Origin of the sequence: Runella sp. MFBS21 (assembly GCF_029433105.1) — a bacterium.
Lineage (GTDB): Bacteria > Bacteroidota > Bacteroidia > Cytophagales > Spirosomataceae > Runella.
In genome coordinates this window covers 115,344-173,014 of the sequence record NZ_JARNTW010000010.1, presented here as the reverse complement: position 1 = coordinate 173,014, position 57,671 = coordinate 115,344, and the positions used below count along the sequence as shown (strand labels likewise).

General features: G+C 42.5%; 51 protein-coding genes (2 of these 51 cut by a window edge). 30 read left to right on the top strand and 21 right to left on the bottom strand.

From position 1 onward, the window contains the following. Positions 1–364, top strand: the end of a protein-coding gene (locus P1X15_RS19435) for an enolase C-terminal domain-like protein (protein ID WP_409049698.1). The gene continues 950 nt to the left of window position 1, outside the view; only the last 364 of its 1,314 coding nucleotides appear in the window; its start codon lies beyond the left edge, outside the window; the stop codon is at positions 362–364. A gap of 257 nt (positions 365–621) precedes the next feature. On the opposite strand, the gene P1X15_RS19430 is transcribed toward P1X15_RS19435, so the two are convergent. From P1X15_RS19430 to P1X15_RS19420, 3 genes are all read right to left on the bottom strand, one after another. Continuing rightward, on the bottom strand, positions 622–1,893 hold the full coding sequence (locus P1X15_RS19430; RefSeq protein ID WP_277339800.1) for a sorbosone dehydrogenase family protein: 1,272 nt from the start codon (positions 1,891–1,893) through the stop codon (positions 622–624). 140 nt (positions 1,894–2,033) lie between these two features. Beyond that, positions 2,034–2,966, bottom strand: coding sequence for a M20/M25/M40 family metallo-hydrolase (locus P1X15_RS19425; protein WP_277339799.1), 933 nt, complete (start codon positions 2,964–2,966; stop codon positions 2,034–2,036). 40 nt (positions 2,967–3,006) lie between these two features. Continuing rightward, complete coding sequence (locus tag P1X15_RS19420) at positions 3,007–3,579, bottom strand: cupin domain-containing protein (RefSeq protein ID WP_277339798.1); 573 nt, start codon at positions 3,577–3,579, stop codon at positions 3,007–3,009. A gap of 168 nt (positions 3,580–3,747) precedes the next feature. Here P1X15_RS19420 and P1X15_RS19415 point away from each other — a divergent pair, with 168 nt between their 5' ends. The 7 genes from P1X15_RS19415 to P1X15_RS19385 all read left to right on the top strand — a co-directional run bounded on the left by P1X15_RS19415 (position 3,748) and on the right by P1X15_RS19385 (position 10,138). Continuing rightward, positions 3,748–4,818, top strand: a complete 1,071-nt coding sequence (locus P1X15_RS19415) for a sensor histidine kinase (protein WP_277339797.1) — start codon at positions 3,748–3,750, stop codon at positions 4,816–4,818. Positions 4,819–5,032: 214 nt separating this feature from the next. After that, the gene (locus P1X15_RS19410) at positions 5,033–5,731 is read left to right on the top strand and encodes a LytTR family DNA-binding domain-containing protein (RefSeq protein ID WP_277339796.1); all 699 of its coding nucleotides are present in this window, start codon (positions 5,033–5,035) and stop codon (positions 5,729–5,731) included. A 215-nt stretch (positions 5,732–5,946) separates the two neighbouring features. Beyond that, positions 5,947–7,284 carry a S41 family peptidase gene (locus P1X15_RS19405; protein WP_277339795.1) on the top strand — a complete coding sequence of 446 codons (1,338 nt, stop codon included), beginning with the start codon at positions 5,947–5,949 and terminating at the stop codon, positions 7,282–7,284. Between the two features lie 118 nt (positions 7,285–7,402). Then, a complete protein-coding gene (locus P1X15_RS19400) occupies positions 7,403–8,143 on the top strand; it encodes an intradiol ring-cleavage dioxygenase (protein ID WP_277339794.1) in 741 nt (246 codons plus the stop codon). Between the two features lie 3 nt (positions 8,144–8,146). Continuing rightward, positions 8,147–8,668: a hypothetical protein gene (locus P1X15_RS19395; protein WP_277339793.1), complete on the top strand. Its 522-nt coding sequence runs from the start codon at positions 8,147–8,149 to the stop codon at positions 8,666–8,668. Beyond that, positions 8,665–9,351: a pirin family protein gene (locus tag P1X15_RS19390; RefSeq protein ID WP_277339792.1), complete on the top strand. Its 687-nt coding sequence runs from the start codon at positions 8,665–8,667 to the stop codon at positions 9,349–9,351. The genes P1X15_RS19395 and P1X15_RS19390 overlap by 4 nt, the downstream gene beginning before the upstream one ends. A 109-nt stretch (positions 9,352–9,460) precedes the next feature. Continuing rightward, positions 9,461–10,138, top strand: coding sequence for a hypothetical protein (locus P1X15_RS19385; RefSeq protein ID WP_277339791.1), 678 nt, complete (start codon positions 9,461–9,463; stop codon positions 10,136–10,138). A gap of 98 nt (positions 10,139–10,236) precedes the next feature. On the opposite strand, the gene P1X15_RS19380 is transcribed toward P1X15_RS19385, so the two are convergent. The 6 genes from P1X15_RS19380 to P1X15_RS19355 form a co-directional block, all read right to left on the bottom strand. Next, positions 10,237–12,060: an ABC transporter ATP-binding protein gene (locus tag P1X15_RS19380; RefSeq protein WP_277339790.1), complete on the bottom strand. Its 1,824-nt coding sequence runs from the start codon at positions 12,058–12,060 to the stop codon at positions 10,237–10,239. Between the two features lie 268 nt (positions 12,061–12,328). Next, positions 12,329–13,636 carry a bile acid:sodium symporter family protein gene (locus P1X15_RS19375; RefSeq protein WP_277339789.1) on the bottom strand — a complete coding sequence of 436 codons (1,308 nt, stop codon included), beginning with the start codon at positions 13,634–13,636 and terminating at the stop codon, positions 12,329–12,331. A gap of 37 nt (positions 13,637–13,673) precedes the next feature. After that, entirely contained in the window at positions 13,674–14,393 is a 720-nt protein-coding gene (locus P1X15_RS19370) for a D-lyxose/D-mannose family sugar isomerase (RefSeq protein ID WP_277339788.1), read from the bottom strand. A 48-nt stretch (positions 14,394–14,441) separates the two neighbouring features. Then, positions 14,442–16,322, bottom strand: coding sequence for an exo-alpha-sialidase (locus P1X15_RS19365; protein WP_277339787.1), 1,881 nt, complete (start codon positions 16,320–16,322; stop codon positions 14,442–14,444). 45 nt (positions 16,323–16,367) lie between these two features. Next, on the bottom strand, positions 16,368–17,786 hold the full coding sequence (locus P1X15_RS19360; RefSeq protein WP_277339786.1) for a RagB/SusD family nutrient uptake outer membrane protein: 1,419 nt from the start codon (positions 17,784–17,786) through the stop codon (positions 16,368–16,370). A 53-nt stretch (positions 17,787–17,839) separates the two neighbouring features. Further along, positions 17,840–20,914 carry a TonB-dependent receptor gene (locus P1X15_RS19355; protein WP_277339785.1) on the bottom strand — a complete coding sequence of 1,025 codons (3,075 nt, stop codon included), beginning with the start codon at positions 20,912–20,914 and terminating at the stop codon, positions 17,840–17,842. Positions 20,915–21,283: 369 nt separating this feature from the next. Between P1X15_RS19355 and P1X15_RS19350 the strand changes: the two genes are divergently transcribed. The 4 genes from P1X15_RS19350 to P1X15_RS19335 all read left to right on the top strand — a co-directional run bounded on the left by P1X15_RS19350 (position 21,284) and on the right by P1X15_RS19335 (position 28,592). After that, the gene (locus P1X15_RS19350) at positions 21,284–22,303 is read left to right on the top strand and encodes a LacI family DNA-binding transcriptional regulator (RefSeq protein WP_277339784.1); all 1,020 of its coding nucleotides are present in this window, start codon (positions 21,284–21,286) and stop codon (positions 22,301–22,303) included. A 209-nt stretch (positions 22,304–22,512) separates the two neighbouring features. After that, complete coding sequence (locus P1X15_RS19345; RefSeq protein WP_277339783.1) at positions 22,513–24,882, top strand: PSD1 and planctomycete cytochrome C domain-containing protein; 2,370 nt, start codon at positions 22,513–22,515, stop codon at positions 24,880–24,882. Between the two features lie 38 nt (positions 24,883–24,920). Next, complete coding sequence (locus tag P1X15_RS19340; protein WP_277339782.1) at positions 24,921–26,372, top strand: DUF1501 domain-containing protein; 1,452 nt, start codon at positions 24,921–24,923, stop codon at positions 26,370–26,372. 60 nt (positions 26,373–26,432) lie between these two features. Beyond that, entirely contained in the window at positions 26,433–28,592 is a 2,160-nt protein-coding gene (locus P1X15_RS19335) for a c-type cytochrome domain-containing protein (protein WP_277339781.1), read from the top strand. A gap of 3 nt (positions 28,593–28,595) precedes the next feature. Here the strand turns inward: P1X15_RS19335 and P1X15_RS19330 are convergent, their stop codons facing one another. Then, positions 28,596–29,018 carry a DUF2141 domain-containing protein gene (locus P1X15_RS19330; RefSeq protein WP_277339780.1) on the bottom strand — a complete coding sequence of 141 codons (423 nt, stop codon included), beginning with the start codon at positions 29,016–29,018 and terminating at the stop codon, positions 28,596–28,598. Between the two features lie 249 nt (positions 29,019–29,267). Between P1X15_RS19330 and P1X15_RS19325 the strand changes: the two genes are divergently transcribed. After that, on the top strand, positions 29,268–30,737 hold the full coding sequence (locus P1X15_RS19325) for an MFS transporter (protein WP_277339779.1): 1,470 nt from the start codon (positions 29,268–29,270) through the stop codon (positions 30,735–30,737). A gap of 64 nt (positions 30,738–30,801) precedes the next feature. On the opposite strand, the gene P1X15_RS19320 is transcribed toward P1X15_RS19325, so the two are convergent. Next, positions 30,802–31,485 (bottom strand): hypothetical protein, encoded by a 684-nt coding sequence (locus P1X15_RS19320; RefSeq protein ID WP_277339778.1) that lies wholly within the window; start codon positions 31,483–31,485, stop codon positions 30,802–30,804. 204 nt (positions 31,486–31,689) lie between these two features. On the opposite strand from P1X15_RS19320, the gene P1X15_RS19315 reads away from it, so the two are divergent. From P1X15_RS19315 to accC, 7 genes are all read left to right on the top strand, one after another. Next, positions 31,690–32,298 carry a DUF177 domain-containing protein gene (locus P1X15_RS19315; protein WP_277339777.1) on the top strand — a complete coding sequence of 203 codons (609 nt, stop codon included), beginning with the start codon at positions 31,690–31,692 and terminating at the stop codon, positions 32,296–32,298. Positions 32,299–32,400: 102 nt separating this feature from the next. Further along, positions 32,401–32,592 (top strand): 50S ribosomal protein L32, encoded by a 192-nt coding sequence (rpmF, locus tag P1X15_RS19310; protein ID WP_028667050.1) that lies wholly within the window; start codon positions 32,401–32,403, stop codon positions 32,590–32,592. Positions 32,593–32,741: 149 nt separating this feature from the next. Continuing rightward, on the top strand, positions 32,742–33,680 hold the full coding sequence (plsX, locus tag P1X15_RS19305) for a phosphate acyltransferase PlsX (protein ID WP_277339776.1): 939 nt from the start codon (positions 32,742–32,744) through the stop codon (positions 33,678–33,680). A gap of 93 nt (positions 33,681–33,773) precedes the next feature. Then, positions 33,774–34,763: a beta-ketoacyl-ACP synthase III gene (locus P1X15_RS19300; RefSeq protein ID WP_277339775.1), complete on the top strand. Its 990-nt coding sequence runs from the start codon at positions 33,774–33,776 to the stop codon at positions 34,761–34,763. A gap of 158 nt (positions 34,764–34,921) precedes the next feature. Beyond that, on the top strand, positions 34,922–35,485 hold the full coding sequence (gene efp / locus P1X15_RS19295) for an elongation factor P (protein WP_277339774.1): 564 nt from the start codon (positions 34,922–34,924) through the stop codon (positions 35,483–35,485). Positions 35,486–35,565: 80 nt separating this feature from the next. Next, positions 35,566–36,048, top strand: coding sequence for an acetyl-CoA carboxylase biotin carboxyl carrier protein (gene accB, locus P1X15_RS19290; RefSeq protein ID WP_277339773.1), 483 nt, complete (start codon positions 35,566–35,568; stop codon positions 36,046–36,048). A gap of 87 nt (positions 36,049–36,135) precedes the next feature. Then, positions 36,136–37,479 (top strand): acetyl-CoA carboxylase biotin carboxylase subunit, encoded by a 1,344-nt coding sequence (gene accC, locus P1X15_RS19285; protein WP_277339772.1) that lies wholly within the window; start codon positions 36,136–36,138, stop codon positions 37,477–37,479. A 44-nt stretch (positions 37,480–37,523) separates the two neighbouring features. Here the strand turns inward: accC and P1X15_RS19280 are convergent, their stop codons facing one another. Beyond that, positions 37,524–38,033 (bottom strand): hypothetical protein, encoded by a 510-nt coding sequence (locus P1X15_RS19280; RefSeq protein WP_277339771.1) that lies wholly within the window; start codon positions 38,031–38,033, stop codon positions 37,524–37,526. A 26-nt stretch (positions 38,034–38,059) separates the two neighbouring features. Beyond that, complete coding sequence (locus P1X15_RS19275; RefSeq protein WP_277339770.1) at positions 38,060–38,467, bottom strand: GNAT family N-acetyltransferase; 408 nt, start codon at positions 38,465–38,467, stop codon at positions 38,060–38,062. A gap of 183 nt (positions 38,468–38,650) precedes the next feature. Between P1X15_RS19275 and P1X15_RS19270 the strand changes: the two genes are divergently transcribed. The 10 genes from P1X15_RS19270 to P1X15_RS19225 all read left to right on the top strand — a co-directional run bounded on the left by P1X15_RS19270 (position 38,651) and on the right by P1X15_RS19225 (position 51,404). After that, a complete protein-coding gene (locus tag P1X15_RS19270; RefSeq protein ID WP_277339769.1) occupies positions 38,651–39,073 on the top strand; it encodes an IS1 family transposase in 423 nt (140 codons plus the stop codon). Positions 39,074–39,490: 417 nt separating this feature from the next. Further along, a complete protein-coding gene (locus P1X15_RS19265; protein ID WP_277339768.1) occupies positions 39,491–40,870 on the top strand; it encodes a porin in 1,380 nt (459 codons plus the stop codon). Between the two features lie 84 nt (positions 40,871–40,954). Further along, positions 40,955–42,553, top strand: a complete 1,599-nt coding sequence (locus tag P1X15_RS19260) for an MFS transporter (protein ID WP_277339767.1) — start codon at positions 40,955–40,957, stop codon at positions 42,551–42,553. An 82-nt stretch (positions 42,554–42,635) separates the two neighbouring features. Beyond that, entirely contained in the window at positions 42,636–42,860 is a 225-nt protein-coding gene (locus tag P1X15_RS19255; protein ID WP_277339766.1) for a DUF6814 family protein, read from the top strand. Positions 42,861–42,965: 105 nt separating this feature from the next. Beyond that, positions 42,966–43,175: a hypothetical protein gene (locus P1X15_RS19250; protein ID WP_277339765.1), complete on the top strand. Its 210-nt coding sequence runs from the start codon at positions 42,966–42,968 to the stop codon at positions 43,173–43,175. Next, positions 43,168–45,873, top strand: coding sequence for a sensor histidine kinase (locus P1X15_RS19245; protein WP_277339764.1), 2,706 nt, complete (start codon positions 43,168–43,170; stop codon positions 45,871–45,873). The genes P1X15_RS19250 and P1X15_RS19245 overlap by 8 nt, the downstream gene beginning before the upstream one ends. Before the next feature lie 169 nt (positions 45,874–46,042). Next, positions 46,043–46,426, top strand: coding sequence for a response regulator transcription factor (locus P1X15_RS19240; RefSeq protein ID WP_277339763.1), 384 nt, complete (start codon positions 46,043–46,045; stop codon positions 46,424–46,426). Positions 46,427–46,450: 24 nt separating this feature from the next. Continuing rightward, positions 46,451–48,367 carry a propionyl-CoA synthetase gene (locus P1X15_RS19235; RefSeq protein ID WP_277339762.1) on the top strand — a complete coding sequence of 639 codons (1,917 nt, stop codon included), beginning with the start codon at positions 46,451–46,453 and terminating at the stop codon, positions 48,365–48,367. Between the two features lie 157 nt (positions 48,368–48,524). Further along, complete coding sequence (acs, locus tag P1X15_RS19230) at positions 48,525–50,414, top strand: acetate--CoA ligase (protein ID WP_277339761.1); 1,890 nt, start codon at positions 48,525–48,527, stop codon at positions 50,412–50,414. Positions 50,415–51,242: 828 nt separating this feature from the next. Further along, on the top strand, positions 51,243–51,404 hold the full coding sequence (locus P1X15_RS19225; RefSeq protein ID WP_277339760.1) for a hypothetical protein: 162 nt from the start codon (positions 51,243–51,245) through the stop codon (positions 51,402–51,404). A gap of 259 nt (positions 51,405–51,663) precedes the next feature. On the opposite strand, the gene P1X15_RS19220 is transcribed toward P1X15_RS19225, so the two are convergent. From P1X15_RS19220 to P1X15_RS19185, 8 genes are all read right to left on the bottom strand, one after another. Next, on the bottom strand, positions 51,664–52,323 hold the full coding sequence (locus P1X15_RS19220; RefSeq protein ID WP_277339759.1) for a hypothetical protein: 660 nt from the start codon (positions 52,321–52,323) through the stop codon (positions 51,664–51,666). 142 nt (positions 52,324–52,465) lie between these two features. After that, complete coding sequence (locus P1X15_RS19215; RefSeq protein ID WP_277339758.1) at positions 52,466–52,975, bottom strand: hypothetical protein; 510 nt, start codon at positions 52,973–52,975, stop codon at positions 52,466–52,468. A 32-nt stretch (positions 52,976–53,007) separates the two neighbouring features. Further along, positions 53,008–54,801, bottom strand: a complete 1,794-nt coding sequence (locus P1X15_RS19210) for a hypothetical protein (RefSeq protein WP_277339757.1) — start codon at positions 54,799–54,801, stop codon at positions 53,008–53,010. 204 nt (positions 54,802–55,005) lie between these two features. Beyond that, complete coding sequence (locus P1X15_RS19205) at positions 55,006–55,470, bottom strand: hypothetical protein (protein WP_277339756.1); 465 nt, start codon at positions 55,468–55,470, stop codon at positions 55,006–55,008. 212 nt (positions 55,471–55,682) lie between these two features. Then, positions 55,683–56,324, bottom strand: a complete 642-nt coding sequence (locus P1X15_RS19200; RefSeq protein ID WP_277339755.1) for a hypothetical protein — start codon at positions 56,322–56,324, stop codon at positions 55,683–55,685. A 22-nt stretch (positions 56,325–56,346) separates the two neighbouring features. Beyond that, positions 56,347–56,853: a hypothetical protein gene (locus P1X15_RS19195; RefSeq protein ID WP_277339754.1), complete on the bottom strand. Its 507-nt coding sequence runs from the start codon at positions 56,851–56,853 to the stop codon at positions 56,347–56,349. A 3-nt stretch (positions 56,854–56,856) separates the two neighbouring features. Then, a complete protein-coding gene (locus P1X15_RS19190; RefSeq protein WP_277339753.1) occupies positions 56,857–57,390 on the bottom strand; it encodes a hypothetical protein in 534 nt (177 codons plus the stop codon). Positions 57,391–57,527: 137 nt separating this feature from the next. Continuing rightward, positions 57,528–57,671, bottom strand: the 3' end of a protein-coding gene (locus tag P1X15_RS19185) for a collagen-like protein (RefSeq protein WP_277339752.1). The gene runs 393 nt beyond the window's last position; 144 of the gene's 537 nt are visible here — the last part of the coding sequence; the start codon falls outside the window, past its right edge; its stop codon occupies positions 57,528–57,530.

Genomic DNA, 57,671 nt, shown 5'->3' with positions numbered 1-57,671 from the left:
GGCGATTGCGGTCAAGGCCATTGCCAAGACGCTCAGTATGACCATGAAAATCGCCCAACTTGCTTACGAAAAAAACATCCCCTGCTTCTGTGCCGACCTCACTGTCAATCCTATTTTGGTAGATTGGAATAAGTCGGTGGCGGCGCGTTTACCGTCTTTTCCGGGCATGACTATCGGGCTTCAAGAAACCAACGGACATCAGTATTATAAAAATTGGAACAAACTGATGAGCTACCATCCCAAAGCCAACGGCTCATGGACACAAACCCAAAAAGGAGTCTATGAAACTGATGCTTCGTTTTATGCCCAAAGTGCTGGTATTTTGGAAGATTCTGAGCATTATTTATCGCTGTTTCCAGTGTAACGTAACATTACATCTTTTACGAATGCTACCACTTTTTTGGCCTCGGAGAGGCTCAAAGTTTGTAGCCAACAAGTTCCCACAAAAACAAACGACTTCGGAGAAGTCAAACAGAAGCTTAATCTAGCAGAGCATCGCGGAACATTAATAAGCCAAAAACCTTCTGTTTACATTTGAGAGATAGTACCTACTCAAACACAAATCAGAAGGTTTTTTGCGAACCATCTACATTCGAAATGATCCATGGCTAGTGCAATGTGCTATTTCTTAGGGGCTTTATAACTAATACGAAACAATGCACCATTCAAATCGTCGGTTACATACAGAGAGCCGTCGGGGCCTTGGGCGAGGCCGCAAGGACGATGCTGTACAGGGCCTGTAGGTTTGGCGAGATCGGTTCCGGCAAAATTGTCCGCAAAAATCTCCCATTTACCAGAAGGTTTGCCATTTTTGAAAGGAACAAAAGCTACCATGTATCCTTTTTTGAGCACGGGCGATTGGCCGTGAAAGGCGATAAAAGCGCCATTTTTGTATTTGGCAGGAAACATTTTTCCAGTATAAAAAAGCAAGGCATTGGGGCCTAAGTGCGCTGGAAAATCCGCCACGGGGTCAATCGCTTTTTCACCGCCTGTTTTTTTACCATCGCCCCCATACTCCGGACAAAGGATTTTCTTTTTCTGGAAAGGGTCATAATACACATATGGCCAACCCGCATCATCACCTTCATGAACTTCATACATGGTTTCGGCAGGAAGCTTTTCGCTGTCTTGGGGCGAATAATATTGCGGAAAAGTATCATGAAACTTACCACGACCATGCATCATCACAAAAAGCGAATTAGAGCTTGTGTTCCAGTCTAACCCTACTACATTTTTGAGTCCGGTAGCATACTTTACACCATCGCTGTATTGTTGATTGAGCTGATTGGTTTTAAAACGCCAAATTCCTCCCACCGAATCCAGCAACGGGCACGGGATTATACCTTTGTTGGTACGAGGGTCTTTACATATTTCATCAGGAGAGCCTATGTTTACATACACGTAGCCATTTTTATCGACGGCTATGTTTTTGGCTTCGTCCCGCCCTTTTGCTACTAGTCCTTTTACGATCAACTCAGGATTGTTGTAGTCAATCACCTCTTCTTTATCATTGAGTTTGTAGCGATACACTCCCGTATTAGAAGAAGCATACAAATAGCCGTCACGGATAAAAATCCCCGAGCCTTTGTAATCTCCAAAGCCGATTTTTTCATCAATCACCCCGTCACCATTGGTATCTCTAAGGCGATAAATAGCTTTGCCATCTTTGAGTTTATTGATTTTGACATAAATATCGCCACCCTTCGAAACAGCCAAGTGGCGGGGCGTTTCGAGGTCTTCGGCCAACAAGCTCACCGAAAAGCCAGTCGGCACTTTTATATCTACATTTTTAGGCTTGTTGCGAGTAGCAGAGGGGTCGCTTTTATAGGCTGTCAACGAAGCCGCCGTACCGACCAAAGCCACGGCTACCATAATACGTATAGAAGAATTCATAAATAAAAAAAGGAGGTTGTTGATACTTTACTTTCTATAAAGCAGCATAAGGCAAAAATTTAAGGTAGAATTCTAAAATTTAGATTTTGTGTCTTAGCTCTGAAAAAAATCCTACAACCTGTTTTTTTCTAAAACAGCAGCTACTTTGCTTCCGTAAAATTCAACTTGGGAAGTTTCATGGCATTTTCGATGAGTTTTATTTCTATTTCCAGTATCCCTACTTCTGATTTTATATCTATTTTCTCCCAGTCGTCGGTAGGCATGTGATAATCGTCGTGCCCGCCTGTGTGGAAAAACAATACAGGGAGTTTTTTGGCATAAAACGACGCATGGTCAGCACCGCCGCTACCCGAGCGGTCGGTAAAGAACTTGACACTTCCTGTCACTCCTTTAAACACTTCCGGCCAGGCATCGCTTGTGCCGTATCCTCCAATTCCTACCCCACGGTCGGCATTGTAGCGTCCAATCATATCCATATTGACCATGAAGTTGATTTTGTCCAAAGGAAGCGTCGGATTGTTTACAAAATACCTCGAACCCACCAATCCCAATTCTTCGGCGCCAAAAGCGATAAAAAGGTAATTGTAAGGTTCTTTGATTTCGTTTTTAGAAAAATAACGTGCTAATTCCAACAGCCCCGCCACCCCTGAAGCGTTGTCGTCGGCGCCATTGTGAATCTGCCCCACGGCTTTGGGGTCACGTAAGCTACCTTGCTTTCCTTCTCCCAAGTGGTCGTAGTGTGCCCCAATCACAATCGTATAAGGCGCACCATTGTCCAAAAACCCCAGTACATTGTTGGCTTGACGAATGCTATCAGGCACCACTACTCTCCTCACTTTGGCCGTAAAAGGCTGCAAAAAACCGTTGGTTCCGAGTGGTTTGAGACCTAGTTTTTTAAAGTTCTTGGTGATGTAATGAGCCGCCTTGGCGTTTTCTTTGCTTCCGGTACCTCTCCCTTTCATTTTATCGACGGAGAGGTATTTGATGTGTTTGATAACCTTCTCTTCGGATGGCATTTGCCCCAAGGCCGAAAAAGAGACAAGCAATAAAAAAATGGCGCGTAGTTTTTTCATGTAATTTTTGAGGATAATCAACCCCGCAAAGATAAGGCGATTATTCTTTAAAGAAGTACATCACTAGCATCAAGGCCGTCGTATCGCCTGTGTTGATAGGTTTGTGGGGGAGATTGGCATCAAAGAAAATCGAATCTCCAGCTTTTAGAGCGTACTTTTGGTCACCTACTATATACTCTACCTGACCACTGATGATGTATTTATATTCAAAGGCATTGGTTTTTACCATAAAAGCCCTCGTAGCTTTGGGAGCCAACTCTAATATAACTATGTCGGTAGGGAGATTTTGGATGTTGCGCGTCATGACACGCTTGTACAAAAAACCTTTTGACTGTTCTTTTTCGAAGGGGTGATACTCTTCACTTCTTTTCACAATCACCTTACTTTCGGAGGCTTGCTCTACATCCGCAAAAAAATCATTTAAATCCACCCCCAAAGAGCGAATCAGGTTGATAAGTACCAAAAGCGACGGAATAGTACGATTGTTTTCGATTTGGGATATAAGTCCTTTGCTCACTTGAGCGCGGTCGGCAAGCTGCTGAATAGTGATTCCTTTTGATTTACGATAATCTTTAAGTTTACTACTGATTTGCAGGATTACTTCATTGGCCATAAAACTCAAAGATAGTTTAAGTGGGTATTGAATAATAACGTAAGAAATAGTTTTAAAACCCCAAAATAGTCTATAATTACTTATCTACCGACACTTTCTAGGCAAATACCGCAATCATTTTTAGGAAGCGGTTTTGTTTTGTAATTTCCCTTTTTAAAATATTTACACATGAAAAGCCCCTTTTGGCGTATAGGTATCCATTTATTATTGGGAATATCGTTTTTGGTTTTGCCTTATCTATTTGCCCCTAATGGTCTGCGTCAAATAGCGCAAGTGGCCCACAACCCCCATGAACGCACCAATCTTTTTGCGTATATCCTGATGTTGAGTTTTTTTTATCTCAACTATTATGTGCTTATCCCTAAGTTTTATTTTACCCAAAAATATATTTATTATGCCCTGAGTATAGGCGTTTCGTTTGGGATTATCGTCGGCATGTTATTGTCGATAGATAGACAAGATATTTTAGAAACTAATACTCACTTGGAGGTGCCACTGCCGCCCTCACCTCACTTTTCCCCGCCCCCCGCCCCCCCCACACATCAACAAAAACCTCCTGTGGGGTTTGAATTGAGTCATGCCTTGTTTTTGTTTTTAGTGGGCATTTTTGTGTCTCTTTCTCTTCAAATCAACGAGCGACTCCGCCAAACCGAACGCGAAAATCTAAACACCAAGCTTTCGTTTTTGAAAGCCCAAATCAATCCTCATTTTTTGTTCAATACGCTCAATACAATCTATTCACTGGCGATTGAGCAGTCGCCCCGTACTGCCGATGTAGTCGTAAAACTCGCCGCTTTGATGCGGTATGTGATGCGTGAGGCAGATACCGAAAAAGTGCCTTTGGCTAAAGAACTTGAATACATTGAAAATTACGTAGCTCTCCAACAACTACGCCTCGACGAAACCGCCGATATTGATTTTAAAAGCCAAGGAAATCCTAATGGCCTCCAAATTGCACCGCTCATTTTGATTTCTTTTATCGAAAATACTTTTAAATACGGTATCAATCCCCAAGAAAAATCAATTGTGAAGGTTCATGTTTCGATTGAAAAAAGTATTTTACATTTACATACTTTCAACAAAAAAGTAAGGAGATTTCATGACGAAGAAACCTCTAGCGGTATTGGTATTGAAAACACCAAAACAAGACTAGGGTTGCTGTATCCTAACAAAAACTTATTGGTTGTTAATGAAACTGAGGAGGATTTTACGGTAGAGTTGACGTTGGAGTTGGGTTGATACGTTTTTTATAACGATTCACTGATGGGCTGACGCGTGTGAAATTTATTTACAGACTGGTAGATTGTATTATATTATAATTCATTTACAGGCTGGTAGCCTGTGCTACATATTTATTGGCATTTAAAAAACTTATTGACAGGCTGGTAGCATGTGCTACATATTTATTGGCATTTAAAAAACTTATTGACAGGCTGGTAGCCTGTGCTACAATATGCTCAAAACTGTTGCTATAGACGACGAACCTCCTGCTTTACGGGTTATCAAACACTTTTGTGGTCAAGTGGATTTTATTACCCTTGAAAAAACATTTTTGCGTACCGACGAAGCCCTCGCTCACCTTACCAATCAGGAGGTAGATTTGATTTTTTTGGATATTAATATGCCGTCTATGTCGGGTATTGATTTTTATAAAAACCTGCCCAAAGAAGCAATGGTCATTTTCACTACGGCTTATGCAGAGTACGCGGTAGAAGGCTTCAATCTCAATGCTGTTGATTATTTATTGAAACCTTTTACTTTCGAACGTTTCATACAGGCTGCACATAAAGCTAAAGATTATCATCAATTTCTTAAAAATGCATCCTCCATACCCGAAACGCCTCAGTATTTGTTTATCAAGGCCGATTATCGGGTCTATAAGATTGCTTTTGCTGAGATTTTATTTATCGAAGGTTTGGACGATTATCTCAAAATCCACCTTGATACTGGCAAACCAATCGTAGCCCGCATGACCATGAAAACAATGGTAGAAAAACTCCCTGCTGCGGATTTTATGCGGGTGCATCGGTCTTTTATCGTCCCTTTCAAACGGATTGAATCTGTTCGTAACAAAATGATCATGCTCCAAGGCGAAGAAATTCCCATAAGTGCAAGTTACGAAGCCGATTTTCTCAAACGTTTTCAAACCTAAAATCTCAAGAATACATCATTTGTGATTATCTGTTTGTTTTAGGAAGGCTTTTCTAAAAATAATTACCATTAGCAACGCCCGACTGTGACCTTGCGTACTGTGTATTGTCAAAAGACAATTTTTATAAGTTTTGTCAATCGCTTTTACCCTTATTCTCTATTTGAATTTGCCATAGCTCTCCCTGTTTTTCTTCCACTTTAAACTAAAAACAGACAATGAGTAACATTGCAAAATTCACCGTGGGGAGTTTGATAGCCTTCGCTTTGATGGTAGTGAGTTGCAAACAAAACGATCCCGCCCCCCAAAATACAACACCCACCACTACTACCACTACTACCACTACTAGCGCCGACATTCGCGATTCTCTATGGGCGTACATGCAGGATGTCTACCTGTGGTATGATAAACTTCCTTCCAACTTCAATCCTCGCTCTTATGCTACTCCCGAAAGTGAAATGGATGCACTCCGGGCTTATCAACCGCTCGACCAATGGTCTTTTGTAGAAAAAGCGAGCTCGTTCAACAGTTATTTTTCCGATGGCGAAACGAGCGACTTTGGGTTTTGGATTAAATATGATGCCAACAACGACCTAAGAGTAAGGTATGTCTATGCCCAATCGCCAGCGGGAAAAGCAGGTATCGAACGCGGCTGGAAACTCACCACTGTCAACGGGCAATCTGTCAAATCCCTTTCGGACGATGCCCTCATAAGTGCTTTTTATGAAGCGACTTCCACTACATTTGGTTTCCAAAAACCTGACGGTAGTACTGTGACAACCCCACTTACGACCGCCACCTATACGCTCAATACGGTATTGTATAATAAAGTATATGAAGTAGCAGGCAAAAAGGTAGGGTATTTTGTGTTTAATAGTTTTACAGGAACACCATCTCAAAACGAACTCAAAACTGTATTAAGCACTTTCGAAGCGGCGGGTGTCAATGAAATGATTGTAGACTTACGCTACAATGGAGGCGGAGATGTAGACACCCAAACCATGCTTGCCAATGCCCTTGCTCCTAGTTCGGTTAGTCGATCGTCGGTGATGTTTAGCTATCTTCACAATACCAAACTTTCGGCTTGGAACGAAACCATCCGATTCTCAAAAACAGGTTCGCTCAATCTCTCACGGATATTTTTTATTACCTCAGCCGCATCGGCCTCCGCGTCGGAGTTACTCATCAACAATCTCAAACCTTACCTCGACGTGAAAACCATCGGCAAAACCACCCACGGCAAACCCGTTGGAATGTATGGTTTTGAAGTGATGGATTATGTCATAGCTCCCATAGCCTTCAAAACAGTCAACGCCAAGAATGTGGGGGATTACTATAGTGGGATCGCAGTGGATGCCGACGTAGCCGATGGACTCGATAAAAACTGGGGCGACCCGCTCGAAAGCTGCCTCGCTAGTGCTTTGGCTTATATTCAAACAGGGAGCTTTGCTACTACCACACAAGCTCGTCTATCGGCCGAAACCGAAGCCTCCAATCGTCCATTAGACCAAAAATCGGTGCGTGATTTAGTGGTCAAAGCACCTGCCATAAAGTAAAATTCACCGCAAAAAAAACGTCATTTACCTCAATTGGGAGCCACGATACAACGTCATCAGAGTCTCCAACGTATTAGTAAGTGAAACACAATCACATCTCCCAATAAACACTAAGAACATGGAACGTAAGGAATTTTTGAAAAGAAGCTTATCAGTATTAGGAATCGCTACCGTAGCCCCATTGGTAGGAGCTTGCAGCAAAGACAGCGTTGACCCCACTACTACTGGAGGCACTACTACTAACCAAGGCTCCACCAATGGAACTACGGGCGGCACCTGCGACGTGACTCCCTCCGAAACCGAAGGTCCCTTCCCTACCAAAACTCCTAGCTCGCTTGTCATGAAAGACATTCGCTCAGACCGTACGGGTCTTCCGATGACTGTGGCTATTACTATCAAAAACAAAAATACCAGTTGCGCAGCTTTAGAAGGAGCCATAGTAGATATTTGGCATTGCGATAAAGATGGCAATTATTCTGAATACGGTGGTACAGGCATGCAAAGTACCAATTATACTTCGGTACACTTCTTGAGAGGTCGCCAAACTACTGATGCTAGTGGGGCAGTCTCTTTCACAACGATTTTTCCGGGATGGTATTCGGGAAGAGCCGTGCATATCCATGTTCATATTTATAACGCTAGTGGCAAATCATTATTAGTAACCCAGATTGCTTTTCCTGCCACGGTATGCGATACTGTGTTTACGACGGCTACTAATTTTTACACCAAAGGAAAAGCCGACACTACCAACGAAAGAGACAATGTATTTAGCGATGGTTATACCAACGAATTAGCTACCGTGACAGGTAGCGTCGCCAACGGATATGCCCTCACTCACACTATAGTAGTAAGCGCCTAAACCATGAAAGGCATTATCAGTTTATGTTATCGAAAAGTGATTGATGCTTCTTCCCAAAAAGCATGGGACAAGTTCGTGTTTGACGACACTTATCTAGAGTTTTTTATGAGAGCACAATACTTTGACCCTGAGGGACAATACAAAACTTTAAAGGCTTTAGAAGATAATATTCCCCAAGCCCACCAAATTCATGGTATGGTGAGTACAGCAGCTATTGGATATCTCAAGCAACTAAAAGATATCATGCCAGAGATAGTCAATGTACATGGGAAGTTGTGTCTTTCATTTAAGCGTTTTAAATTTGAGCTTATCCATTCTCACGTTCAAAATAAAGCCGAACACAAAGTCGCTATTTATTTTTATAGTGAACCTCTTACTTGGATTGATTCCATAGGCGACCATCTTTTGGTTGCCTATGGAAATCAAACTGAAGCAATCAAAAATGGCATAGATGTTGCTACAGACATTATTGATTTACAACCTAATCTAAGTATTTCATTTTTTCAAAAAGCACTTACCCTATGATTTCCCAACCTGAAGCTACCATTTTTTTGGCGGATCAACGCGGCCGTTCTGAAGTAGATTGGTTTCGCAGTTTTCATACTTTCAATTTTGGAGAATACCGTGTAGAGCATCGTCAGCCTTTCGGCGCACTACAGGTTTTTAATGACGATACCCTCGCCAGCCAAAAGAGCCTTTCCCTACAAGTTGAGGAAAACATGGACGTTATTTTGTTGCCTTTGGTAGGAGCGATAGAATATGAAGATAGTTTAGGAGAAGCAGGTATCTTGGAAGCAGGTCAAGTACAAATTTTAAATGCCCCTGAAGGGTTTACTTACAAGATTACCAATCCCTATTCTGACGAGCTTATCAATTTTTTACAAATTTGGGTTAAAAATCAAAGCGATACGTTTGTTCCTCATTCAAACAATTTCACTTTTGATTTTAGGACCAAAAACCAGCTTAACCCACTTTTTGCAACCCAAGCCCAAGGGTGGATTGGCCGTTATGATGGTCGCGTCCAAGATACGTATCCCTTATTAGACGAAGCTCACGGAGTATTTGTATTTGTGATTGAGGGGGCATTTGAAGTACAAAACCGTTTATTACATCCTCGTGATGGCTTGGCTCTTTCGCAAATATCGGAAGTTGAATTTGAAGCATTGTCAAACAATGCCATCATCCTCATTATCGAATTGCCGATGTAAATCTCATAGTATTATTATATATCTTTTTGCGAATCATTTTCGTTCATGAATTGCGTTTTCACTTGACATGAATCTGCTTAGTTTTAGTAGCTTATCGATATTATAACTTATGGCTGCCCTCGCGATTCTTAACGAACAAACCAAGACCATTACACTTTCTGCTAAATTCTTCTTTTATGGAAGTGAAGCAAATGCAACAATAGCCACCAAAATCACCGAAGAAATTCGGCAAATGTATCACGAGCCGCAAGGCATTATCCTACTCTATAACATTCCCTACTCTATCAAATTTCAAATTGATTTTGAAATAGTTAGTTTAGAACAAGCGTTTGGATGGGCGTATCAAAACACGGATTTTAGATACAATTTCATACGTATCGAACCTCAAAACCATGTTACACGTTCATTCATGGGGTTTGGGTTAGGAGACAACGCGGGGCATTGGATTACCTCCGACAACCTAGGACAATCTACTACGGCAGCGCACGAGTTTGGTCACGCTCTTGGCCTAGATCATCCTTTGCTTACTGATTTTCGCGGGCTTGGCAATCCAGGCATTATGTCGCCACGCGGCACCCTCGTCGATGCGCATTTACAGTGGAGTCCCCTTGCCAAAGCTGGCGAATACGGCGGCACACTCAATCCCATACATCGGCGTGTACAAGCCTACGAAATTGAAGCTATTTTTGAGAGAATTGTTTTTGACCAACAAGGCCACGCAAGGATTGGTTATCTAAGCAATATTTTGTTTTCGGAAAATGGCGAAGTACTGCGGTTTATCTTGTAAAAACTTGGAAAGTCTAACTCATACCAACCAAAAAGACTTTCCAAGTTTACATCTATCTACAAAACAAAACTTGGAAAGTCTGGTTAGGAATTCCTCTATTAGTTTTGCATCAGACTGAGTTTGCGATAAAAGCCTTTTTCTTCCATCAACAAATCGTCGTGCGTTCCACGTTCAATGATTTTTCCGCCGCTCAATACCAAAATCTCATCAGCATGTTGAATGGTACTCAAACGGTGCGCAATTACCAGCGTAGTTCGGTTTTTCATTAAATTGGTTAAAGCTTCTTGCACCAATTTCTCAGATTCGGTATCAAGCGCCGAAGTGGCCTCATCTAAAATCAATATCGGGGGGTTTTTGAGAATAGCTCGTGCAATACTTAACCGCTGACGCTGCCCACCAGAAAGTTTGGTACCTCGGTCACCGATAATGGTCTGATAACCTTCATTTTGCTCAATGATAAACTGATGCGCATTCGCGATTTTGGCGGCTGCTATCACCTGCTCCTCAGTAGCTTCAGTGCCAAAAGCGATATTGTTGTAAATGCTATCGTTAAATAAAATCGACTCTTGAGTCACTATCCCCATAAGGTCGCGGAGCGATTTAGTAGTTACCTCTCGTAAGTCTACGCCATCAATCTCAACTTTTCCCTGGGTAGGATCATAAAAACGCGGAATCAAATCGGCAATGGTGGATTTTCCTCCTCCCGACGAACCTACCAAAGCGATGGTTTTTCCTTTTTTGATTTTAAAAGAAATATCCTGCAATACCGGAATGCCCTTTTCGTACTCAAAAGACACATTTTTGACCTCAATCATATTTTCAAAACCATGAATTTGGGAAGCTCCTGGTTTATCATTTACTTCAATAGGGGTATCTATTAGTTTCATGATACGCTCGCCCGAAGCCACGCCGCGCTGAATTCCGCTGATGGCGTTGGAAATCTCTTTAGCTGGACGTAATACCTGCGAAAAAATAATGATGTAAGTAACAAAAGTAGAAGGTGAAAGCTCAAAGTTGTTGGACAAAACCATCGAACCACCATACAATAAAATCCCCGCTACCACCGACACCCCCATAAACTCTGACATAGGAGGGGCGAGCTCTTGGCGAAAGACCATTTTCAGCAGCGCATGACGATAACTTTGATTTTCATTTTCAAACCGTTTTTTGATTACTTTTTCGGCATTAAATCCTTTCACCACCCGAATTCCTCCAAAAGTTTCGTCCAACACGCCGATGATGTTACTGAGTCGCTGCTGCACTTCCGAGGCAGATTCTTTGAGTTTTTTGGCTAAACTCCCAATAATAACCCCTGACAATGGAATCACCACCAATGTAAAAAACGTCAGCTTTACCGACATGGCAAACAACGTAACAAAATAAAAAATCAGGGTAAAAAGCTCCTTAAACAACGCACTGAAGGCTCGCCCGAGAGAGTTTTCTATTTCTTGTACATCGGTAGTGACGCGGGCTATTAAGTCGCCTTTGCGCTCGTTGGAAAAAAAAGAAAGGCTCAATCGAATGGCATTGTCAAAAACAGCTTGTCGAAGTTGGGCCACCGTATGGGCTTTAAAATTTTCGATGATGCGAATCGATATATACCGAAATACATTAGCTAAAAAAACACAAAGCAAGATAGCGCCACACACAAACTGCAAAGCCCCCAACTTTCCGTAATTCTGGATGGCATTTCCAAAATAATATTGAAATAAATCTACCAGATACTCAGCATCAAATCTAAACGTTGGAAATACAAGCTTGGCAGGAATCTGGGCTTTGCCAAAAAGAACATCCAAGAGGGGTTGAATCAAGGTAAAATTGAGTACACCAAACAAGCTCCCCAATAATGAAGTAAAAAAGTAAGGCCCTACATATCGGCTTAGAGGGCGTGCATACTGTAAAATGCGCCAGTAAATTTTCATGACGCAAAGGTAGGGGTTTTTGGGAGTGACTACAAAATGGATTCAAGCTTGCCCTCAACGCTCCTTTTCCTAAGACGAAAAAAGCCCCTTCAAACACGCAGAAACTTGAGATGAATCAAACATTGATTTCATTTCCAATTTGAAAAAAATAGTCCCTAAGTTTTTACCTCAAAAGAAAAACGATGTTCAAAAAGGCAGATGAGTAGAGGGCAATAAACTCAAAAATATTGATGGAGGGGAAGGGCAGCCCCCTCCCCTCTCAAACAAATCAAGTTTTACTCAAAATTGGTTCTTCTACCTCCGAGGTGACGCTATCTGTAGGTTGCTTTTTAAACCAATTGGCTAAAGCCGAGCCAGTGACATTTTGTAAAGGCCCAAAAATAGCCGATGCAAGACCTACAGTGGCGACTTTGCCCATTTGTAATGCCAAGCCCGTAGCTACTCCCCCATTTTGCATTCCTACCTCAAACGCAATGGTACGACGATCTCGTTCGGGCAAACCAAACAGTAAAGCCGTAAAATATCCCACGCTCAATCCGATTAAATTGTGTAGTAAACAGGAAATAATCAGCCATCCCCCCACTTGCAAGAGATTGTCGCGCCCCGAGGCCGTAATGATAACAGTATTGATAACGATTCCCAACATCGCCATAAACGATAGCATATTTTCCAACTTCAATCGGCTCACTTTCTGTCTTTTGAAAACAATAGCACTTATCATGGGCAAGAGATAAAACCATCCGAAGGATTTCAATAGCGATACCGCTAGCCCCGTCATGTCCGATTTCATCACAAACATCATCAATAAGTTGACCACTATGATAAGCACAGCAAATCCTACTAGCTGCAATGTTCGGGCGCGTGGGGTTTCGTTGCCGAAATAAAAAAGATTAAAAATAAAACCTGCCACTATAGGGATGATAATCATGTTGGTAATATCAATCATCATATGGGCAATGTTCACTTCTACAAACTGTCCGGCTAGCCATTTCATCAAGAAAGGAGTCACAAAAGGCGAAAGAATGGTAGAACAGGCACCAATCGTTACGGCCAAAGCTAGATTGGCCTTTGACAAGTAAGACATTACATTGGAGGCCATTGCACTCGATACACAGCCTATCAAAATAACCCCTCCCGCAATCTCTGGTGGAAAACCAAACAAATGCGACAAGGTATAACCTACCAGAGGCATCACTATAAAATGACAAGCTATGCCGATGAGTACACCTTTTGGCATTTTTACGACTCCTCTAAAATCCTCAAAACTCATATGTGCCCCCATCCCAAACATGGTCAGTTGTACAAAAGGCACAATCAGGCGTTTAAGCTGGAAATCTCCTACCGTAAAAAAATACTGTGGATAAAACATGGCAAGACTCACCGCTGTCAGAATCCAAAGGGTGTAGGAAAATCCTTTTAGGCGTTCAAACCCTCTAAAAGCAAGTGCCAAACCAATGAGACCTATCAACACAAATGGACCAATCGCCACAAAATAATCGAGCATCCAAAAAACTCCTACACCAACCAAGGCGCATCCAGCCAAAATGAGCAAAACAATCGACAAACGATGAGGCATATTTTTTTTCTTTAAAATATTTTTCTACGCTTAAAAATCAACTTTCAACCACCGCGGCGGGGTATTCATGACATAAAAAACAATTTCTGGGTTCATCTTCTTCAATCTCCGGAAACCGTACTCCGTAATCAACCAAAAAGACGTTGTCGTTCCAGTCGTCGCATACGCTCGAAATCTCTGAACTAAGCGTATATCCTACTCCATCTACCCTCCATCCGGTACCTTCTTCGCCCCAAAATTGATGAATCGTCCGAGGATGAATCGTTAGGCTTTCTCCCGGACGCAAGCGCACAATGTCGCCTGGACCTAAACGGCGAGTACAACCATCTACCTGCGTCAGAAAGGTTTCGCTGGATGGATTGCCTTCTATATCGGCCTTGGTGAGCTGAACGAGTATATTCCCCCCCGCTCTACAAATAATATCCTCTCTTTTTGATAGATGAAAGTGAGCTGGAGCACGCTGATTTTCAGGGTCAATAAGCCATTTTTCGGCATATTGCTTGGGATACCCTTGCCGATTTAAACGCCCATTTCGAACCGTAAATAAAGTCCGACCAATATTATAAAAATCTTTACTACCAAAATCAGTCACATCCCAGCCAAGCATACAATCCCGAATTTCGTCGTATTCGGAGCCAGCGTCGAGCCACTGTTCTTCTGTCCAGTAAGCAAAAGAAGGTAGATAAACCCCAAAGTGTGCTACGACGGTTTTGGCCGTATGAACACTAGCATTTATCATGGAGCGTTTCAAGTTCATGAATTTTTGAGTTGGTTTTAAATGTGTATTTTCCTAAAAAAATGGTTTTTATCTTTTGTAAGCCCTATAATTTCCAATGGCTTCCGAGATAGTAAGCGCACGGTTGTAAATTGATAGTTGAGAGATTTTGCCGGTCAAATTTTTTCCAACCGTGAGCTGAGAAGCCCCTGCTGCCGATTTTAAATAAGGGCTAAAACGCCCCCACCCAAACTGTCGTGTCTCGCCTCCGTCGTTCAAGAGGCCATCTACCACAAAAGCCACGACTTTGGGTCCCCCATCTACTATTATACTTAGATAGTGGGGTTGATTTTCGGTCAGTAGTCCTTCATCACAAGCCCAAGATGATTGCATACGACCATCATTCATGACCAATTCCACCGTTTTTTGAGGGGTGATTTGTACATACCAACCTTTCCCTTGACTATCGCGGGCGTCTGCAAGTATCTGATTTGGGGTTGCTTTGTTTAAGGTAAATACCAAGTCAATTGTAAATCCATTCGGAACATTCATCCCTGGTTGCTCCAATTTTTGGGTATCCCGTTTATAAAAAACGGGTAACGTTGGTGCAGCAAGCGTATGTGGCAATCCTTCTTTTTGATATACCCAGTCTAATACTAACCCTTCTTTGGTTCGGGTACGATTGTCAAATTGCTCCCATAAACCGGCAAGCAGTTTATGGTCGATTTTGTGAATACGGGCAATATCTTTTTGGGTTTCAGTAATATAGTAATCCCCTTTTTCTTCTATCAAATCAGGGTAACTCATTCGAATGAGTGGGTCATCGTCGTACAGCAAGATTTCGGGCTGAGTCCATCTAATGATTTTCCCTTTGGGAGAATCGGCTTCTATACCGCCCATTAGCCAAGCAGGATTACGGTCTTCGTAAGCCATGTTACGGCGGTCGGGATGCTCTCTAATAAAACGCCCTCCGTGGTTGTGAAACCAATAGAGATATTTGCCATTTTCGCATTTCCAAGCAAAATTGGCCGCCCGTGGATGTTTTACTAACCTTCCGTTGTCGTAGCGAAGATATTGCGGCGGCTCCCATGTATGACCACCATCGCGGCTATAAGTATATACAGGGTGTCCATCGATAGTACGATAAACACAATAAAACGAGCCATCGCTTAGTACCACAAAATTCTGCTCTTCGGCAATTGGGCCACCCACCTTATCGGGTGTTCTGAGGCCAATATCTCCATCGGGAAGGGTATTCCAAGTAGCTTTGGTAGGGTCGCTAACAGTCAGTAAATCTGGGCTTCGCAGAAGTGCGCCCTCGCTTGATGTAAAAAAACCAACGCCAAAGCCGCCTACTTTATGCACTGGTACAAAGGCGACCCCTCGATAAGTAAAGGCTCTCCCCACATTCCAAAAATATTGGATTGTACCACCATACGGATTTTTCCGATCAATTTCGAAGTTACGAATCGGAATTCTAACCCTCTGAGGAGACCATGTTTTTCCGTTGTCGTCAGAGTATTTAAACACAAAATATCCTTGACTATCTACCCGTTTCACCAAGCCGTCCTTATAAGGAGGATTATCTGCTTTGACTGCTCGAATATTATCAGTGTTGTGATTATAAAATACAAACACCCGTCCAGAAGGAGCTTTAAGCAAAACGGCATACGAAGCTTCGGGGCCATCGGCAGGCTCCACTTCTCGCTTGTCCACCCAAGTTTTGCCTTGATCAAAACTTCGTTGGGTGATGATGTGCTGCCCCGATGCCCCTTCGTGTCCCGAGCCAGTAGTCAGTACGCACAGCCAAGCCCCGTCGTTGGTTTTGACAATATAAGGTTGGTCACTGTAGGTTTCGTCAGGAATGATGCTACCCGCAGTCAGGTTTCGGCCGTCTTGACCATATACTCCCTGTTGTACTAGTATCCACAATCCCAAAATAAGGTGCGTTTTTCGGAAGTTTAAAAACATACAACAACGTTTTTTTAGTAAAATTGAAAATAGTATACCCCCTCTTTAATACCCGGGATTCTGAGGTAATAAGTTAGGATTAAGCATGATTTCAGTATAAAATACTGGCATAAAGGCTTTTTTATCTACTCCCAAAACCGCTTTTACGCGACCAGTGCGGAGTAAGTCATACCAGCGATGCCCCTCAAAACAAAGCTCGACAAAACGCTCCTGCTCTATCGCGGTAAGCAAGTCATTTTTTGAAGTTGCGGTAGTATTGCTCAACCCAGCCCTATTGCGAATACGGTTGATGAGTGCTGCCGCTTCGGCTGTTTTTCCAAGTTGAGCCAAAGCTTCGGCCTGCATCAAAATAACATCGGCCAAACGCAAAAAGATGAAATTGCTATCGCTAAACCGTGCACTTCCTACTACAGTACCCGTATATTTAGCTACTGTGGGGAGATTAGGGAACTGGTCTGTTGTGGGATTACTGTAAAAAATACTAGCCGTTTTTCGAAGATCCCCCGCTTCAAAAGCCTCTACTAGTTTTGGGGTGGGAATCAGCGTTTGGTTTCCGCCTGTTTGGACTTTACTACTACGAGGCAAAAAGTAAGAAGCCAGTGCATTGGTTTCTTGGTTGTTATAATTGTACTGTAGCTCAAAAATAGATTCAACGGTATTTTTAGCGGTGAAAATCGATCCATAATTGGCTCCCGATACCAAAGCATAGGTGGTATTGGCGAGTACTTTATCTGCATAATCGCTAGCTAACTGCCACTCGTTGGTTTGGAGATAAGAACTTCTCCATAAATACACTTTACACAACAATGCTTGAGCGGCTCCCCGCGTGGCTCTTCCTCGGGTTTCGATATTGGAGGCATAAGCCACCGGCAATAAGGTCTCCGCCTGCTTGAGATCCGTGACGACTTGCTCCAGTACTTTATCGGCAGGAGTACGAGAAGGCTGCAAATCTTTGTCCAATGAGAGCGTAGGCTCTACTATCAACGGAACTGCTCCCCATATACGTACAAGATTAAAATAATGAAACGCTCTCAAAAAATATCCTTCTCCCATGATCCGATTTTTTACGCTCGTGATAGTAGGGCTTTTGATGGTAGGGACCTGAGCTAAAACATTATTTACTTTGTTGATTCCGTTATAGAATTTAGCCCAGTTGCCGTTCCCACTACTACTGCTGATGTTGTCTTTCTGAAACTCCAGCATATCGGGGTCAGTAGCGCCGATAGCCTCTAAGGGGATTTTGAGATTGTCGGCACGGGCATCTCCCCACGCAATCCGACGCACTTCGTCGCCTTGTAAAGCGTCATAACAGGCCAACACCGCCGCTTCAGCATCGGCTGCTGTTTGAAAAAAGGAACTTTGGGTCAAAGCACTCAAGGGCTTTTGGTCAAGAATCGAATCTGTACAACTGCTAAATATCCCTAATGCAGTTCCGATAAAAATAGTATATATGAATTTTTTCATGCGCTTTGTTCATTTACAAACTAGTCAATATGATGGTCAACCAGTAAGAGTTTTTAAAATCCTAAATTTATACCACAAGTAATGGTACGTACCTGTGGATAAGTACCCAAGTCAATACCTTGCAACAAGGGCAGCCCTGTCCGAAAATTTGCTTCAGGGTCCATACCCGAATACTTCGTAAAAGTGAAGAGGTTTTGTCCAGATACATAGATGCGTGCATTATCGACTCCAAGTTTTTTTAGAAGTACCGCAGGCACTGTATAGCCCAAAGTAGCGGTTTTTACGCGTAAATAGGAACCATCTTCTATCCACCGCGTAGATACTAGGCCATTTCTGCCGATAGTACTAGGGGTACCTCTTGGTACATCAGTGACATCACCTTCTTTGCGCCAGCTTCGAAGCACTTCGGTAGTAGCGGCATTATAAACAAAACTGCGGTTGGATGATTGTCGGGTTTGGTTGTAGATATCATTGCCATACGAAGCCTGTAGGAAGATTGATAAATCGAAGTTTTTGAACGTAAAATTATTGGTTAGCCCAGCGATAAATTTAGGATTCGCATTCCCAATGATCGTCCTATCAGCATCATTGATAACCCCATCTCCATTCAAATCTTTGTAAATCATATCACCAGCCACATATAAAGGTCCTGTAGGGCTACCATCTCTCATATTAGCAGCCTTGGCTTCATCGGTCGTAGCATATACTCTATCTGTGTATACATATCCATAAAAAACACCAATAGGCTGCCCCAATCGCCCTATTCCCACTGGACTTGTACTGAAGAAAGTAGCATCCGAACTTGTCTGGATGATATCGGCATTGTTGTTGGAGAGTTTTATGATTTTGTTTTGATTGAATGAAATATTGAAACTTGAATTCCATTTCAATCCTTTCACCGCCCCCGTAATATTCTGAGCAGAAATACTAAACTCTAAACCCTTATTTTGGGTATCGCCAACATTTTGTAACGCAGAACTAAACCCTGAAGTAGTCGGTAGATTTACGAGTAAAAGTAAATCTTTGGTCTTTTTTAAATAGGCATCTGCCGTAAAATGGAGGCGATTACTAAACAACGAAAAATCGACCCCAACATCAGATTGAGTAGTTGACTCCCAACTCAGATTAGGATTAGGAATCGCCGAAAGAGCAATACCCGCTTTACCTACATAATTGCTTCCTGTGCTATACAAACCCTGCGCACCAAAATCACTAATCGACTGATTGCCAACTACTCCAATACTTGCTCGCACTTTCAAATCATTGATAAATGTCAAATTTCGCATAAATGACTCTTCTGACAATCTCCAACCCACCGATACCGACGGAAACAAACCATAACGCTTGTCGGCACCAAACCGAGAGGAACCATCCCGACGGAGAGTAGCAGTGATGAGGTATCTATCATTGAAACTATAATTGAAGCGCGTATAAAATGAGACCAATCCCCACGAAGACTTACTGCTTGAGGCTGCCGTAGGAGTGGCGGCAGCATTTAGGGTAGTGATATTGTCGGTAGCACCTTGATTTCCCGCCGCCGAAAGATTAAAGATTTTGGAAGCCTGAACACTATAACCAAGCAAGCCCGATACACTATGCTTACCGAAGGATTGGGCATAATTAAGGGTATTTTCGCTAATCCAAGTAAATACATCCCCGTACGAAGCAGTGGCAGGGCGTGCTGCACCTCCTTGAATACTACTAGGTGTGAAGCGTTCGTCGCGCGTTCCCGAATAATCGATATTTAAAGTAGAGCGAAAACTCAAGCCTTTTCCAATATCATAATCTCCGTATATATTTCCTACTAAGCGATTGTTGATTGTAAACCATGAAGTGAGGTTGGCTAGCCCAACGGGATTGGGTCGCTGGATTTGATCAACAAAAGTATAATTACCATCAGCGCCATAAACGGGCGAAAAAGGCAGCATCCTCATGGCATTGGTAATCACCGCATTGAGGTCGTCTCCTTCGGGTACTCTGTCTCTTTTTGCTGTTGACAATAAAATATTGGCTCCTGTTTTAAAGCGATTAGACGCCTGATGGTCAATACTAAACCGCCCCCTGTAAGTATCAAATCCTGAGCTTATTACGACTCCTTTTTGATTAAAATACCCCAAACTTGCCGCGTAAGTTGTTTTGTCATTTCCTCCTCTCAATGATAGCTCATAATTGGAGATAGCACCTTGCCGATACATTTCATCTTGCCAATTGGTATTATATACGGCTTTGCCGTCTCTAAAAAGTGTATCTAGTCCTAAGCGAACCTCCGCTGTACCTGCGTTGGCATTGGCATTCAAGATATAATCTCGCTCTTGATAAGCATCCAACATCGGAATTTGTCGACCCACATCCATTATGCCAGTATAGGCACTCACATTAAAACTGGTTTTGCCTGATTTGCCGCGCTTTGTAGTTACGATAATGATTCCGTTTGCGCCTCTTGCCCCATAGATAGCCGTAGCTGAAGCATCTTTGAGTACTTCTATCGACTGAATATCATTGGGATTGACTACATTGATATCCCCCGTAATCGGTACTCCATCTACAATATAAAGGGGGTCATTGCCTGCATTTAAAGAAGTAACCCCTCTAATCCTTACATTAGGCGTAGCCCCTGGTGAACCACTATTTTGCACAATCTGTACCCCTGCCACGCGGCCTTGTAATGCTTCAAGTGGCCCTCTTACAGGTATATTTTCAAGCTCTTTCCCCTTTATAGAAGCTACGGCTCCCGTAAGGTCTTTTCGCTGCTGAGTACCATAGCCTACTACTACGACCTCAGTGAGTGCTTTCACATCGCTTTTTAGCACCATATTGATGATAGTTTGGCCTCCTACAACTATCTCTTGCTTATCGTATCCTACCGAGCTAAACACCAAAATAGCATCGCTATTAGGAAAACTCAGGCTGTATTCTCCACTAGCATTTGTAGTGGTACCGATGGTGGTTCCTTTGACTGTTACGCTCACTCCCGGAAGAGTTTCGCCATTTTCGGAAGATACTACTCCCTTGACTGAAATCGCATTAGAAGGTCGGTGCCCTCCTCCCCACGCCCACAAGGGTGCTTGGGTAACGAACATGCCAATTAGTACAAGCAGATACACTGCAGGGTTTAGAAGTTTATTCATATACATTTCAAATTGGAATAATTATAAAAATTCATTAAATTTCACTTTCTCTCCATTGTATTTATCACCTACATAATCCATTCTAAAAAGGGGATTAACTACAAAGCTTGTTGTTGAAGTTATAGGAAAACAATCACAGTAGTCAAGGAAAATTGACTATTTCAGAGTTTTTTTTGTGAAAAAACGTTATCGGAAACGTTGCCGAAAATTCTATTGAAGAATTAATTTGGAGAAAAATTCTTAAAGAGCTAAATCGAAAGCATGAACTACCAAGGCCAAAAGGAGAAGAAGCAAAAACTATCGTCTCAACCCTAATGCCTACAAAAAGTGCAAAAATGGAGATGTTAATACCTTTGTTTAAGCTTGTATATGAGAAACAAACAACCAACCATTTGGGACATCGCTATTAAACTCAACGTCTCTATCTCGACTGTTTCAAGAGCATTACGCAATGCCCCCGACATAAACCCAGAGACTAAGAAAGCTGTGCTAGAGCTAGCACAAGAGCTAGATTACCAGCCCAATACAATTGCGACAAGTCTACGAAAAAACAAAACCAATATTATTGGGGTGATGGTGCCGGAGTTTGTGCATGCTTATTTCCCTAATGTCATACTTGGCATTCAAGAAGTAGCCAATGCAGAAGACTATAAGGTTATGATCATGCAATCTGCGGAATCATTGGAAATTGAAAAGCATAATCTACAGGCTATGATGTCGAGCAGAGTAGAAGGACTCATCTTGGCCATCACCCGAGAAACCAACGACTATGGGCACATTATATCCGCCCAACGCAAAGGACTTCCAATCGTTTTCTTTAATAGAATTGTGGACGAACTACCTGGCTCTAAAGTGATGGTTAATGATTATCAAGGGGCATTTATGGCCGTTGAACATTTGATTCAGACGGGTTGTCGGCGGATAGCTCACCTTGCAGGCCCCCAAAATCTGACCATCGGTCGCAACCGACTCAATGGCTATTTGGATGCGTTGAAAACTTATCAACTCCCCATTGAAGAATCTTTGATAATGCCTTGCAATTTTGAAGAAGGCAAAACCCGAATGTACACTCAAGCGCTACTCAACCAAACCAATCGCCCTGATGCGCTATTTGCCGTCAATGATCCAACCGCTATCGAAGCCTTAATCTGTATTCAAGAAAATGGGATGAATATTCCGGAGCATATTTCTTTGGTTGGTTTTTCAAATGCACCTCATAGTGCTTTCATCACACCTCCGATGACATCAGTTGTACAGCCTCTCCATGAGATAGGCCGTCATGCAGCCGAGTTGCTGATTCGACAACTTAATGAAGGAACCCATTTTATACCCGAAACTCATACCTTAGATGCCAAACTAGTGATTAGAAAATCAACTCGCAAAGCTTGAAATTTATCTTGTGCACAACTATACTCTCCCTCTAAGTCAACCCACTTTTGTCTAGGTTAACTATCATTCCAAATTATTTTAGTAGCTTATAACAAGATTCTCTTCATCCAAATATTATCCAAAAAAATCACGCTAATTGTGCAAAAATTAGTTTTTAATTTTTTTTAAAATATATTTGCACTTATTATAAACTGTTGCCCTTAACTGACGTGAGACCTTTTGCTAGAGTGATTCCTTTCTTGCTCAACAACAAGCTTTTAGTAGCTACTGTAGTGGCTGTTTCTTATATCACCACAGCTTGCTTTCTCAATCGAGGAAATGCTTCTGCGGCAGCAATCCCTGATGAGGTGGATTATAATTACCACATCCGGCCTATTCTTTCTGATCGATGTTTTAAATGCCACGGCCCCGATGCCAATAAGCGCGAAGCAGACCTGCGCCTCGATACCGAAGCGGCGGCATATGCGGCCTTGAAAGATAATCCCAAACTTCATGCTATCGTACCCGGCAAACCTGACCAATCGGCAGTTTGGTTGAGAATCGTTACTAAAGATACGGCCGAAATCATGCCTCCTCTGGAATCTAATCTCAAACTTACTGATCACGAAATTGCACTTATTGAGAAATGGATAAAACAAGGTGCCAAATACAAACCTCACTGGGCATTTATCGCTCCTTCTAGCCCCAAGCTTCCACAAGTCAATGAAGAATCATGGCCAAAAAATGAGATTGATTATTTTACGTTGGCCAAAATGGAAGAAAAAGGCCTTGCCCCCAACGAAGAAGCCGACAAAGAACGTTTGCTCAAAAGAGCAGCGCTTGATATTACAGGTTTGCCGCCTAGCCTAGATTTGCAAGAACGTTTCTTGAAAGATAAATCAGAAAATGCCTACGAAAAAGCCGTTGACGAACTTCTGAAAAGTAAACATTATGGTGAAAAAATGGCGATTCCTTGGCTAGATGCCGCTCGCTACGCCGACTCTCATGGCTATCAAGACGACGGCCTCCGTACCATGTGGCCTTGGCGCGATTGGGTAATTCATGCTTTTAATCAAAATTATGGTTACGACAAATTTCTCACTTGGCAGTTGGCAGGAGATTTGCTGGTAAAGCAGCAAGGCAAACGCTACGACGATCCTACTGCCAAAGAAATTATGCTGGCAACGGGTTTTAATCGAAATCATAAAATCACCCAAGAAGGCGGGGTAATAGATGAAGAATACCGCATCGAGTACGTCACCGACCGCACCAATACGTTTGGAAAAACATTTTTGGCGCTTACCTACGAGTGTGCCAAATGCCACGATCACAAATATGACCCTATCTTACAAAAGGATTATTATAGTGCTTTTGCATTTTTTAATCAAGTGCCAGAAAAAGGGCTTTTTGGTACCATAGACGCCAATTTTGCCGACCCTCCCAACATGAAAATCACAACCCAAGATGTGAAAGACATCTTGAAGTTTGTGAACAAAACGGATACAGCCGCAGTGATGGTGATGGTAATGCAAGACCTTGATACCCTGCGATCTACTCACATCCTCAATCGTGGCAATTATGATCAGCCTACCAATGAAGTAGCGGCCAACATGCCCAATTTCATCATGCCTTTTAATTCCAAAAAATACCCCCAAAATCGTTTGGGGCTTGCGCAATGGATGCTCGAGTCCAAAAACCCTCTAACAGCTCGGGTATTTGTGAATCGTATTTGGCAAGAATTTTTCGGACGCGGTATCGTCAAAACTGTTGGTGATTTTGGAATGCAGGGAGAGCTGCCTTCTCATCCCCAATTGCTAGACTGGTTGGCAGTAGATTTTCGCACCCACGGCTGGGATATCAAACGCCTCATAAAACAAATCGTAATGTCGGCCACCTATCGGCAATCATCACGTATTACCAAAGACCATCTCGCCAAAGACCCTGAGAATGTTTTCCTTGCCCACTCTCCTCGTATGCGCCTCTCTGCCGAGCTTGTACGCGACTTGGTACTATCAAGTAGCGGCCTACTCAATCCCGAAATTGGCGGGCCAAGTGTGAAACCTTATCAACCCAAAGGACTCTGGGAATCGGCTACTTCAGGCCGTGGAATTCTCAAAACTTACATCCAAGACCACGGCGATAGCCTCTACCGACGGGGTATGTATGTATTTATCAAACGTACCGTACCACCACCTAGCATGTTGATTTTTGATGCTAGTAACCGTGACCAATGTGAAGTAAAGCGCTCACGTACCAATACACCTCTGCAAGCCCTTGTCATGCTCAACGACCCCGTTGTGCATGAATCGGCGCGCGTATTGGCAGAGAAGCTCTCCCTCGAAAAAACTTCTACCGAAGCTAAAATCACCAAAGCCTTTCGACAAATCGTATGCCGACAGCCCCAATCCAAAGAACTTTCAGTAATTCAGAAATATTTTGAGGAAGAAAAAATGGCTCTTGCTAAAGACCCCAAAAAAGTAACAAAAGTGCTTAGTATCGGAGAAAAACCTCAAAGTCGTCTTCCTGACCGAGCTTCTGTAGCGGCTTTAATGCAAACTATTTTGATGGTGTACAACCTCGAAGAAACCATCATGCGATAATTGATTGCCTCATCTGTGACTTCAATACCATAAAAGATATGAAAGAGTTTTTAGAAAACCGTTTCAACATCACTCGTCGGCATTTTTTGGGTAAAATGACGGCAGGCATCGGCAGCGTCGCCCTTGGCTCTCTGCTCGTACCAGATTTGTTTAAAGGCAACGGCGACGACTCAGATACCCTGCCTTTAGGAATTCCGCATTTTGCCCCCAAAGCAAAGCGGGTCATTTATTTATTCCAAAATGGTGCGCCTTCTCAATATGAGAGTTTTGAATATAAACCTTTGCTCAATAAAATGGCCGGCGAAGAGCTTCCCGCCTCCATTAGAATGGGGCAACGCCTCACTGGAATGACTGCCAACCAAGCCAAATTCCCCTTGGTGGGTTCTAAATTTCAGTTTGCCCAGTATGGGCAGTCAGGTATGTGGATGAGTGAATTGTTTCCCAATATCGCTGGCATCGTGGATGATATTTGCATGATTAAAACCATGAACACCGAGGCCATCAACCACGACCCTGCACTTACTTTCATGCAGACAGGTGCCCAACAAGGCAACCGCCCTAGTATGGGCGCTTGGGCAAGCTATGGGCTAGGGAGTGAAAACAAAAACTTACCAGCATTTTCGGTGCTTTTGTCACGTGGGAAAGGCAACGGCCAAGGGGTTTATTCCAAATTATGGACCAACGGCTTCTTAGACTCTATTCATCAAGGCGTGGTTTTTAGCAGTGGAGAAGAGCCTATTCTTTACCTCAACGACCCCGCTGGAACTGACCGAGCCGCTCGCCGCAAAATGCTTGACAATCTATCAGAACTGAATAGCATGGCTTTCGACGATTTTGGCGACCCCGAAATCAACGCTAAAGTACAACAATACGAAATGGCCTACCGAATGCAAACGGCCGTGCCAGAACTTACCGACTTCTCCAAAGAACCTGACCATATCATCAAAATGTACGGCCCCGAATGCCTCGTACCAGGCACTTTTGCGGCCAATTGCCTCTTAGCTCGTAAATTGTCGGAAGCAGGAGTACGATTTGTACAGCTTTATCATCAAGGCTGGGACCAACATGGCAATATGGTGGGTGAAATGCCGCTACAAGCCAAAGACACCGACCGTGCCTCGGCAGCTCTTATCAAAGATCTCAAACAGAGAGGTCTCCTCGACGAAACGCTTGTTATCTGGGGAGGAGAGTTTGGACGTACCAATTATAGCCAAGGTACCGCCACTCAAGACAATTATGGCCGCGACCATCACCCGCGTGCTTACTGTACTTTTATGGCAGGTGGTGGGGTAAAACCGGGATTTGTTTATGGTGAAACCGACGATTTTGGCTACAACATCGTGCGTGATCCCGTACATATCAACGACTTTCATGCTACGGTTTTACACTTGATGGGTCTTAATCATGAAAAACTTACTTACAAACATTTAGGGCGCCGCTACCGCCTTACCGACGTAGCCGGAAAAGTGATTCCAGGCTTAATTGCCTAATCCTTGTAGTCGTTTTTGGCCGTCTGACTGCAACAAAAACCTTAACATTGACCCTTGAAAATGCCTCGTTTCCAAACCCTAGTTTCTTATTTATTACTAGTTATCCACACCTTACTGGTGTTTTTGTTGATATTTCAAGAAAAAGTAACCATTCCTAGCTGGCTCCAACCCCTCGGGCGAATGCATCCCGCCATCTTGCATTTACCAATTGGGCTTTTGATTTTGGTGGGTTTACTTTGGGTATTTAGGAAAGAATTTGAGGGAGTACAGTTTGCCAAAATTTTTGGTTTTATTTTATCTTTTTCGGCATTTACCGCAGCCTTGGCCGCGCTGATGGGCTTTTTTTTGTCACGTGAAGAAGGTTATACAGCCGAACTGCTCAATTGGCACAAATACACTGGTATAGGTTTGAGCTTTCTGATGTATGGCCTAGTGCTACTTCACCAACAGTACGTTTACCGTAAAGTTCTTTTCAATGTCTTTTTAGGAGTTAGTTTGGTTGTTTTGATGGTTACGGGTCATTTTGGAGCGAGTCTTACCCACGGAGAAGATTATCTTTTCCCTTCCCAAAACCAAGAAAACACGCCCTTTACTTTCGATGAAAATACGCCTATTTTTGAAGCAGCCATCCAGCCTATTTTGAAAGCCAAATGTTATCAATGTCATAACGAACAAAAAACCAAAGGCGACCTGCTAATGACTACGATAGCAGGGCTGCTCAAAGGCGGAAAAAATGGGCCGATTTGGGTAGCCAACGATGCCCTCAATAGCCATATCATTCAGCGCGCAAACTTGCCGCTTGATGATAAAAAACACATGCCTCCCAAAGGCAAACCTCAACTCACCCCCCAAGAAGTGGGCATCATTACGGCATGGATTCAAAATGGGGCAGATGCCAAAAAATCACTCAAAGCGCTGCCCGCCAACGACCCTCTCAAAAGTTTGATAGAGGCATTTTTAAAGAAGCCCTCCAACGCCCCTTCTCCTCAACAATATACTTTTGATGCTGCTTCCGAAAGCACAATCCAAAAACTCAACAATCCATTTAGGGTTATTTTTCCTATAGCTAACAACTCTCCCGCACTCCAAGCTGATTTTTTTGTGAGACAAGCTTATAAAGCTGAGCAGTTGGGCGAATTGAGCGAAATAAAAACACAACTCGTAGCATTGAATTTGTCAAACATGCCCATCAAAGATGATGACTTAGCCACGATTAGTAAACTAGAAAACCTAGAAAGACTCAACCTAAACAATACTGACATTTCAGGGGCTACACTTTCCAAACTGGAGGGGTTATCTAAACTCAAATCACTCTCCTTGTCGGGTACGAAAGTAAGCGCTAAAGCCCTCCAATTTTTATCTAAATTACCACAATTAGAGGAAGTGTTTATTTGGAATACCCAAGTCTCAGAAACAGACCTTGCAAGTTTACAAAAACAAATTCCTAAGCTTAGGTTTGAATTAGGCTATGTACCAAAAGCTTCCGAAGTCTTAAAGCTCAATGCACCTATTTTAGTAAATGAGAATTTTGTACTTTCTGAAACAGACCTAGTGACCTTCAAACATCCGCTCAATGGAGTCATTATCCGCTATACGATCGATGGTTCTAATCCAGATACCCTCTCTTCGCCGATTTTCAAAACTCCTTTTAGGCTTACAAACCCCTATACGGTAGTGAAAGCACGGGCAATGAAAAATAATTGGTATGCAAGCGATGTTATTGAAATTCCCTTTTTCAAAGGCACTTATCGCCCTTCATCGGTAGAGTTGCTCAAAGAACCTAATCCTACCTACAAAGGCGAAGGTTCGCATACGCTTATCAATCGTAAAAAAGGCGACCCTAATGATTTTAAAAATCCTGCGTGGCTAGGCTACCGCGAAAGCCCCTTTGAAGCCCTTTTTACTTTTGCTCAACCTACTCCTATCAAAATAGTAACTTTGAGCCTTGGTATCAACATCGGTAACTCGATTTTCCCTCCCACTTCGGTCGAAATTTGGGCAGGGTCTGACAAAAACAGCCTTAGTCTTGTCCAAAAAATCCAACCTACAGCTCCTCAAAAAGTAGAAGCTGCTCGGATACAAGCTATTGAAAGCCAACTAAAAGAAGGAAAATATGGGGCTATAAAAATAATAGCTCGCCCCATAGGAAAGTTGCCTGAATGGCATTCAGGCAAAGGCCAACCAGGATGGGTTTTTGTAGATGAAGTGTTCTTCAACTAATAGCTAATTCAACAACTTGATTTTGAGGACTGAAGAGCCATTGTCTTTGACTTCAAAGGCGCAGTCCTCAAATTTAGGTCCCGTAAAAATAGGGCGATAATTGTTGCTAAATCCAAAAGGCTCTTTGGGATATCCTACAAAATTCTTATCTAATTTCCAGTTGTCGTTGGTATCATGATAGAGCGCCAATGCATACCGCCCTGGTGGTAGCGACATCACCGTTCGTTCTTCCTTTTTCCCACCTACGGGTACCATTTGCCCAAAATCTGGCTTAGTATAGGTACTCCCAAAAGTACTACCTTCTCTAAAAACTCCCACCCGCAATGTACCTGTAGTATGGCGAATGTTGGAAATTTCGAGGGTAAGTTTGGTTTCGTTTGTTGAAAACAACAAAGTGCTTAATAAACTTAAAAACAATGACTCCATACTCGGGCTGCAATAATCTTTAAAAGATTTAGAATAGATATTTTAAGGCGTCAGATAATTTTTTCCTAATTTACTAACTAAAAGCCATTATTGGTTGTTTAAAGCCTTCCCTTATTATTATTTTCATCCAAATTTTTATGGCTTAAATATAAGTCAGGCGTTTGCAATTCGTGACGAAATGCCTATAATTGCGAAACGACTTTTGAGGGTTTTTATTGGAAGCCTTCAAATTCAAAACCATCTTAACCTATGATAAAAAAAGACAAGCCAAATTTATCATTTTGGCAAATTTGGAACATGAGTTTTGGCTTTTTGGGTATCCAATACGGCTTTGGATTACAACAAGCAAATATGAGTCCAATTTTCCGGTACTTAGGTGCCGACGAAGCTTCTATACCCGGTTTGTGGCTTGCAGGCCCTCTTACAGGGTTATTATTACAACCTATTATCGGGGCTATTTCTGACCGTAGTTGGTCACCTACTTGGGGACGGCGGCGGCCTTTTATTTTAGCTGGTGCACTTTTAGGGAGCATTGCGATGATTATGATGCCCAATTCGTCGGCAGTGTGGATGGCCGCGGGCTTGATGTGGATTTTGGATGCGGGTCTCAATTCTGCCATGGAACCTTTTAGGGCTTTTGTGGGCGACATGCTCAACGAAAAGCAACGTCCGCTCGGATTTGCCGTCCAATCTTTTTTTGTGGGTTTTGGCCAAACACTCGCCAATCTAATGCCCTACATTCTACCTCTTTTGGGAGTTTCGATGGTCTTAAGTGATGAGCAACTTTCCAACGGGATTCCTAATTCGGTGCGCTATCCTTTCTATATTGGCGGAGCTTCTATTTTGTTAGCAGTCTTTTGGACCATGCGCACCACCAAAGAGTATCCTCCCGAAAACGATGATTATAAGAAAGCCCATGTTTTTACAGAGGAAGAAAAAAAATCAATATCGTTTTGGCACTTAGCATTAGCAGTTGGCGGAGCTATCTTAGCTTTTGGCTTTGCTTATTTTTCTGGAGGTCTGGCCAATGGACTTAAGTGGGGTGTAGGCGTACTTGCGGGAAGTTATCTCGTTCTGATGCTACCCGTTTTCAAAGAGATACTGGCCCCTCTTTCTTCCATGCCTACCGTAATGAGACAGCTGTGGTGGGTCAAGTTTTTTACATGGTATGGCCTTCCTTTGATGTGGCAATATTTATCATTAGCGGTGGCAAAGTATGCATTTTTAGCTCCTGACGCTGTTTCTAATCCTAAGGGCTTTGAGGAAGGCACCAAATGGGGGGGATTGTGCTTTGCCATGTTTAGTGTTTCTTGTGCGGTGATTTCGTTTCTTATTCCACGCATTGCCAAAGCCGTAGGCAGCAACCGCGCCACCCATGCTTTATTTATGTGTATTGGTGCATCAGGATTTTTTATGACTTTGCTTTCAAACGATAAAATGATCTATTTGATAGGCATGACTATCATCGGGCTGATGTGGGGTTCTATTATGTCGATGCCTTATCTAATGCTAGCGGCGGCTGTACCCAAAGAACGGATGGGAGTGTATATGGGTATTTTCAATGGTTTTATTTGTGTACCTCAGTTTATCGGGATGTTGACAGTCCCTCTTTTTTACAAAACTTTGCTAGGTGACGACCCTCGCAATGCCCTTGTACTGGCAGGAATATGTATGCTTTTGGCCGCTGGATCTTGTTTTTTGGTAAAAGAATCTAAATAAGCGATTAGATTATACAAAAAGCCTCGTGAATAAACTTCACGAGGCTTTTTGTATATGCACTTTTTTATTTTTTTCTAAAATTATAGCCCAAGGTCACAAAGAATATTTGGGATTCTGTACCTGCGTACGGTCTGCTTCCTCCTTCCGAAAAGGAGGGGTTCAAGAAATCGTTGAGATAATACTGGAATTTAAGGCCAAATCCATTTTTGGCTTGGAATCCTGCAAACACTGCTGGCATGAATTGATTGGTACGATTGCTAAACCACTCATTAAACTTATCAACTTTTTCACCGTTGATAAATGTTTTTTGTTTGAAATTGATAGCAAACCCCGCTTCTGCGCCCCCATATACATAAAACTCGCGGAGATTACCGATTTTGATGCCTACCGGAATTCCAACCGAATACACCCGTTGTTTAAGTTTGAATTTGTCAGTTTTGACAGTTCCCACGATTTCTTCTTCCGTAATCATCCCAATATTGGTAAGGTTAAGCCCGCCGAAAAGCCCAAAGTTGTTGCCTAAATCAATATTGGCATTGGTTCCCATGTTAAAAAATAACGTAAAACGGGGGATAGTTCCGATTTCATCTCCATTGCGCGAAACCTTCGCAAACGACAAAACAGCACCATTACCTCCGTGAGTGTAGTACACTTTAGAGTTTTCTTTGGTAGTAGCTTGAGAGTCGCTATCTTGAGCGGCTACGTTGAAAGCAATAGCGAGTGCGAGTACTGTGAATAATCTTTTCATGGCTGTAAAACGATTTTGTTTAGTTAAGATTGATTTTCGTAAGCAAGATGCAAGGAGTAAGGGACAGGGTGACATGTAAGAGGACAAACGGATTTTTTTCTTGATAAAACCCTCAAATTTTAATTTTATCGGTAATTAGGAAATTACCATACCAAAGTTAAGAACACAAATGCCTATGTATTGACAACAAGAAACTAATTTAACTTGCGTATTTTAAGAAATACTACTAACTTTGCAGCCCATTTTGATAGAGAAGTGAAAGCGTTAACACAGTACGACATAGACATTTACGGCTTAAAAGACAAGCAATACGTCTATGATTTTGAATCAGAGAGCGAGTTTTTTGAGGAGTTAGAGCAAGATTTAATCTCAAGTGGTCATTTCAAAACCCACTTAACCCTCGACAAATCAGCAACAATGCTCATCTTGAATTTTCATATTCAAGGTGTAGTAGGTTTGGTCTGCGACCGTAGTTTAGAAGATTTTGATGAATCTATCGACCTCAAAGAGAGATTAATCTTAAAATATAGTGATCATGATGAAGAGTTGGGCGACGAAATCGAACTCATTCGCCATGAAACTGTTCGTATCAATATAGCTCATTATATTTTTGATTATATCGCATTAGCTTTACCTATGAAAAAGCTTCATCCTCGTTTTCGGAATGAAGAAACCGAAGATGAGTACGAAGAAGATGAGGAGGGTATATTGATATATCAGTCGCAAGATGAAGATACTGACTCAGACAATACCGAGTCCGAAGAAGTAGATCCTCGGTGGGAAGCTTTACAAAAACTAAAAGGAAAACAATAATATCCAAGATTTTAGGTAATACGATATACACTCTATATCTCAACTGCCTAAAATTCATTTTTATAAATCACGAACATAAACAATTATTAGCAACATAAGGCAATGGCACATCCCAAACGCAGACACTCAAGCACCCGCCGCGATAAACGCCGTACACACGATGCAATCCAAGGCAAAGCGCTTTCTACTGACCCTTCAACGGGTGAAGTACACTTGATGCACCGCGCACACGTTTTTGAAGGGAATCTAGTTTACAAGGGTAAAGTAATAATCGAAGGCTATAAACAGGCCTAATCCATAACGCCCTGTATGTGAAAGCATTTTGTTACAACTCATATAGAAAGTTGTAATAAAATGCTTTTTTAGTATTACATATCTGCTATTTTTACAGCCTAGTTCAAAAACCCTTGAGACCTCTTGATACTCAATATCTCTAAACAATAATGAAAATAGGAATAGACGCAATGGGGGGAGATTTTGCCCCCGAGGCTATCGTAGAAGGCGTTGTGATGGCAACTCCGGGACTACCGCCCAACGCCCATATTGTGCTTATAGGTAAACAGGATATCATTCATGATTTGCTCAAAAAATACGGTTATCAAGGCACTCAAATCGAAATCGTCCATGCCGATGAAGTAGTCGAAATGGGCGAGCACCCCACCAAAGCTTTATCTCAAAAGCCTCATTCGAGTATTTCGATTGGATTTAAATTACTAAAAGAGAAGCAAATAGACATTTTTTGTGGCGCCGGCAATACGGGTGCTATGCACGTGGGTGCGCTGTTTAGTATCAAAGCTATTGAAGGTATCATACGCCCCGCTATAGTGGGATTTGTACCGCAGAAGAAAGGCGGCCACGCCGTAATGCTTGATATCGGTGCAAATGCAGACTGCAAACCCGAGGTCTTAGAGCAATTTGGGGTGATTGGATCTATCTTTGCCCAACACACTTTCAATATTGAGCGCCCACGAGTAGCATTGATGAATATCGGCGAAGAAGAGCAAAAGGGGTCGGTGGTGGCTCAAGCAGCTCATCAACTTCTCAAAGACAATACTCGTATTAACTTTATAGGAAACATGGAAGGAAGCGATTTTTTTGATGACAAAGCCGATGTAATCGTCACCGACGGTTTTACGGGCAATGCCCTCTTCAAACTAGCCGAATCGTTTTATACCGTTGCCAAAGAAAGAGGAATACAAGACGAGTATATCGATAAAATGAACTACGAAGCCGTAGGAGGAAGTTCTATCATTGGTGTGAATGGCAATGTCATGATCGCTCACGGAATCTCATCGGCTATTGCTATAAAAAATATGATTACTTGGGCACGCAAACAGGTCGAAACTCAAGCCTATGTGCAGATTGCCAAAGCCCTTAGTTAAACCTTTAATAGTTAATGCGGTGCTTTGCAGCACCGCCCGTTGGTTCTACTTCCAGCGGCTATATTCAAACCTAATAACTTTTACGAGGTAAAAATGAGTCAAATTCGAGCGGCTATCACGGGGATACAGGGATACGTTCCCGACTATATTTTGACCAATGCAGAATTGGAGAAAATGGTTGACACCAATGACGAATGGATTGTGAGCCGTACAGGTATCAAAGAGCGTCGCATTCTCAAAGGAGAAGGTCTCGGAACCTCCCATATGGCAGTAGAAGCCGTCAAAGGGCTTTTAGCTAAAACAAAAACTTCCCCCGAAGAGATTGATTTGCTCATTTGTGCTACTACTACCCCAGATTATGTTTTTCCAAGTACAGCCAATCTGATTTGTGATATGGCAGGCATCAAGGCTATTGGAAGTTTTGACATCCAAGCAGCTTGCTCAGGGTTTGTGTATGCGCTTACGGTAGGCTCTCAGTTTATCGAAACAGGTAAATACAAAAAAGTGATTGTGGTAGGTGCCGACAAAATGTCGGCGATTGTAGATTATACTGACCGTACTACTTGCGTCTTGTTTGGGGATGGCGCAGGAGCGGTATTGCTCGAACCCAATACCGAAGGCTTTGGTGTACTAGACAGTATCATCAAATCTGACGGAGCTGGGCAGCCATTTTTACACCAAAAGGCCGGGGGTAGTCGCTATCCACCCACTCACGAAACGGTCGATAAACGCTGGCATTATGCTTATCAAGACGGCCCATCTGTATTTAAGTTTGCGGTTACGAATATGGCCGACGTGGCAGCCGAAATCATGGAAAAAAACCACTTAACAGGCGAAGACGTAGCTTGGCTTGTGCCTCACCAAGCCAATAAGCGCATTATCTCTGCCACCGCCAATCGGATGAAAGTAGGAATGGATAAAGTAATGCTCAACATCCAAAAATACGGCAACACTACTGCTGCTACGATACCTCTATGCTTGTGGGATTATGAATCGCAGCTCAAAAAAGGAGACAATCTCATATTAGCAGCTTTTGGAGGTGGTTTTACATGGGGAGCAATCTATGTAAAATGGGGATATTAGATTATACTAACGTCAATCTCCTAGTGGAAACACCCTAATAGCTGCTTTCTCAACACAATGATTAACCTCAATATATTGATATAACGATTTTAAAAGTGGCTTGCCACAACAATCACCGCTAACGCGGATTTTTTCTAATCGCTAATATACCATATCATATGGCAACAACTGCAGACATCCGTAACGGATTAGTTATTAACTTCAACAACGATTTATTCCAAGTTATTGAATTTCAACACGTAAAACCAGGCAAAGGCGCCGCTTTTGTACGTACAAAAATCAAAAGTCTTACTAGTGGTAAAGTACTAGACAATACTTTCAACTCAGGGGCTACTATTTACCCTGTACGGGTAGAGCGTCGTGAGTTTCAGTTTTTGTACAAAGATGAAGCTGGTTTCAACTTTATGGACAATGAGACTTTTGACCAAGTTTCTATTTCAGAAAAACTCGTTGGTAATGCAGATTTGATGAAAGAAGGTCAACTAGTGGAAATTCTGCTCAACACCGAAAATGAAACACCCCTCACTTGTGAGCTCCCTCCTTTTGTAGAATTAGAAGTAACCTATGCTGAACCAGGTATCAAAGGAGATACCGCCAATAACCCCCGCAAAGCCGTAGAGGTAGAGACGGGTGCTCGAATCATGGTACCAATGTTTATCGAGCAAGGCGACAAGCTTCGTATTGATACCCGCACCTACGATTATGTAGAGCGCGTCAAATAATTTTTATAATATAGTTAGTAAGTAGTTGCTAGTTATGTATTTATAAAAGAACTAACCTCTGAACACTAACCCCTAAAAAAATGGAAATCAAAGACATCCAAAAGCTCCTCGACTTTATCGCAAACTCTGGCCTAGATGAGGTCAATATCGAAACTGGCGAATTGAAAGTAAGCGTAAAACGCAATAATACAACCACTACCTACGTCACTCCAGCACCGGTTCCAGTAGCTACAGCGGCTCCTGTAGCTGCAGCCCCCGTAGCTACTCCTGCGGCAGCGCCATCACCCGCTGCGGCTCCTGCGCTTAAAGCTGATGAGTCTAAGTACCTCACGATTAAATCTCCCATGATTGGAACATTCTACCGCTCTGCCGGCCCCGATAAGGCTTCATTTGTAGAAATCGGCGACGAAATCTCTTCAGGCAAAGTAGTATGTATTGTGGAAGCAATGAAACTCTTCAATGAGATTGAGTCCGAAATCTCAGGACGCATCGTAAAAGTGCTTGTTGAAAATGCAACTCCCGTTGAATACGACCAGCCACTTTTCTTGGTAGAACCTGCATAACAATTTGAAAATGAGTCAATTTTGGAAATACCATAAGTAGTTATTCCCAAATGAAAAAATTCTCAAATTTTCAAATTCTCAAAAACTATGTTTAAAAAGATACTTATTGCCAATCGAGGCGAAATTGCGTTGCGGGTTATTCGTACATGCCGCGAAATGGGCATCAATACCGTAGCCGTATATTCGACCGCCGACCGCGACAGCCTTCATGTACGCTTTGCCGATGAAGCAGTTTGCATAGGCCCTCCTACAAGTCGTCAGTCTTATCTTAGTATCCCTAATATCATCTCTGCTGCCGAAATTACCAATGCCGATGCCATTCACCCTGGCTATGGTTTTTTGTCCGAAAATGCCGAATTCTCACGAATTTGTGCAGAGTATGGAATTAAATTTATCGGAGCCACTGCTGAACAAATCAACTACATGGGCGATAAGGCTACTGCCAAAGCAACCATGAAAGCAGCAGGAGTACCTGTCATTCCTGGTTCAGAAGGACTACTTGAATCGGTAGAAGAAGGAAAAATACTCGCCAAAGAAATCGGCTATCCCGTTATTGTCAAAGCTACCGCAGGTGGTGGTGGACGAGGAATGCGCATTATCAAAAATGAAAGTGAGTTTCAAAAAGCATGGGATGATGCCAAAATGGAATCAGGGGCGGCATTTGGCAACGACGGTCTCTATCTTGAGAAATTTGTGGAAGAACCACGCCACATCGAAATTCAGGTGGTGGGCGACCAATTTGGACGTGTTTGCCATTTATCTGAACGTGACTGCTCTATCCAACGTCGTCACCAAAAATTGGTAGAAGAAACTCCCTCTCCTATTGTCTCGCCTGAGCTTCGTGAGCGAATGGGACAAGCCGCTATCAAAGGCGCGGCCGCAATCGGCTATGAAGGTGCAGGAACTATAGAGTTTTTGGTTGATAAATATGGCGAGTTTTATTTCATGGAAATGAACACGCGTATTCAAGTAGAGCACCCTATTACGGAAGAAGTTACGAACTTTGACCTTATCAAAGAGCAAATCAAAGTAGCCGCAGGGCAGCCTATTTCGGGACAAAATTATACGCCTCAACTGTACGCAATGGAGTGTCGTATCAATGCCGAAGACCCCGCCAATGGCTTCCGTCCGAGCCCTGGAAAAATTACACAGCTACATTTCCCAGGTGGACACGGGGTCAGAATTGATAGCCACGTGTATGCCGGCTATACCATTCCCCCCAATTATGACTCTATGATTGCCAAGGTAATTGTAAGCGGTCAATCGCGCGCCGAAGTAATGACCCGTATGAAGCGAGCTTTACAAGAGTTTGTGATTGAAGGTATCAAAACTACGATTCCCTTTCATATTCGTCTCATGGATGACCCAGGTTTCCAGTCGGGAAATTTTACAACTAAATACCTCGAAACTTTCGACTTTAGTGGATTATAACACTCCTCTAACCTTTATACAAAGCGGGCCTTTATGGTCCGCTTTTATTTTGAATGGCTAATCATTCTCTTTAATACTACTTTTTGAAGATTTTCGACCGAAAAATTTGTCACTTCGACTTTTGTAGCTTGTTTTTTACCTGAAGTTACTTCAAAAACCAACTCTTCTCCTCGTAATTCATAGGTAGAAGTAAGAGTGATTCCTTGCGTTTCAAAAACACAATACAGTTTATTGTCAAACAAATAATTGATTAGCTCTACACCATCACCTTCGTCTATTACATAGATACCTTTGGAAGCGTCTTTGGTCTTTAATTGGTAGTCTTTTACCATAGGCATTTTAGAGGATAGATACTCGGTTTTCCAAGTCCATTCTCCAGAAGACGACATAGGCGCAACGGTGAGTCTGACCTCTACACTATCCTTCAAGCTACCATACCGATAGATGTGCATTTGTCCTTTCCAAGTTCCGACACAATGTTGGATAAATGTATTCTGCCCTTGTACAATATACCCTATAGTTGTGAATAAAAGCCCTACCACTACCTTTCTCATAATAATCCGTCTTATTCCTAGTACTCTCATTTCAGTTCATCTACTGTATCGATATAATAGCAATGTGGGTGGTTTTTCATACCAATTTTGGGGTAATATTCCACTGCTTTGGGTGCAGAAAGTAAAATAAGTTTGGCCAGAGGTGCCGCTAATTTTGTTTGACGAATCAGTTCTGTACCAATTCCCCTTTTTTGATACGCTGTATCCACGGCCAAATCAGACAAATAAGTACAAAAAGCAAAATCCGTAATAGCGCGTGAGACTCCGATAATGACGCCATTGTCACGAGCGGTCACAATCAAATTAGCATTTTGTAGCATCATCGCAAGGCGTTCTGTATCTTCTATAGGACGGCGTTCTCCTAAAGTAGAACGTACCAATACGGATTTAAAATCTTGTACTGATAAGTCATTTTCAAGCTGATAAGTAATCATAGGGTATCTAAAATTTGCCTTATGGGTTTCCAAATTAGTTAAAATTTTGGTATCCCGAAAATATCTATTTTAATTTAGCGTATCAATCTCAAAACTGACTACTAACATTTTTTTTTAACTCTTCTCCCTTTAGTTTTGGTAAATTAATATAGTATACTTTATCAACATATTCCTCTCCCTCCCATGGCTGCTACATTAAAATGCCCTAAATGTGATAGTTTAGAGACTGTCAGAAACGGAATTATCAAAAACCGCCAAAGATTTAGATGCAAAAAGTGCGACTACAACTTTACCGTCGATAAGCTTGGCAAAGGTATCAGTTCGTACTATGTTATAAAAGCTTTACAGCTCTATATTGAGGGGGTAAGTTTTCGTGAAATAGAAAGATTACTAGGTGTAAGTCACGTATCAGTGATGAATTGGGTCAAAAAATACCAAATCAAAATTCCAGACCGTATTACACATCATGCTACTTACAAAGTGATGAGTCATAAAGAATTGGCGGAGTTTTATGCCGACCGTAAAAACCTAGAAGGAACGGGCATGATTGTGACCGAGCTAGGGGACAAATTTATGATGATTAAATGGGAGCGTTTTAAAGATTGAAAAGGTCAAAATTACCTTCCTACTGAGAGCCACACCCTAGGGGTGTGGCTTTAATTTTAAACTTTTTCACGTTTTTTTGCTAATATAATATACTTTTGCTAAAATAATATAGACGCATTATTTGTAATTTATTCCTCTACTTATCTACCTTTTCTCTTATTTTACTTTGTAGTTGGCATACAATATTTGGCTTAGTGAAGCCTTCGCAGTATATTTTTTAAAATCTACCTCTTCAATTACCCCTTCTACTGCCTATTATTGGGTTATCTAATCTTTACCTATACTTTTTGACCAAAGCTATATCAATATTTTCTTTATTAATTGGATTTTATTGTGCTTTGAACTGTCATTGAAACGCAAGGCGCCAGTGTTTCAGTGAGTTTACCAAAACTTCTCTCAAACCTTTCTTAACCAAAGATGAAAAAAACAATTTTTGCAATAGCTACTGTTTTGGGGTACGCTACTGGCGTACAAGCCCAAGGCTCTTCGGACTATGGCGCGGGAATGAAACTAAACGTAAATCCCGAAGGCACCAAATACGTGCGTCTCATCACTTGGAGTCAAATTTGGATGCGTTCTGTTCAGAACAACCCCGGTACGCTTGTCAATGGCGTAAGTCAAAACAATACCTTCGACATTGGGGCTCGCCGGCTTCGGATGCTCGTTCAAGCTCAAATGAACCCTCGATTTATGGTTTTAGCCCATTTTGGTATCAACAATCAAACTTTTTTGAACGGCGGTGCCCCCGGAACCTCGGGTACAGGAGGCTACGGACAAGGCAAAAAACCAGAATTGTTTTTTCATGATTTTTGGGGTGAATATGCTATCATTCCTGCCCTTAATCCTGATACCAAAAAAGCGAATCCTTTTTCAATGTCGTTTGGAGCAGGCTTACACTATTATTTAGGCTTAAGCCGCATGACAATGCATAGCACACTCAATTTTATGACCGTAGATTCGCCCGTTTTTACGTGGGCAACTATCGAAAATTCAGACCAATTTGCTCGGATGTTTGGCGTATTTTTGAAAGGGAAAGCCAATAAATTTGAGTACCGTTTGAGTCTCAACAAGCCTTTTGCAACCAACATAACACCTGTAGAGGGAGTCGCAGTAGACAACAACGGAGTCAGCAAAACTTCTACTGCAGGCTATTTAGAATATCAATTTTTTGATCAAGAGTCCAATGTGTTGCCATTCAAAGTAGGCTCCTATGTAGGAACCAAGCGCGTGTTTAATATTGGCGCGGGATTTTATAATCAACCCCAAGGCACCCAAAGTCTAAAAAATGGAATCGCGCAGAAACATAATATCAGTTTGATGTCGGTCGATGCCTTTTTGGACATGCCAATTGGCAAAAAAGAAAAAAATACGGCCTTAACTCTTTACAGCGGTATTTATAAATACAACTTTGGCCCCAACTATATCAGAAATGCGGGTATCATGAATGTAGGTACCTTAGACCCTAAATTTGAAGGACAAAAAGCACTAGCAGGAGCTGGCAATGCCCGCCCGTTACTCGGTACGGGCACCATGTTTTATACACAAGCAGGGATAGTATTACCCAAAAGCAGCGAAAAGCCTAAAGTAAGAATACAGCCCTTTGGCGCTTATACTTGGAAAAAACTCGAAGCTCTCAGCAAAAGTGGCAACTACTATGATTTGGGGACTAATTTTTATCTTGAAGGACATCATTCCAAAATCACTCTCCAGTATTCTACTCGCCCTATTTATATTGCTAAAGATAAGATAGATGGCAGTAAAGGAGAGTTTATTATTCAATTTCAAACGTACCTTTAGGAAACTAGAGTCGCATTTAAGCTAAGTAAAATCATACTCAAAAACCCTTACTATTTTTTATAACACCTTAACTTTTTTAAAGTAATGTCTGAAACTGCAAGCGCTGCCGAAAAAGGGCAGAAAAAGCAAAGCCTAGCCGCAATCATCGGCGCCTCATCGGTAGGAACGATGATCGAATGGTACGACTTCTACATATTCGGAAGCTTGGCTACCATTATCGCTACCAAATTTTTTCCGGATGGCAATCCCACCGCCGCCTTCCTTTCTACCCTAGCCACCTTCGCTGCTGGATTTGTGGTGCGGCCTTTTGGCGCTATTTTCTTTGGGCGGCTTGGTGATTTGATTGGCCGCAAATACACCTTCATGGTCACGCTACTTCTGATGGGAGGGGCTACTTTTATGATTGGGTTGATTCCTAGCTACGAAACCATCGGTTTTTTGGCACCTACTTTAGTACTTTTACTGAGGCTCTTACAAGGGCTCGCGCTAGGAGGAGAATATGGAGGAGCTGCTACCTACGTAGCCGAGCACTCCCCTGCCGACAAACGAGGCTTTTGGACTTCATGGATCCAGATTACGGCTACCGCCGGTTTGTTTGTATCGCTCATCGTGATTCAAGTGACCCAAAACAGTATGTCCAAAGAAGCTTTTGCCGATTGGGGCTGGCGGGTACCTTTTTTGGTATCTATCCTCATGGTGTATGTATCGGTGTTGATTCGTAAAAATATGCACGAGTCTCCCCTTTTTGCCAAAGCCAAAGCAGAAGGAAAGACTTCGACCAATCCCCTGAAAGAATCTTTTGGGAATCGCTACAACTTCAAATTTGTGCTTCTCGCCTTACTAGGTGCTACCATGGGACAAGGCGTGGTATGGTACACGGGGCAGTTTTATGCGTTGAGTTTTCTTCAAAAAGTAATGGCAATAGACCTTCAGCAATCCAACGAACTCATGACCTATGCTTTGGTATTGGGAACGCCCTTCTTCGTATTCTTTGGATGGCTTTCCGACAAGATTGGTCGTAAGGGTATTATGCTAGCGGGGATGCTCATTGCGATTTTATCGTATCGTACGATTTACGAAAAAATGTACCAAACCACCAACTTTAAAAATAAAACGGAAATCACCGACAAGACGAGTATTGAAGTATCTCGCAAATTGGAGGTAAAGGATGGCGTGGCTACGAAAGATTCATTGATTACGACTACCACCAAGAAAGAATTTACAGACGGCACTAAATACGAAGAAAAAAAGATTGAGAAAATCTTAGCCGTTGCTGCTGCCGACGCTCCTAAGCCCGAAATTAAGAAGACCGTTACGATCAACGACAGCGACAAATGGACCTTGATATGGCTGGTATTCATTCAAGTGATTTTTGTCACCATGGTATATGGCCCTATCGCGGCATTCTTAGTAGAAATGTTTCCGACGCGCATTCGTTACACTTCTATGTCGTTGCCTTATCACGTGGGCAATGGAGTTTTTGGAGGATTGTTACCTACTATTGCTACTGCTCTCGTGGCATCGGCGGGCAAAGCCAACGAAACAGCCACTGCCGCTGGTCAAGCTGTTCCGTACGCCGCACCTTATTTGGAAGGTCTTTGGTATCCTATTGTGATAGCGGGGATTTGCTTTGTGATTGGGTTGTTGTACATCAATGGCAAAGACCGGAATGTAAATGACTAATACCACTTTTTGAGACCCAAAGGCTGATTCACAAAAGCTTTTTTAAAATCATTTCATCTATTTTTTGAAAAACGACAATACAATGAACACAATAAAAAGACTTGCCGGTGTACTTTGGCTCCTCGTGGGAGCTGCCGCAGGATACTATCTTTTAATCAATCAGGCCCTTCCAAAGTTTAGTACTGGCAAATCGGAAGATTTGATTCCCGCCGGAATTTATACTTTCATTTTATGCCCGCTGATTGTAGGAAGTTTGGCCACTTTTGGAGTTTATGCCCTCAAAGGCGAATACGATAATCAAAATTAGGTTTAGGGTTTAGTAGTATGGATGGTTGTTGGGGTGAAATATATCTTCGACAACCATTTTTTAACCCTCTTCCTTTGGTTTTAAATTCAAACATGTCCCTTTTTCATGAATCGTAACCGCGAATTACTGTTGGCCTCTTTATGTATATTGACGATGGCGATCTTCAACACGCCCCTTTTGTCGATATATAATTACGGCGCCTTTATAAGCGGAATTCCAGTCTTTTATGTCTTTCTTTTTGGAGGTTGGTTGGGTATCATTTTAATCATTGCTTGGCTTGTACGCCAACCCAAACAAGATACCAACGATGAGTAGTTTGTGGATTATTACATTGTCTCTGATTTATCTGTTGGTATTGTTTGGTATTGCCAACTGGGCCGAGCGTCGTGCAGTAGCACATCGAAGTATCGTCAACAACCCCTATGTCTATGCTTTATCATTGGCCGTCTATTGTACTGCTTGGACTTTTTACGGTAGTGTAGGGCGAGCCGCCGAAAGTGGCCCTGATTTTTTAAGTGTGTACATCGGCCCTACTTTTCTGATTCCTCTTTGGTGGGTCATTTTCAGAAAAATCATTCGGATTTGTAAAGTTCAGCGAATCACGAGCATTGCCGATTTTATTTCGGCCCGTTATGGCAAAAATCGGGCCTTAGGCGGCATCGTGACTTTGGTGTGTTTGTTGGGGATTGTACCTTATATTTCGATTCAGCTCAAAGCTATTACGATAAGTTTCTCGATTTTATCAGGGCATCAGCCTTTGGCTACACAGTCGTTTTGGTCAGACCAATCATTTTATATTGCCTTAGCCCTCATTATTTTCACCATTTTGTTTGGAACCCGCAAACTCGAAGCCAACGAGCGACATGAGGGCCTTGTAGCGGCGATTGCTTTTGAGTCATTGATCAAATTATTCACTTTTATTGCCGTAGGGCTATTCGTAACCTTTGGGCTTTTCAACGGTTTTACGGATATATTCTCACGCGCTGCCGAAGTACCTGACCTCCAAAAACTCTTTGTTTTACCTCAAGAACAAACCGGTAGCTGGTTTTGGCACTGTTTATTGGCAGCGATTGCCATTTTGTTTTTACCACGTCAATTTCAACTTACGGTAGTAGAAAATACCAACGAAAATCATCTCCGCAAAGCGCAGTGGCTTTTCCCGCTTTATTTGCTCATTATCAATATATTCGTTTTGCCAATTGCCCTGAGCGGAAAGCTTATTTTCGGAAACGACACAATCCCCTCTGATACTTATTTACTTGCTTTACCATTGCATTTCAAACAACAAGGACTGGCCTTTTTAACATATCTAGGTGGTTTTTCGGCAGCTACCAGTATGATTATTGTAGAATGTACTGCCCTTACGGTAATGTTTACCAACAATCTGCTTATGCCTGTTTTGGTAGGTCGCCCAAGCTGGCAAAAGGGGCTTGGTAGTTCCGGGGGGAGTTTTGTACTCAATGCCCGTAGGCTATTTATCGGAGTCATTATTTTATTGGCGTATTTATATTACAAAAACGTCAGCGACAAGTACTCGTTGGTATCGGTCGGGATGGTTTCTTTTGCAGCAGTTGCCCAATTTGCCCCGGCTGCTTTAGGCGGGATTTTCTGGAAAAAAGCCAATCTTGTAGGTGCTATGGGTGGTATTTTGGCCGGAAGCACAGTATGGCTTTATACCCTTATTATTCCTTCTATGGTTTCAAACGGTTTTATTTCAACTGATTTTTTAACGTATGGCCCTGCCCATATCAGTTGGTTACGGCCAGAAGCCCTTTTTGGACTTGAAAGTATGGACAATCTTTCTCATGGGGTATTTTGGTCCTTGTTTTTCAATTTGATTTTTTATGTATGTGGTTCGCTTCATTTCGGTCAAAGTGCTCTTGAACACAACCAAGCGGCTTTATTTGTTGATATTTTCAAATATGATACTTCTTATGAACGCTCGGTCGCTTGGCGTGGAAAAGCCCTCATTACCGACATTGTGACACTCATGAGCAAATTTTTTGGGAAAACACGCGCAGAAAGGGCGCTTACGCTCTATGCTCGCCGCAACAAACTAAGTCTCCAAACCAAATACGCTGACCCCATGCTTGTCAACTACGCCGAAAAAATGCTCAGCGGAGCCATTGGTGCGGCCTCTGCTCGCATTGTAGTGGCTTCTGTGGCGAAGGAAGAACGTATCACGGTCGATGAAGTAATTGATATTCTTAAAACATCCCAAGAACTGAAGACCGTCAATGAAGAGCTTACCCGAAAATCTCGCGAACTAGAAGCTTTGACGCATCAACTCAAACAGGCTAATGACAAACTTAGAGTATCTGAGCAGCAAAAAGATGATTTTTTATCGACCGTAACCCACGAAATCCGCACTCCGCTGACTTCCATTCGGGCCTTATCCGAAATCATCCACGATAATCCTGATATGGAGCTTTCGCAACAGCAGCATTTTTTGACTACCATCATCAAAGAATCTGATAGACTCACCCGACTCGTCAATCAGGTGTTGGATTTGGAAAGGTACGAAACAGGACGCTATCAGCTTTCTAAAGAGACTTTTTCGATTCAGACCCTCATCTCCGAATCTATTAACTCAATTGAGCAGTTGGCCAAAGAAAAAGAAATCATTATCAAAACATCTTATCAAGGTTCGTTGGGCAATATCTACAGCGATTACGACCGATTGATGCAAGTTTTGATTAATCTTCTATCGAATGCTATTAAGTTTTGCCCGAGTCAAAATGGTTTAATTGAAGTATTGGCAAAAGTAGAAAATGGTATTTTACTAATAAGCGTCAAAGACAATGGCCCCGGTATCAGTCCCGAACTGCAAGCCCTCATCTTCGATAAATTCTATCAAGCTGAGTCAAAACATAATCGCAAAGCCAAAGGCAGTGGGCTTGGGCTAGCGATTTCAAAAAAAATCATTGAGCTATGTAAAGGAGACATTCAGGTACAAAGTACCTTAGGTGAAGGGGCGGTTTTTACTTTTCAAATTCCTACGATGATGTCCTAAAAACCACTCAAAAGCACTATCAATAAACATTTTACAAAATATTTACTCAAAGAAATCAGCATCTATACCACTTTTGCAACTTAATTTTATTTTCAAAAAATTAATTTTCTACTTTACGCCATTATTGACACTGAAGCGATTGTAGGTTTCTACCGAAAATGTGATTAGCATGACACGCCAGCATATAAAAATATTAATAGTAGACGATGAACCCAATATTTTGATGTCGTTGGAGTTTTTGATGAAAAAAGAAGGGTATCGCGTATTTATTGCTCGCGATGGTGAAGAGGCTTTTGACATCATTCGTAGCGAAGTTCCTGATGTGGTTTTATTGGACATCATGATGCCCAAAGTCAACGGTTATGAGGTATGTACTTTTATCAAAACTAGTCCAATGTACCAGCACATCAAAGTTGTTTTTATGAGTTCAAAAAGTCGAGAAATCGATTTGCAAAAAGGATATGAGTTGGGAGCAGACTTGTATATACCCAAGCCATTTTCGACCCGTGACATGGTATCCAAGGTAAATGCGCTTGCGACAAGCACCTTGTAATAAGCACTTTATATTTCATAAATCATGAAATCGTCAATACAATCGTATGCTGACTTCTATGAGGCCAGTCTAGCTAATCCTTTGGCCTTTTGGAGCCAACAAGCGGCTAAAATTGCTTGGTATGAGTTCCCCACTCAAATCCTCACTACCAATGAACAGGGCTTTTATCGGTGGTTTGAGGGTGGCAAACTCAATACTTGCTACTTAGCGATAGACTATCATGTAGAAAATGGCCGTGCCGATCAAGTAGCCCTCATTTACGACTCACCTGTCACTCATCAAATTCAAAAATATACTTATCGTGAGCTTCAAACCCAAGTGGCGAAGCTAGCGGGCGCATTGCACAATTTGGGTGTACAAAAGGGTGATTGCGTCATCATTTATATGCCTATGGTACCCGAAGCAGCATTTACTATGCTGGCTTGTGCTCGGTTGGGGGCGGTTCATTCGGTAGTATTTGGCGGTTTTGCACCTCATGAATTAGCAATTCGAATCGACGACACCCGTCCTAAAGTTGTTGTTTCGTCCTCCTGTGGTATTGAGTTTGACCGAGTTGTTCCTTATAAACCACTCCTCGATGAAGCCATTCGACAAGCTAGCTTCAAGCCGCCTCATTGTCTTATTCTGCAACGTCCCATGACCACCGCAAGCATGGAAACCAACCGAGATGTCGATTTTGAGGAAGCCCTCCAACAAGCCTCTCCTACCGAATGTGCCGTATTAAGTGCCCTCGACCCTCTGTATGTTTTATACACCTCCGGCACTACAGGAAAGCCAAAAGGAATAGTCAGAGACAATGGCGGTCATGCTGTAGCTATGAAATTTTCAATGGAATATGTGTATGATATAGCCCCTGGCGATGTATATTGGGCCGCTTCAGATTTGGGCTGGGCAGTGGGTCACTCATATATTGTATATGCCCCTCTCATTCAGGGCTGTACTACCATTTTGTTTGAAGGAAAACCAGTACGTACTCCCGATGCTGGCACCTTCTGGCGCATCATAGCAGCGCATAGAGTTAAAGTTTTTTTTACTGCGCCTACTGCTTTTAGAGCTATCAAAAAAGAAGACCCTACCGCCGAGCATCTCCAAAAATATGACCTTAGTTCTCTAAAACAAATATTTGTGGCGGGAGAGCGCTGCGACCCGCCTACTTTAGAGTGGCTCCAACAAATCACCAAAGTGCCTATCATCGACCATTGGTGGCAAACCGAATCGGGCTGGCCTATGATTGCCAATATGACCGGGGTCGAAATGTTTACGGTGAAAGCAGGCTCTGCTACCAAGCCCGTGTGTGGATTTGATGTTCAGATTTTGGACGAAGAGGGACATCCCCTTCCGCCCAAACACGAAGGATATGTATGTATTAAGCTTCCGCTTCCGCCAGGCTGCCTACCTACGTTGTGGAACGACGACCCCCGCTTTCAGCAGTCTTATTTATCAAAATTTCCGGGCTATTATCTTTCAGGCGATGGCGGGTATAAAGATGAAGACGGGTACGTATATATCATGGGACGAGTCGATGATGTCATCAATGTGGCAGGGCACCGACTCTCAACGGGCGAAATGGAAGAATTTGTGGCCTCTCATACTGCCGTGGCAGAATGTGCCGTAGTAGGAATTGCCGACGAGTTGCGCGGTCAACGTCCCGTGGGGTTTGTGGTACTCAAAGACAAAGTAGAAATTGAAGAAAATACGCTTGAAACTGAGCTAGTGACCATTGTACGAGAGCAAATCGGTGCGGTAGCTTTTTTTAGAAATACACTTATTGTAAAGCGTCTTCCCAAAACGCGTTCGGGCAAGATTTTGAGAAAAGTGATGCGTCAAATTGCCGATGGCGAATCGTATAGTATTCCCTCCACTATCGACGACCCTGCGATTTTGAGCGAAATCGCCGAAGCCCTCCAAAAACGGAAGATAGGTAGAGGCTTTGGACACTAAAAAATCTCACTAGTTCGCCTACTTTTCTATACTTGTTTAGCAATTTTGTGATATTTTTTTCACTCAATCGGGAAAATGTTTTGCTATTTTTAGACCCTCATTTCATCACCAATCGTTCCTTACATTAACCTTAATCAATCCAAAACATCAATAAATCATGCGTATACGTACTTTTGAAGACTATCAAGCTGCCTATCAACATAGTGTGGAAGACCCTGAGGGCTTTTGGGCAGAAGTAGCACAAGAATTCAAATGGCATAAACCTTGGAAGCGGGTATTAGACTGGAATTTTGAAGAGCCTAATGTGAAGTGGTTTGTAGGTGGCAAAACCAATATTACCGAAAATGCGCTCGATAGACATCTCAGAGAATTAGGAAATCGTCCTGCTATTATCTGGGAACCCAACGACCCCTCTGATCCAAGCGTAACGCTTACCTATAAAATGCTCCATGACCAAGTGTGTCGATTTGCGAATGTACTCAAACGCAATGGAGTTCAGAAAGGAGACCGTGTGTGTATTTACCTTCCGATGGTGCCCGAAGCTGCCATAGCGATTTTGGCTTGTGCCCGCATTGGTGCCATACATTCAGTGGTTTTTGGTGGATTTTCGGCCCAATCTCTTACCGATCGTATCAACGACTCCAATTGTAAGGTCATCGTTACGTCAGACGGGGCGGCCCGGGGCAATAAAAACATCCCGATGAAAGACACCGTCGATGATGCCCTCATTGCTTGCCCTTCGGTACAAAAAGTAATTGTACTTACCCACACCCGTACGCCTATCTCTATGATCAAAGGACGTGATGTATGGTGGGAGAGTGAAATGAAGCAAGTCACTTCCGACTGCCCCGCCCAACTGATGGACTCCGAAGATCCCCTCTTCATCCTTTATACTTCAGGCTCTACTGGTAAGCCCAAAGGGGTAGTTCATACCACGGGTGGCTACATGGTTTATACGGCTTATACTTTCCAAAATGTATTCCAATACGAACCCGGCCAAATCCACTTTTGTACCGCTGATGTGGGCTGGATTACAGGGCATAGTTACATTGTTTATGGTCCATTGTTGAGCGGTGCCACCACCGTCATGTTTGAGGGGGTACCTACCTATCCTGACGCAGGACGTTTTTGGGATATTGTGGATAAACACAAAGTGGATATTCTTTATACCGCCCCCACGGCCATCAGATCGTTGATGGGCTTTGGTCTCAAATATGTTGAAGGAAAAGACTTAAGTTCGTTGAAAGTCTTGGGTTCGGTGGGTGAGCCTATCAATGAGGAAGCATGGAATTGGTACAACGAAAATATCGGAAAAAGCCGCTGTCCCATCGTTGATACTTGGTGGCAAACCGAGAATGGCGGTATTTTGATTTCGCCTATTGCGGGCGTTACCAAAACCAAACCTACCTATGCCACATTGCCACTTCCGGGTGTACAACCTGTATTGGTAGATGAGGCAGGAAATGAGATTGAAGGAAATGGCGTAAGCGGTAACTTATGCATTAAGTTTCCGTGGCCGTCTATCATTCGTACTACTTGGGGCGACCACGAGCGTTGCCGCCAAACTTACTTCTCGACCTACCCTGGTAAGTATTTTACGGGTGACGGCTGTCTCCGCGACGAAGATGGCTACTATCGCATCACAGGGCGGGTAGATGATGTCTTGAACGTATCAGGACACCGTATCGGAACAGCGGAGGTCGAAAATGCCATCAATATGCACTCTGATGTGATTGAAAGTGCCGTAGTAGGTTATCCACATGACATCAAAGGGCAAGGGATTTATGCTTTCGTCATCAGCGAAAATCTACTCGACGACGAAGATCTCTCAAGACGCGATATTTTGGCAACTGTAACACGTATCATTGGACCCATTGCCAAACCTGACAAAATTCAGTTTGTGAGGGGATTGCCCAAAACTCGCTCGGGTAAAATCATGCGCCGAATCCTGCGCAAAATAGCCGAAGGAGATACCTCCAACTTAGGCGATACTACCACCCTACTCGACCCTAGTGTAGTAGAAGACATCAAAGACGGAGCTTTGTAAGCTTGAGATTTTAAAATCTTTTATACGAAAAAAGCTGCTTTTCAAAAAAGCAGCTTTTTTCGTATAAAAGATAAAACGCAAACACAGGCACCCCTCCTCTTATAAAAAAAATACTATTATCCTTCTAAAAAGCGATAACATAAAAAATACCGTATATCCAGTATATAATTTATCAAAATTTGATTTTTTACTTTTCAAAAACCAAAATCAATACAAAAAAATTAGCATTTTTAAAAATGTAGCATTTCCGAAAAGGGATATACAGTTGACCTCAAAAATGCCAAAATCAACGCAAAAAGGATATTTTTATATAATTTTACAAACAATCAATTTGACATATTCAATAATTTTGAAAATTATTTGTTATAACACATAATTTTGTATTAGCTTTGAATCATAATCATAGTTTTAAGACGCACTTTATTACTTTTATTATACTTCATCAACAACAAAGTTTCTTTTTTTTGGTCCCTTCTTTCTCCTAAAGAAGGGACTCATTTTGGGTAGCTATTCCTAAACCCTGCTTTATTTGAGCAACATCAGAGCTCCCCACCTTTTATGATTTTCGTAAGAAATGACGTATCCCCCTCTGCAAGTATTTCTGAAGAGGGGGATATACAGCAAGTTTATAGTACTTCGAACACATTAGTACTCCTCGTCCTGCATCCAAGGGGATGTAGATTCATATTGAGAAAAGCGATATCCCTTTGTATAAGCAATACCTTGGACTACGGTATGCAGTTCGGCCAGTTCTTCGGTGGGTCCGCAACCCGACTGAAAGGCGATTACCTCACCACTTTCCAAAACAAAACACCCAAATACTTGGGTATGACCAAGAGGCCAGTTTTCGATTTTGAGCCAAAAATTAGATGGTCTGATGGTCTTCAGGGCATCGCGGCTGCGCGTGTACGGAGCCGAGGCAACACCCAGAAATTGAGCGACCTGTTGATCAATTTTGTCCAGCCCCGCAGCATCGTTCGGGTGGGTTGATTCGATTTGGGCAATGATGAGTTGGGCACTGTGTTCGGTTTGTATTTGAAAGTGAAGGATATAGAGTTGTCCTTATAAAAACAGGAATATAAAACTGTAAACGCTTTTCGGAGTAGCCCTAGCTACGTAGTTGAGGGAGTGTTTGTGCTCGGTAGTTAAGAAGACATGTTATTGACAGGTATACTTGCAGGTTGCTATACCGGGAAAATTAAAAATTGGGCGGTCTCGGTGCCACCCAATAAGAAATTAAAAGCAATTATTACTTTTGGGCGACCCAATCATCACTGCCTAGCAGATTGTCATTTTCAATACCTAATCTGAAACTATTCGTTCTTGAAGCCAAACCATCGCCATCCTTAATAATTCGCGCTGCCCCAATTTCAATAAAGATTTTATTAGGGTCATTTTTTTCTGTAAATACCAAAGTGGAGTAAAAATCCTTGATGCCCTGTGAGGTAATCTCTCCTGAAAAAATTCTTACCTGCTTGCCGGTAGCTGTACCGTTTTGAACGGACAATTCAGCGAAAATACTGAATTTATTACCTGTTCCAGAAATAAATCCGCCTATCCCAGAAGCTACTGTAGAACTTGATTTAGTATCTATGTTAACGCTCAATTCTTTGCTGTTTTGATTCGAAAATCGCAAAACCAAGCTGTTAAAAACATGACCCTTAGGATTAGGGTCTCCTACATAAGGAACTTCTAAGGTATGAGGGTTTGAAATAAAAATCCCTTCTATATTGGGCGGGTTCAAGCCTTCATTAATGGGCATTCCCTTCGTTTTTAAGTCGTTTAGCAAAGTGGTAGGTACTATTTGCTGAATTTTAGCCGACAGGGTAGGCTCGGGCGTTTTTTTCTTGCAACTATCCAATAATAAGATGCTGCACAGTAATAAAGCAGAAGTGAGGAATGTTTTCATTTTTGTAAAATTGCTTTTGATGGTAAAAATTGATTGAAGATTTTAGCAGGCGTTTGTGCCAAAAGGGGATGAGCGTAACAGGTAAACCCTCATAAAAGGCTCATAATAAGCTTTCCCATGATTTTAACTACTTTTAAATTTATTAGAAGACTGTAATGACCTGCACAGGAGAGGTGCTTTCCACAATAAGTTGAATTTTTACATAAACCTCGTCTTGATGAGGCTTTGGTATCATCTGGGTAACGGGTGGTCGGACTTCAGGTACCCACTTTACAGCGGGGTCTTCGTTTAATTTAGATTCTAAGAGATGCCTCCCTTCTGAAAAATCTACTTCAGTTGTGGTTGGAATCAAGGTTTTTTCATAAACAATAGAGCCCACCAAAGAGCGTGCAGAAGTAGATAATACCCCATTCCCGCCACTGAAAATGTATGTTTCCCAATTTTGTCTAAAAGGCATTGATGATTGGAAATTATCCGAATCAACGAATGGGTTGTCTGTACCAAATAGAATCACCCGTACTTTGAACGTAGTTCCTAGTTCTTCGTGAGCAAACCTGAACTTTGCCGATACGCGTACCGTTCTACGCCATTCCTGATTGTTATCCTGCGAGCGTTCGCCGACAAGCATTGTCGCATTTTCTACTTTTGCCATGGTTGTAGGTCTTAATAAAAATGAAAAATGGATTACTTCTGCTCAATTGTCGAAGTAATAACCCCAAATCGGCTCGACATTGTGGCTTTAATTGTATTACTGAATTCTATATCGCCTGTTGGTAATGATAAACTGAGTAATGGTACGCCTGTAGATGAGATAGCTAAAAAGGCAGAACCCGGCCCATACGTTCCTGTAACGCTTTTGTTTCGGATAGCCCACAGCCATTTGTTTTGCATGGGGTTGTATTTCGCTACAACCATATAATTCTGCGTTTCCGAGGTTTGGGCAGGCAGGGTTATATCACCGATTGTAAAACGGCTGTTTCTACTGCCATCATAAACCATATAGAGATTTCCTGAATTATCGAATGTTGTACTTTTAACGTATCCAATCGGCGTAGCAGTTGCCCATTTAGTCGAGCCATCCTGACGAAAAACTGCCAATATACCGGAGTTAGTAGGGGTAGTAGTAGCTCCACCAATTGAAATACTGGAACTACTACTTGCTTTTACCAAAAACTCACCTGTTGAATGACACGATATGTCAGTTATCTGGTAGGGTTTAGTAGTAGTGATGTTTTTGCTCCATTCTAACGAACCGCCGGAAGAGAGTTTTAAGAGAAACTCACCAGGTGATGAGAGTGCTGTCCCTCCTACCGATGGTACGCCATCGAATGATCGTAAACTGGCATAAACATCCCCATTAGGATCCACATCGAAATAAACATCCTGTTGCCCTACCCCCGAAAATAGCCGACTCCAAAGCAGTTTGCCGGATGGGTCGAAACGTGCTATCACATGATCCCAACCTTCGGTACCATTATTGAGTCCCCAAGCCGGATCTGACCCTGTAACGGTGGTTGTGCCAATCGTAGCTTTAGAATTCCCAAGGATTCTTTCAATGACGTAACAATTACCTTGGGCATCAACATGAGTAGCCCCCAAAGAGCCATTACCGCCCGATCTTATACCAAAGCTACGTACCCACTCTACCTTCCCATCCGGGGTGATTTTGGCCATATAGGCGCCAAAGTTAGGTAACGTAAAAGAACCAAAGGTTGCATTACGTGTACCCGCACTTAAAGCTGCATACAAGTTTCCTGCCGCATCCATATCAAGATCATACACTTCATTACTCGAAGTACTAGTAAGTTCAATAACCCAAAGGGGTTCACCCGTGGCATCAAGTTTGGCGACGAAGCCGCCATTGCCCGAACCCGTCGAAAACTTCCCTATTTTCCCTGCTTTGTTGTAAGAACCTGATATGTAAAAGTTTCCGTTGGCATCGGCAAGCAGGTCCCTGGTCTGGGTAAAGTCAAAACCTTCGCCCAAAGAACGGGCCGTTTTCCATTCGGCCAAGCTGGCCGTAGGTGTTACGGCCGTCGTCTTCACCTGCACAGCCGTACCGTAAGTAGTTCCCTTATCATTAGTCGCATAAGCCCTTACATTATAGGTCGTATTGGCTTTGAGGTTTTTAAGCTCCGAGGTAAACTTCAACGGAAAAGGGCCGTCGGTTTTGCCGAGTTCGGTTTTACTGTCGGCCGTAGTTGGAGCCGCGTTGGTTTCCGACCATACATGCCCATGCTGACTGATGGCCGCCCCACCGTTGGCCGAAAGGGTACTGCTCACTTTGGCACTCACGGCGGTGATGTCGCTGCTTGTGGTAGCATTAGCTGTATTGTCGATTGTGGGTGCGGTGGCCGTAACGGGATTCGTAGGATTTGTTGGTTTAGAAGGTGCAGGGTCTTCTTTTTTCTTACAGTCCAATAATGTCACTGTCAACAAAGAAAAAAGGCTTAGAGATAGAATGAGTTGTTTTTTCATGATATTAGAAAGTTTATAACTAATTAGCAATATGCTTTAGGCCATAAGCCATAAGATTTTTATTAAAAAGGAGGGAGCCTCCTCAACGAGTTTCCGCTGTGGTTGCCTAAAAAATTCGCAAAAAATGCCTACTGCTTACCGCTTATTGCCTAGGGGTAAGTAATTACAAATAGCGAATCTCAAATGAGTCAAAATACCTATGAATCAATGCTTTTGGGGTTTTAGCTTCCAGCGTTTGACCAAAAAATCCTTAAATGTCCAGAGGGGCCAATAAATAATGATGGCTACGACATTGCCAAAAATAATCGTCAATGGCAGTGCCCATACCCAATTTGAAGGGTTGATTAGCATAAACCAGAAAGGTGGCCATACCAGTAAAAACACCCCCGCAATCGCATTGCGCATTTGGGCTTCGGAGGTGAAACCTACCCGAATCTGTACCTCTGTATGTGTCTCAAACTGCTGAGTAGAGCCTGTTATTTGTGACCAAAAAACAGTACTCCAACGAGTAGCACGCGCTTTTTGAATCCGAAATCTAGGGTATTTGGTCTCTACTCCAAACCGAGGTTCGGGAGAACGAAACACCGCTAGTACTTCTTTTTCTTGGACCAGACGCTCAAGATCTTGCCATAGAAAAGCTTCCGGCTGAGAAGTTATGTAGAGTCTCATATTTGACTTTATCGTTTATTCTTTCGCTTTCTAATCCGCCGTTTTTTGGGGTTCCAAATCATTTCAAAGTGAAGTTTTTACAGTACCGCCTTTGGCTATACGTATCAATTTTACACCCGCCGTTTTGATACAGCGACTAACTGTTTTGGGGACTTGGATTGTATTCCAAAAAACCAAGAAAATAATGCCTTGTATTTGTCCCAAAACTTGTCTTATTTCTTGTAAGGAAACTTCTTGGCAGCTCGCTCCATGAGTTTTTGGGCGAGTTCTTCAGGTGAGCGGTAGCTGCTATTCCAGTCATCGTTTTGGTAAGTCCACACCACCCGTTTTTCGAAAGCGTTATAGAGCGTTAAGCTCAGCGTGGCCTCACCTTGTTTGGGACTTAAAGAAAAATTTTCGGTTTGTCGAGCCAGTATGTCTAGGCCACGAGAAAGGCTTCGGTCTAGGTTTTCTTTACGTTGGTATTTGCCAGTCAAAATACCATCCACTTGGAGAAGCTGACACAGTTCGGCTTTGGTCATTGTACGTCCTTTTTCATAGCCAACATTATTTCGTTTGAGGAGAGCATTGGTATCATCTATATCCTGAAAGTTGACATTAAAGTCTTTTTTGCGCTCCATCATATACTGAAATACGCCGCTTTGATACTGTAAGCTTTCACGTTCTTCTTGCTGACGAAGCATTTCAGGAGTTGTTTTTTTGATTTGTAAATTTTTTTCAATGGTTACGTCAAAAGGCAAAATAGCGTAAGTTTTGACAACCCCTTGATTAACGACAGCCGTAGAAGTGGTTTTATGGCTGCACCCAGTTATTACAGAAATTATAAAAACGATAAGAATACCAAAATTTTTCATATACTTTCAATTGTTTGAACTATTAGAAAATCCAGCCAAAAGCAATACCTGGTATAGGACCATTGATCCGAAACATAAAACCACTATATGCAGTGTAGCGATAGCCTGCAAGTGGCAGCACTAGGTATTTCCAATGCTCATTGAATGTGCGATAAATCCGGCCCGTTTGTGAATCAGTTTCAGTATCAATAGTCCGTTTTTGGTGCCGTACTCCCATTATGCCCAGTTCCCACATCGCACGCCCGCTACCAAAACCATAAGTAACGTAATGCGGCACACTCTTACCTACAGAAAGTCCACTTGAAAGCGTAGCCCCAATGCCAACACCTGCATTGAGATAGCGATTTTGGTCATCAAAAGCACGGTAATTATTAGTAAATCGAAACGACCCGTGCAGCTGCGCCCCTATGCCCAATGTGTTGCCGCCCAAATCTACCGATAACCCTACCCGCATTCGGTGAGGTAACTCTTGCGCTTGCCCCGACCACGACAAGAGTACGCATCCAAGCCAGAGAAAAAGGGGTTTCATGTGTTATTTGGTTGCATTGATAATAAACGCCCCATAAGATGCATCCGTAGCCGAAGTAATGCGTGGAAAAGTAGTAGTTCCAAAACCAAAAATAGCTGCCCAACCTAATGCCTCTTGTGCTCTGTCACGAGCTGTAGTACCCACGATGATGTTGTCGGACGTGAGCGTGAGGGCATTATTGTTGAGGGTATATGTGAAACTAACTACATCTTCCTTGGTGCTTTGGTCGATGAATACGACTTTCTTTATGCCGTTTACGGTTTCGTTTCGATAGTTGTAGGTGGCATTGCCCATCGTAACGGTACCTGTACTAAAATCCAGTAAATCATTAGGAAAACGAGTAGTAGTACCCTTCGGATTATAGGCGCCATTGGCAGTATATTTCAATTCCAGTTGAATATTGTTCATTTTGTAAGTACCCAATAGAGGCCAAGCGGCTTCCACTGCACTCTGAAATAGGCCACAACTTGTAAGAAAGGTAGCAAGAAAAATAGCCGCTAAAGCAGTGCTATAAAAGGGACGAATTTGAGATTTCATGGCCATTCAATGTTTTGATAGACTATCTTGGATTATGTTTTCTTGGACAGTTACGAGCATGGCATTCCCATGACGCGCTTTGATGTAGCGTGTAAGGTGGGATAATGTTTTACACCTAAAAACTGAGGACTATACCTTTAATCAGGCAAATTGTAGTAAGCTTTTACCTCTTCGTATTTGGAATAATCAACGGCAGCTTTACGGCCATTACGCAAGTCGGATACTGGAATGATAATAATTCTTGTTGCATTGAATGTCTGACTTACGGTAGTGTTGTCCGT

Bases quoted from the DNA above. Each gene is read 5' to 3' on its own strand.
- P1X15_RS19430 (WP_277339800.1), bottom strand. From the start codon at position 1,893: ATGAATTCTTCTATACGTATTATGGTAGCCGTGGCTTTGGTCGGTACG.
- P1X15_RS19425 (WP_277339799.1), bottom strand. From the start codon at position 2,966: ATGAAAAAACTACGCGCCATTTTTTTATTGCTTGTCTCTTTTTCGGCC.
- P1X15_RS19420 (WP_277339798.1), bottom strand. From the start codon at position 3,579: ATGGCCAATGAAGTAATCCTGCAAATCAGTAGTAAACTTAAAGATTAT.
- P1X15_RS19415 (WP_277339797.1), top strand. From the start codon at position 3,748: ATGAAAAGCCCCTTTTGGCGTATAGGTATCCATTTATTATTGGGAATA.
- P1X15_RS19410 (WP_277339796.1), top strand. From the start codon at position 5,033: ATGCTCAAAACTGTTGCTATAGACGACGAACCTCCTGCTTTACGGGTT.
- P1X15_RS19405 (WP_277339795.1), top strand. From the start codon at position 5,947: ATGAGTAACATTGCAAAATTCACCGTGGGGAGTTTGATAGCCTTCGCT.
- P1X15_RS19400 (WP_277339794.1), top strand. From the start codon at position 7,403: ATGGAACGTAAGGAATTTTTGAAAAGAAGCTTATCAGTATTAGGAATC.
- P1X15_RS19395 (WP_277339793.1), top strand. From the start codon at position 8,147: ATGAAAGGCATTATCAGTTTATGTTATCGAAAAGTGATTGATGCTTCT.
- P1X15_RS19390 (WP_277339792.1), top strand. From the start codon at position 8,665: ATGATTTCCCAACCTGAAGCTACCATTTTTTTGGCGGATCAACGCGGC.
- P1X15_RS19385 (WP_277339791.1), top strand. From the start codon at position 9,461: ATGGCTGCCCTCGCGATTCTTAACGAACAAACCAAGACCATTACACTT.
- P1X15_RS19380 (WP_277339790.1), bottom strand. From the start codon at position 12,060: ATGAAAATTTACTGGCGCATTTTACAGTATGCACGCCCTCTAAGCCGA.
- P1X15_RS19375 (WP_277339789.1), bottom strand. From the start codon at position 13,636: ATGCCTCATCGTTTGTCGATTGTTTTGCTCATTTTGGCTGGATGCGCC.
- P1X15_RS19370 (WP_277339788.1), bottom strand. From the start codon at position 14,393: ATGAACTTGAAACGCTCCATGATAAATGCTAGTGTTCATACGGCCAAA.
- P1X15_RS19365 (WP_277339787.1), bottom strand. From the start codon at position 16,322: ATGTTTTTAAACTTCCGAAAAACGCACCTTATTTTGGGATTGTGGATA.
- P1X15_RS19360 (WP_277339786.1), bottom strand. From the start codon at position 17,786: ATGAAAAAATTCATATATACTATTTTTATCGGAACTGCATTAGGGATA.
- P1X15_RS19355 (WP_277339785.1), bottom strand. From the start codon at position 20,914: ATGAATAAACTTCTAAACCCTGCAGTGTATCTGCTTGTACTAATTGGC.
- P1X15_RS19350 (WP_277339784.1), top strand. From the start codon at position 21,284: ATGAGAAACAAACAACCAACCATTTGGGACATCGCTATTAAACTCAAC.
- P1X15_RS19340 (WP_277339782.1), top strand. From the start codon at position 24,921: ATGAAAGAGTTTTTAGAAAACCGTTTCAACATCACTCGTCGGCATTTT.
- P1X15_RS19335 (WP_277339781.1), top strand. From the start codon at position 26,433: ATGCCTCGTTTCCAAACCCTAGTTTCTTATTTATTACTAGTTATCCAC.
- P1X15_RS19330 (WP_277339780.1), bottom strand. From the start codon at position 29,018: ATGGAGTCATTGTTTTTAAGTTTATTAAGCACTTTGTTGTTTTCAACA.
- P1X15_RS19325 (WP_277339779.1), top strand. From the start codon at position 29,268: ATGATAAAAAAAGACAAGCCAAATTTATCATTTTGGCAAATTTGGAAC.
- P1X15_RS19320 (WP_277339778.1), bottom strand. From the start codon at position 31,485: ATGAAAAGATTATTCACAGTACTCGCACTCGCTATTGCTTTCAACGTA.
- rpmF (WP_028667050.1), top strand. From the start codon at position 32,401: ATGGCACATCCCAAACGCAGACACTCAAGCACCCGCCGCGATAAACGC.
- plsX (WP_277339776.1), top strand. From the start codon at position 32,742: ATGAAAATAGGAATAGACGCAATGGGGGGAGATTTTGCCCCCGAGGCT.
- P1X15_RS19300 (WP_277339775.1), top strand. From the start codon at position 33,774: ATGAGTCAAATTCGAGCGGCTATCACGGGGATACAGGGATACGTTCCC.
- efp (WP_277339774.1), top strand. From the start codon at position 34,922: ATGGCAACAACTGCAGACATCCGTAACGGATTAGTTATTAACTTCAAC.
- accB (WP_277339773.1), top strand. From the start codon at position 35,566: ATGGAAATCAAAGACATCCAAAAGCTCCTCGACTTTATCGCAAACTCT.
- accC (WP_277339772.1), top strand. From the start codon at position 36,136: ATGTTTAAAAAGATACTTATTGCCAATCGAGGCGAAATTGCGTTGCGG.
- P1X15_RS19280 (WP_277339771.1), bottom strand. From the start codon at position 38,033: ATGAGAAAGGTAGTGGTAGGGCTTTTATTCACAACTATAGGGTATATT.
- P1X15_RS19275 (WP_277339770.1), bottom strand. From the start codon at position 38,467: ATGATTACTTATCAGCTTGAAAATGACTTATCAGTACAAGATTTTAAA.
- P1X15_RS19270 (WP_277339769.1), top strand. From the start codon at position 38,651: ATGGCTGCTACATTAAAATGCCCTAAATGTGATAGTTTAGAGACTGTC.
- P1X15_RS19265 (WP_277339768.1), top strand. From the start codon at position 39,491: ATGAAAAAAACAATTTTTGCAATAGCTACTGTTTTGGGGTACGCTACT.
- P1X15_RS19260 (WP_277339767.1), top strand. From the start codon at position 40,955: ATGTCTGAAACTGCAAGCGCTGCCGAAAAAGGGCAGAAAAAGCAAAGC.
- P1X15_RS19255 (WP_277339766.1), top strand. From the start codon at position 42,636: ATGAACACAATAAAAAGACTTGCCGGTGTACTTTGGCTCCTCGTGGGA.
- P1X15_RS19250 (WP_277339765.1), top strand. From the start codon at position 42,966: ATGAATCGTAACCGCGAATTACTGTTGGCCTCTTTATGTATATTGACG.
- P1X15_RS19245 (WP_277339764.1), top strand. From the start codon at position 43,168: ATGAGTAGTTTGTGGATTATTACATTGTCTCTGATTTATCTGTTGGTA.
- P1X15_RS19240 (WP_277339763.1), top strand. From the start codon at position 46,043: ATGACACGCCAGCATATAAAAATATTAATAGTAGACGATGAACCCAAT.
- P1X15_RS19235 (WP_277339762.1), top strand. From the start codon at position 46,451: ATGAAATCGTCAATACAATCGTATGCTGACTTCTATGAGGCCAGTCTA.
- acs (WP_277339761.1), top strand. From the start codon at position 48,525: ATGCGTATACGTACTTTTGAAGACTATCAAGCTGCCTATCAACATAGT.
- P1X15_RS19225 (WP_277339760.1), top strand. From the start codon at position 51,243: ATGACCAAGAGGCCAGTTTTCGATTTTGAGCCAAAAATTAGATGGTCT.
- P1X15_RS19220 (WP_277339759.1), bottom strand. From the start codon at position 52,323: ATGAAAACATTCCTCACTTCTGCTTTATTACTGTGCAGCATCTTATTA.
- P1X15_RS19215 (WP_277339758.1), bottom strand. From the start codon at position 52,975: ATGGCAAAAGTAGAAAATGCGACAATGCTTGTCGGCGAACGCTCGCAG.
- P1X15_RS19210 (WP_277339757.1), bottom strand. From the start codon at position 54,801: ATGAAAAAACAACTCATTCTATCTCTAAGCCTTTTTTCTTTGTTGACA.
- P1X15_RS19205 (WP_277339756.1), bottom strand. From the start codon at position 55,470: ATGAGACTCTACATAACTTCTCAGCCGGAAGCTTTTCTATGGCAAGAT.
- P1X15_RS19200 (WP_277339755.1), bottom strand. From the start codon at position 56,324: ATGAAAAATTTTGGTATTCTTATCGTTTTTATAATTTCTGTAATAACT.
- P1X15_RS19195 (WP_277339754.1), bottom strand. From the start codon at position 56,853: ATGAAACCCCTTTTTCTCTGGCTTGGATGCGTACTCTTGTCGTGGTCG.
- P1X15_RS19190 (WP_277339753.1), bottom strand. From the start codon at position 57,390: ATGAAATCTCAAATTCGTCCCTTTTATAGCACTGCTTTAGCGGCTATT.